Source organism: Actinomyces glycerinitolerans (genome assembly GCF_900098745.1).
Taxonomy (GTDB): domain Bacteria; phylum Actinomycetota; class Actinomycetes; order Actinomycetales; family Actinomycetaceae; genus Actinomyces; species Actinomyces glycerinitolerans.
Genome location: NZ_FQTT01000014.1, coordinates 115,344 through 172,265, shown reverse-complemented (window position 1 = coordinate 172,265; position 56,922 = coordinate 115,344). Strand labels below are relative to the sequence as shown.

The window sequence follows — 56,922 nt, the reverse complement described above, 5'->3', positions numbered from 1 at the left end:
CGTCTGGAAGTTGACGTTGCACTGTTCGGCCACCAGCAGGGTGTTGTCACACGCCTGGGGCATCTCCTTGAACAGGGCGCGCATCTCCCGCCCGGGACGCAGGTAGTAGGTGTCGCCGTCGAACTTGAAGCGGTCGGGGTCCGACAATACCGAGCCGGAGTTGATGCACAGCATCGCATCCTGCACGGTACGGTCCTCGGGGCGCACGTAGTGGGAGTCGTTGGTGGCCAGCAGGGGGGCGTCCAATATTTCCGAGATGCGCAGCAGGTCCTTAATGACGCGCTGCTCGATCTCCAGCCCGTGGTCCATGAGCTCGACGTAGAAGAAGTCCTTGCCGAAGATGTCCTGCAGCTCGCCGGCGGCGCGCAGGGCCTCATCCCACTGGCCCAGGCGCAGCCGGGTCTGCACCTCGCTGGACGGGCACCCGGTTGAGCCGATGAGGCCGCCCGCGTAGCGGGACAGCAGCTCACGGTCCATACGCGGCGCCTTGCCCCACTGCCCCTCCAGGGAGGCGTAGGAATCCAGGCGCATGAGGTTGTGCAGGCCCTCGTCGTTGCGGGACAGCAGAGTCATGTGCGTGTAGGAGCCGCGGGCGGAGACGTCGTCGGAGCGCTGGGACTCGTCTCCCCAGAACACACGGGTCTTGTCGAAGCGGGAGGTGCCCGGCGTCATGTACGCCTCCACCCCGATGATCGGCTTGATACCGGCCTGCTTGGCGGCCGCGTAGAACTCGTAGGCGCCGAACATGTAGCCGTGGTCGGTGATGGCCAGGGCACGCTGCCCCAGCCGTTTGGCCTCGGCGACGTAGTTCTTGATCTTCCCGGCGCCATCGAGCATGGAGTAGTCGGTGTGAACGTGCAGGTGGACGAAGTCGTCGTAGGGCTCCTGGCCGTCGGTCTGCTCGTCCACCGTCTGCGCAACGCTCGTGTCTGCCATGCGGCTCATCTTAGGAGCGTGTGAGCGTGCGGGCCATGTCCTGATGCCAGATGCCGGCATCCAGGTAGCGCTCCCCGGTGACCACCCGGTAGCCACAGCGCCGATAGAAGCCCATGGCCGTTTCCTGCGCCGCCAGCACCACGGTGACGGCGCCCTCCACGGACGCGTACCGCAGGGCGGCCTGCTCGACGGCGGCGACCAGGCGCGCCCCCAGCCCGGTGCGTCGGGCGGGGCGTCTGACGGCCAGGCGTCCCAGGTGGACCTGCCCGGGGCGGTCGGGTTCCAGCAGCAGGCGCGCCGCGCCCAGTGGGGCGCCGTCCGCGCCGCAGGCGAGCACGTGGATGGTGGTGGCCGCGAAGTCGCGGGCGTCGATCTCCAGGGCGAGGGGGACGTCCTGCTCGTCCACGAACACCTCCAGACGCACGTCCGCCACCGCGCGGCGCAGCTCGTCGAGGGCGGGGTCGGCGTCATCGCCGCGGGCGGTGGCGAAGCGGATGGGGGCGACGACGGCGCGCAGCGGCGTGATGCGCAGCGGCGGGTGGCCGGTCGGGTCAGGTGCGGTCATTGGCGGCAGGCGGTTCAGGGCAGGCGTAGGACTTCCAGGGCCCGGGTCAGGTCCTCGGGGTAATCGCTGTGGAAGGTCATCCGTCTGCCGGTGAGCGGGTGGGCGATGGTCAGTTCGGTGGCGTGCAGCCACTGGCGTCTCAGGCCGGTCTGGGCGCTCAGGGTGGGGTCCGCCCCGTAGGTGGCGTCTCCCACGCAGGGGTGGCCGACGGCGGCCATGTGCACGCGGATCTGGTGGGTGCGACCGGTCTCCAGGTGGACCTCCACCAGGCTGGCGCGGGGCATGAATTCGATCACGTCATAGTGGGTGATGGACTCGCGCCCGCCGTCGATGATGGCCATCTTCCACTCCCTGCCGGGGTGACGGCCGATGGGGGCGTCGATCGTGCCGGAGGAGGGGTCCAGGTGGCCTTGGACGACGGCGTGGTAGACCTTGTCGACGGTGTGCTCACGGAAGGCGCGCTTGAGCACCGAGTAGGCCCGTTCCCCCTTGGCGACGATCATGACGCCGGAGGTGCCCACATCCAGCCGCGAGACGATGCCCTGTCGCTCGGCGGCGCCGGAGGTGGCCACCGATATGTGCATGGCTCGCAGCGCGCCGAGCACATCGGGACCGTCCCAGCCGACCGACGGGTGCGCGGCCACGCCGGCGGGCTTGTCGACCACGACGATGTCGGCGTCCTCGTACAGGATTCTCATGCCCTCCACCGGGGTGGCAGCCGGCGCGGGCGGGCGCGGGTCGGGCAGGTCGGCCTCGATCGTGGTGTCGGCCTCCAGCCGCTGCGCCTTGTCCGCGGCCGCGCCGTCGATGCGGACCCGGCCGGCGGCGCAAAGGGCCTCAACCTTGGAGCGGGACAGCCCGGTCATGCGGGCCAGGGCCGCGTCCAGCCGCTGCCCCACGAGCCCGTCCGGAACGGGCAGCAGCCGCAGGCTCATGCGTCGGTCTCCGCATGCCGACCGCGCCCCTCGCCAGCACGGCTGCCGTCCAACTCGCGGCCGCGCACGGACAACACCATGATGATGACGGCGGCGCCGACGATGGCGATGTCGGCCACATTCCCCACGAACCAGCCGCCGTAGTCGATGAAGTCCACCACGTGTCCGCGCAGCACGCCGGGGGCGCGCACCAGGCGATCGATGAGATTGCCCACCGCGCCGCCCAGCACCAGGCCGAGCGCGACCGCCCACCACATGGAGCCCAGTCGTCGGGAGATGCGAATCACCACCACGGTTACGATGATGGCGATCAGGGCGAAGATCCAGGTCTGACCGGTGGCGAAGGAGAAGGCGGCGCCGGGGTTGCGCAGCAGCGTCAGCGTCAGCCAGTCGCCCAGCACGCGCACGCGGTGCCCATCCGACAGGGCTGCTACCGCCCACACCTTCGTCAGCTGGTCCACGGCCACCACCGCGACCGCCAGCGTCCACAACGCCGCCAGGGGGCGGTGCGGACGCCGGACGGACGCCGTCTTGGTCGCCTCCGGCATGCCGGCGGAGGTCGGCGTGTCCGGCGTGCCGGCGGAGGTCGGCCGGATCGGCGTGACGGGTTCGGGAGTCTCGCTCATGGTCCTTCGTGGAGTTCAACGGGTGGATGCGGCTTGCCACCGCCCGGCAGAGACGAACCCGGTCGGGGCGGCGGCCCGGCTGGGCCCGCCGCCCCGACCGGCGGATGTCATGACGCGGTTGCGGCGTCGGCGCTGCCGTTACAGGCTGGGCGCGGCCGACGCGTTGCCGTCCTCGACGGTGGTCAGCAGGTTCTGCAGGTAGCTCTTCAGGCGCGTGCGGTAGTCGGACTCGAAGCGGCGCAGTTCGTCGATCTTGTGCTCCAGGCCGGAGCGCTCCTTCTCCAGCTGCGCCAGGGTGCGGTTGCGCTGGTCCTCGGCCTCGCGCACGACCTGCTCACCGGTGGCGCGGGCCTCGGCGATGATGCGCTCGCCCTCGGCCTTGCCGTTGGCGACGTGCTCGTCGTGCAGGCGCTGGGCCAGCTCGAGCATGCCGGAGGCGGCCGCCGGTTCCTGGGACTCGTCGGCGACCGGCACGACGGGAGCCGGCTCGACGACGGGCTCCACCACCGTGGTCTCCCGCGCGGCGACCGGCGCGGCCGGGGCGCCCTCACCCAGCTCGGCGATGCGGGCGTTCGCGGCCTCAAGCTTGGCCTTCAGGTCGGCGTTCTCGGCCTCAAGCTGACGCATGGACTCGACGACCTCATCAAGGAACTCGTCGACCTCGTCCTGCTCGTATCCCTCGCGGAACTTGGTTGCCTGGAACTTCTTATTGAGGACGTCGTCTGCGGTTAGCAGCGTCATAGTCGTCACCTCGGTGTCGTTACGGAAGATGCCACGAGCACCGGATGACCGGCGACTCATGCGGACAGATTACCTGAACTCCAGGTTCAGGCCACATTCGGAGGCGCATGTCACGCGCCCGGTGTCGCCCCTGCCTGCCCCCTTAGCCTTGCATTGGCGCGCTCCAGGCGCGCAACTCGGGCCTTCGCGGATGCCAACTCGTTCTCAAGACTCCGCATGGCGGCGATCACCTCATCAAGAAACTCGTCAACTGCCTCCTGCCCGTATCCTTCGCGGAATCGGGTGGTCGGAAGCTTCTTGTTGAGGACGTCGTCCGCGGTCAGCGGCATGATGATGATCTCCTCAGCGTCGTGGGGTGGACTGATTGGGCACCGGAGAACCGGCCCTCATGCTGTCGGGATGCTCAGCTCCTGATGCGAGTTAAATCGGAAGGGACCGGCCACACCCCGTGTTGCGTTAGCGCCATGGGGCGGACCACATGTCACGTTACCATCACATGCGGCGATGTATGTCGCCTTCGGGCTGAATTCCTGCCGCATCCTCGATCCAGCGACCGCGTTGAACGTCACACCAGCAGCAGGAGCAGGCGCCGGACGATGACGATTCCGAACCACAGGACCAGGAAACTCAGGTCTATGCCGACGCCGCCCAGGCGCACCAGCGGCACGAAGCGGCGGATCTGCCGCAGCGGCGGGTCGGTAAGCCCGTAGACGGCATTGGCCAGAACCAGCACGACGCCGGTGGGGCGCCAGCTACGAGCGAACAGCTGGATCCAATCCAACACCACACGGATCAGCAGGATCAGAATATAGAGGTTGAGCAGGCTCGAAATGATCGAGACGACAATTGCGGTCATGGGCTGCGCAGGTCGGCCCGATCAACTCTGGTTGAAGAAGCGACCGTGGGCGTCATCGGCGCCCTCGCCGTCGTCGATCTCGACCGAAGTCGGGGTCAGCAGGAACACGCGCGGGGTGACCCGCTCGATGGCGCCGTGCAGCCCGAAGACCAGCCCGGCGGAGAAGTCGACCATGCGGCGGGCGTCGGACTCGCTCATGTTGGTGAGGTTGACGATGACCGGTACGCCATCCCGGAAGGACTCGCCGATCACCCGGGCCTCGTTGTAGGTGGAGGGGTGCACGGTGACGATGCGACGCAGATCCGGGGTCGCCGCCGAGGCGGGCGCCTCCTCGAAGGGGGCCTCGTAGACGTTGCCGGCGTCGTGGTCCGTGTAGTCATCGGCCAGGCCCTGGGTGAAGTCCACGTGGGTGTCCTCGGGGGCGTCGGCGTAGTCCTCTTCGATCGGCTCGGAGTAGCCGAGGAAATTGGTCATCTTACGCAGTGCGCTCATGAGAGTTGCTCCTTGTCCGTCCGGTTCCCTGCGGTCCGGACGAGGCTGACGGTATCGGGCGCCGACGGACTGGCGGCTGATTCACTGCGGCGTGTCATCGGATATCGGCGCGTCCGTATCCATTCGGCGCCGTTACGCCGGTGCCGGCAGCACAATCCCGGCCTGACGACCGGTCACGCCGTCGCGCCGGTAGGAGTACAGCTCGGTTTGCTCGTAGGTGCAGCAGTGGACGTTGAGAATGTGGCGTACGCCGGCGCGTTCGAGTTGGGCAGTGATGCCGGCGGCCAGGTCGATGCCGGGCGTGCCCCAGCGCGTGGTGCTGGCGCAGGCGGGCTCACGGTCCGCGGCCTCGGCGTGCAGCGCGGCGCCCACCTCGTAGCAGGCGCCACAGATCGACGGTCCAATGGCAGCGCGGATGCCGGCGGGCTCCGCGCCGACGGCGACCAGGGCCGCCACGGCCGCCGGGACGATTCCGGCCAGGAACCCGCGGCGGCCGGCGTGGACGGCGGCAACCGCGGCGCCGTCGGCGCTGGCCAGCAGCAGCGGTACGCAGTCGGCCACGAGCACGGCCGCGGCCGCCGCCGGGAGCGGACCGGAGCCGCCCGGGCCGGCGGGTGGGGTGCGGGTATCCAGGACCAGCGCATCGGCAGTGGGCACGGCGTCGGCCTGGGCGGAGGCGATGCGGGCCGAGTGCACCTGGTTCATCCAGGCGATGCCTGCACGGCCACCGGCACCGGGCGCGGCTTCCGCCGCGTCGGGAACAACGCCCAGCGCCCGAGCGAGGCGGCGGCGGTGAGCCTCAACCCGGACGGAGTCGTCACCGACGTGGAGGGCGAGGTTGAAGCCCGCATACGGGCCGCCCTCCCCCGCCGGTGCGGGCGCGCGGGTGGTGAAGTAGCCGCGGGCGCCGTCGCCCATGTCGACGGCGATCAGCGCATCCGCTACTGCCCCTTCCGCCACGGTTCAGCGCAGGAAGTCGGGCAGGTCGATGTCGTCCTTCTCGGCGTCCACGCCGATGACCCGAGGCACGGTCAGCTCCGGCTCCGCCTCGGGCTGGGAGTCGTCGACGTAGGTCGGCACCTCCGCCGTAGTGGGGGCGGGGACGGCCGGAACGGGGCGGGTGATCGGGTTCTCGGCCGCGTGGGCGCCGCGCGCCGGGGTGGCGGGGCTAGGGGCGGGGCGGGCCGTAGCGGCCGCGCGCGACAGAGGGGCCGCCGCGTCGGCAGCGGAGTCCGCGGGGCCCTCCTCGTCGAAGCCGGCGGCGATGACGGTGACGCGCACCTCGTCGCCAAGGGCGCCGTCGACCACGTTGCCGAAGATGATGTTGGCCTCGGGGTGGACCGCCTCGCGCACCAGGTTGGCCGCCTCGGAGATCTCGAACAGTCCCAGATCGCTGCCGCCCTGGAAGAAGAGCAGAACGCCGTGGGCGCCGTCGATGGAGGACTCGAGCAGCGGGGAGGCGATGGCCTGCTCGGTGGCGGTCAGGGCACGATCCTCGCCGGTGGCGGAGCCGATACCCATCAGGGCGCTGCCGGCGTCCTGCATGACGGACTTGACGTCGTTGAAGTCAACGTTGATCAGGCCGGGCGTGGTGATGAGTTCGGTAATGCCCTGGACACCCTGTAGCAGCACCTGGTCGGCCTGCTTGAAGGCGTCGACGACACTGATGTTGCGGTCGGCGATCTGCAGCAGCCGGTCGTTGGGGATGACGATGAGGGTGTCCACCTCGGCGCGCAGGTTGGTGACGCCGTCCTCGGCCTGCATGGCGCGCCGCCTCCCCTCGAAGGCGAAGGGCCGAGTGACCACGCCGATGGTCAGCGCGCCCAGGGAGCGGGCGATCTTGGCGACGATCGGGGCGGCACCGGTGCCGGTGCCGCCACCCTCGCCGGCGGTGACGAAGACCATGTCGGCGCCCTCGAGGGCCTCCTGGATGTCGTCCTCGTGGTCCTCGGCGGCCTTGCGGCCGATGGTCGGGTCGGCGCCGGCGCCGAGGCCGCGGGTGAGGTTGCGGCCGACGTCGAGCTTGGTGTCGGCGTCGGACATGAGCAGCGCCTGCGCGTCGGTATTGACGGCGATGAACTCGACGCCGCGCAAGCCGGCCTCGATCATGCGGTTGACGGCATTGACGCCGCCGCCGCCGACGCCCACCACCTTGATGACTGCTTGATAGTGCTGCGATTCCGCCACTGTCTGCCTCCGCGTTTGGTGCCGAGTCCAAGGACTCCCCTCAACCTTCAACCTGAAGTCGAGGTCTATACTTATGTCATTCTTCCGATGACGTGCCCAACGCTATGGGCCCCTGGCCCGCCGCAGGCGTATTTGAGTTCGGCGTGTCAGGAGGTGGTGGGACTGTGCGGACTGGACACGTCGTAGGTCTGCGCCTCCTGGTCGAGCAGCACCGCCAGCACCCGTGCCTTGAGCTCGTTGTCGGTGGACTGCCCCCACACCACGGTGGCGCCGCCGGTCAACGTCAAGGTCACCTGCCCGGTGTCCGAGACGGCGCCCTTGGCAACCTGTGCGCGTACGTCGGCGTCCAGGCTGCCGATCGCCTCGGTCACTGCCGAAACCTGTACCTCGGACAGCTCCTGCCCCGGCTGGGTCTGGATCACGGCCAGGTCGTCCGGCGCCTGCTCGACGGTCTCAAGGACCACGGCCTCACCATCGAGCACCTGGTATCCGGCATCCGTGGGCCGGGCGGCGACGGGCACCCGCAGGGTCAGCCGCACCGCCAGGCCGTGCGGCCAGGAGCGGGTCACCGCCGCCGACTTCACCCGCACCAGGGAGTCGGCAACCTCATCGCCCAAGGCGCCGACGTTCAGCCGCAGCAGGGACTGGCCGGCGTGGTCGGCGAGCGCCTGCTGCACCGCGGCGGCATCGACAGTGTCGTCGGCTCCCGTCACGGTGATGTCGGTGGTGCGCAGGGCCAGCAGCGGTGAGAACAGCGCCCCCCACCCCAGCAGGACCAAGGCCGCCACCAGGGCGACGGCACGCACCAGCCGACCGCGACGCAGCCGGCGGCGGGCGCGACGGCGCTCATCGAGCCGGTCGGTCAGCCCGGTGGACACGACCCGGTCGCGGTGCTCGCCCCGGACGGGAAGGGCGGGCCCGCCGTCATCGTGCACGCTCAATTCGGCCGCGGCCGAATCCGGCTCCGGTTCCGTTTCGGGGCCGCGCGGGCGCGGCGGGGTCGGCTTGCGCATCATGCCGAGGCGCTGCGCTCGGCGAGCGCCTCCAGGATGACGGGGCCCAGCCGAGTGACGTCACCCGCGCCGATGGTCAGGATCAGGTCGCCGGGTTGGGCGGCAGCCGCGGCCGCCCGGGCGGCGGCATACGGGTCGGCGATGTAGCGAGCGTCGCCCGGGGTGCGGTCGACGACGATCTGGCCGGTGACGTCGGGGAAGTCCGCCTGGGCCTCGCGGGCCGGGTAGATCGCGGTGACGATCACGCGGTCGGCGCCGGCCAGGGCCGCGCCGAAGCGGTCGGCGAAGTTGCGGGTGCGCGAGAACAGATGCGGCTGGAACAGGGCCACCACGCGCCCACCGCGGGCGTCGGCGACCTCACGTGCAGCCGCCAGCAGCGCCTCGATCTCGGTGGGATGGTGGGCGTAGTCATCGATGACGCGGACCCCGGCCGCCTCACCGCGATCCTCGAAGCGGCGCCCGGTGCCGCCGAATTCGCTCAGGGCACGAGCCATGGCCGTCGACTGCACGCCCAGCTCACAGCCGGCCTCCCACGCGGCGGCGGCGTCCAGGGCGACATGGTCGCCGGGAAGGGACAGTTCCAGCGACACCGGCTGCGAGCTCGGGCCGGAGCCCGCGGCGACGGCGTCGGCGTCCCAGCGGGTCAGGGATGCCTGCGTGCCGGTGGCGCTGCGGGCGATCACCTCCACGCGCACGTGGGCCGCACCCGGCACCGGGCCGCCGGGGATGTCCGCGGGGGTGGTGGTGCCGTAGGTGGTCACGCGGGTGCCGGCGGCGGCGGCCGTGCGGGCCAGGTCCAGGGCGCCGGGGTCGTCGGCGCAGGCGATCAGCAGTCCGCCGGGGACCAGGCGCGCGGCGAAGTCGACGAAGGCGGCGGCGAAGGCCTCCGGGGTGCCGTAGTTGTCGAGGTGGTCGGGCTCAATGTTGGTGACGATCTCGACGGTGGGGGCGTAGTTGAGGAAGGAGCGGTCGGACTCGTCGGCCTCGGCGACGAAGGCGGGCCCGGCCCCGTAGTGGGCGCCGGTGTGCAGGGAGCGGACCACTCCCCCGATCGCGAAGGAGGGGTCCTGCCCGGCGGTCGACAGCGCCTGGGCGAGCATGCCGGAGGTGGTGGTCTTGCCGTGGGCACCGGCGACGGCCACGAAATCGCGACCGCGGGCCGCCAGGGCGAGGGCCTGGGAGCGGTGGATGACCTCCTGGCCGCGTTCGCGGGCGGCGCGCAGCTCCGGGTTGGTCTCCTTGATGGCGGTGGACACCACCACGGTGGCGGCCTCCGGCACGTTGGCGGCGGCGTGGCCCAGGTGCACCTTCAGGCCCTGTTGACGCAGTTGCTCGTAGGCGTCGCCGCCGTGGGCGTCCGAGCCGGTCACGGCGGCGCCCCGCGCCGCCAGGATCTGAGCCACCACGCTCATGCCGGCGCCGCCCACGCCGATCAGGTGGAAGGCGTGACCGGCCAGATCCGTGGGCGCCTTGTCTGTGTGCGCCTGGTCCGCTCCGGCGGCGGGGTTGGACAGCTGTGGATTGGTCACTGGCCTGGCTCCTGGTTCTCGTCGGCCTGCGCCGTGCCGGGCACGCGGCCGGCGGCGGCGCGGATCAGCGCGGCCAGACGGGCGGCGCCGTCGCGCACCCCGGTGGAGGCGGCGGCAGCCGCGGCCTGGGCGCGGCGGGTCGGGTCGGTGAGCAGGCCGGTGAAGGCCAGCACGTCGTCACCGCTCAGGTCGGCGTCGTTAACCAGCGTCCCGCCGCCCGCGGCCACGCAGTCGGCGGCGTTCAGGCGCTGCTCCCCGTTGCCGATGGGCAGGGGAACGTAGAGGGCGGGCAGCCCCAGGGCGGTGAGCTCGGCGACGGTGCCGGCGCCGGAGCGGCAGATGACGCCGTCGGCGCACGCATAGGCCTGCTCCATGGTGGTGAGGTAGTCCAGCACGTGGTAGCGCTCCAACAGCCCGGGGGCGCCCGCCGCGGCCCGCTCCAGGGCGGCGCGCACCGGGGCGTCCTTCCCGCGGCCGGTCAGGTGCAGCACCTGCAGGTTCTCCGGCAGGCGGGCGGCGCAGTCGCACAGGACCTCGTTGAGGTGCTGTGCGCCCAGCGATCCGCCGGTGACCAGCAGGGTCGGGGCGGCCGGGTCCAGGCCGAGGGCGGCGGCACCCTCGCGGCGGACGGCGTCGGCATCGTCATTGAGGCGGGCGGCCAGGGCGCCGATGGCGGGGCGCAGCGGCAGGCCAGTGACCTCGGTGCGGCCGTGCGTGGCGGCCAGCGGGGTGGAGGCGAAGGTGAGGGCGACGGCGGCGGCCCAGCGGGCCCCGAGCCGGTTGGCCAGGCCGGGGCGGGCGTTCTGCTCGTGGATGACCACAGGCACGCCGGCGCTGCGGGCCGCCAGGTAGGCGGGGGTGGAGACGAATCCGCCGAAGCCGACCACGACGTCGGCACCAACCTGTGCGATGGCCTGGCCGGCGGCGTCGACGGCGCGGTGCAGGCGCCGTGGCAGCAGCAGCAGGTCGCCGGTGGGACGCCGCGGCATGGGCACGCGCGGCACATGGGCCAGGGGGTAGCCGGCCTCGGGGACGAGCCGTTCCTCCAGCCCCTCCTTGGTCCCCAGCACCAGGATGTCGGTGTCCGGGTCGCCGCCGCTGGTGTCGTCGCGCAGGGCGGCGGCCGTCGCCAGCAGGGGGTTGACGTGACCGGCGGTGCCGCCGCCGGCCAGCAGCACACGCAGTGGCCGGCCGGTGGGGCCGTCCGCGGCGGGTTCGGGGGTGGGAGTGTCAGACACGTTTCCTCCTGCGCGGGGCGATGACGGCCAGGGTACGGCGTACGGCGCCGCTGCGGGAGCGCAGCGCCTCGGGCGCGCCGGGCTCGTTGCGGGCGAAGGCGAGCAGCACCCCGACGGCGAACAGCACGGACACGAGCGCGGAGCCGCCCGCGCTGATCAGCGGCAGCGGCACGCCCAGCACGGGCAGCAGGCCGACCACCACGGACATGTTGATCAGGGCCTGGCCGACGATCCAGGTCATGATGCCACCGACGACCACGGCCGCGTACAGGGAGTCGGAGCGACGGATGATGCGCAGGCAGCACCAGCCGACCACGGCGAACAGGAGTATCACCAGCAGGGTTCCCACCAGTCCGAACTCCTCCCCGAGGACGGCGAAGATGTAGTCGGAGTCCGCCTGAGTCAGGTAGCCCCACTTCTGCCGGGAGGAGCCGGGACCCACCCCCCACCAGCCTCCGGTACCCAGGGCGTAGCGCCCGTGCAGGGGCTGGTAGCCGACGTCGAGGGGGTCGTAGCGCTCCGGATGCAGCCAGGCGAGGATGCGGGCGCGGCGGTTGGCGGACAGCATGGAGGCGCCCGCGAAGCCGACCATGCCCACCAGCCCCAGGGCGGCGAACCAGCGCCAGCCGAGTCCCCCCAGCCACAGGGCGCCGGCAACTAGGGCCGTCAGCACGATCACGGTGCCCAGGTCGCCACCGGCCATGACCAGGCCAATGCCGATGCCGGCGGGCAGCAGGATCCAGCCGCCAAAGCGCGCGAACTTGGGCCAGCTGTTCACGCCCCCCAGGAAGGCGTCCCGCCGGGCGGAGACCGTGGCGCCCAGGTACAGGCACAGCCCCAGCTTGATGAACTCCGAGGGCTGGGCGGTGCCCAGGCCGGCGGGCAGGGCGATCCAGTTCCGGTTCCCGTACACGTCGATGCCGATGCCGGGCACGAACACCAGCAGTTGCAGCGCGAAGGCTAGCAGCAGCGCGGGCCAGGCCAGGCGCTTGAGTGCCCGCAGCGGCAGCCGGGAGAGCACCACCATGCCCACCAGGCCGACGGCGGCGAACGCCAGGTATTTGGTGAAGGCGGTGAAGGCGTTGCCGCCCTCGGCGGCGGTGGTGACCGACTGCACCGAGAAGACCATGATGAGTCCGAACGCGAGCAGAGCCAGCGTGGCGATGAGCAGGGCGTAGTAGCTCAGGGTGCTGCCCTCGCCCTTGACCGGGCCGTCCTTGCCCCGCAGGCGGCGCCGGCGATCGGACCCACGGCGGCGGGGGGTGGGCTTGTCGGCGGCCATGTCAGTGCCGAACCTCGCCGTCGGCGGCCCGGGCGGCGGCCTGGGCGAACAGGTCACCGCGCTGGGCGTAGGAGTCGAACTGGTCCCAGGAGGCGCAGGCGGGCGCAAGCATGACGGTGTCGCCCGGGCGGGCCAGGGCGGCGGCCGCGGCCACCGCGGCGTCGGTGACGTCCTGGGGGTTCCCGTCCGGGATCGTGGTCACGGGCAGGCCCGGAGCCTGGCGGGCCAACGCCCCCGCCACGGCGCGCTGGTCCCGACCGATCACGACGGCGCCGCGCAGGTGCGGACGGACCGCGCGCACGAGCTCGTCGAAGCTGGCGCCCTTGGTGTCACCACCGACGATCCACACGCCGGTGCCGGGCGGCAGGGCGGTCAGGGCGGCCTGGGCGGAGTGGGGGTTGGTGGCCTTGGAGTCGTCGATCCAGGTAACGCCACCGGCCTCGGCGACGGTGACGATGCGGTGAGCGCCCGGCTGGTAGGCGCGCAGGCCGCGGGCGATTGCGGTCGGGTCGGCGGCGACGGCGTCGGTGGCCAGGGCCAGGGCGGCGGCGGCCAGGGCGTCGGCGACGACGTGGGCGGGCAGGCGGGTGGCGTCGCCGCCGGGGGCCAGGTGGGCCAGGTCGTCCAGGGTGGCGAGCTGGGCCCCGCTGCGGCGCCGGTCGGGGTGGTAGGCGCGGTCTATGAGCAGGTCCTCCACGCAGCCGATCTGCCCGAGGGCGGGGATGGCGGTGGTGAAGCCGATGGCGCGGCAGCCCTCGGCCACATCGGCGTCCTCCACCATGGTCAGGGTGGCGGCGTCGGCGGTGTTGTAGACGGCGGCCCGGCGGGTGCGGGCGTAGACGCGGGCCTTGTCTGCCCGGTAGGCGTCCAGGGAGCCGTGCCAGTCCAGGTGGTCGGGGGCGAGGTTGAGGCAGGCCGCGGCCAGCGGCCTGAGGGTGTGGGTGGAGTGCAGCTGGAAGCTCGACAGTTCCACGGCCAGGGCGTCCGCCCTCCCGGCGGCGACGGTGGTGATGACGGGGTCGCCGATATTGCCGACCGCGGACGCGTTCAAGCCGGCGGCCGTAAGGATCTGCGCGAGCATGCCGACGGTGGTGGTCTTGCCGTCGGTGCCGGTGACGGCCAGCCAGGGCACGTCGGGGCGGGCGGAGGCGCGCTGGAGGCGCCAGGCCAGCTCAATCTCGCTCCAGGTCTCGATGTGGGCGGCGCGGGCGGCGGCCAGGACGGGGCCGGTGGCGGGCACACCCGGTGAGACCACCAGCAGGCGCAGGTCGGAGTCCGCGACGGCGGCGGCGATGTGCGCGTCGTCGCCGGCGGTGGCGCCGGCCAGGCCGGCGGCCGTGTCGGCACCGAGCGCATCCGGCAGGGCGTCGATGGCGCCGGGGCGGGAGTCGAATACGGACACGCGGGCGCCCAGGCCGGTCAGTACGTCGACGACGGCGAGTCCGGTGCGGCCGAGCCCGACCACGCCCACGCGCGCCCCGGCGAGTGCCGCGACCCCGGTGCTGCTGGAGATGTCTGCTTGCATGACCTCTGCTTCACGTTTCGGCTACTTGGGCCGCGGGCTGGCCGCGGCGGCGGGCGCACGGCAGGTTTTCAGGACACCAGGTATTCGGCGTAGAACAGGCCCAGGCCGAGTACCACGAACACGCCGGTGACGATCCAGAAGCGGATCACCACGTTGACCTCGGTCCAGCCGCCCAGCTCGAAGTGGTGGTGCAGCGGGGCCATGCGGAACACGCGTTTGCCCGTGGACTTGAAGGAGACCACCTGGACGATGTCGCTGACGACCTCGGCCACGAACAGTCCGCCGATGAGCACCGCCAGGAACTCCGTGCGGGTGAGGATGGACAGCCCGGCCACGGCGCCGCCCAGCGCGAGGGAACCGGTGTCGCCCATGAAGATCTTCGCCGGCGAGGCGTTCCACCACAGGAAGCCGAAGCAGGCGCCCATGAGTCCGGCGGCGATCATGGCCATGTCACGCGGGTCCCGGGTCTGATAGCACAGGGTGGCGACCACGTCGCCGTGCCCGTAGGTGCAGGACTGGTTGGTCTGCCACACGCCAATGAGGGTGTAGGCGGCGAACACCATGGCGGAGGAGCCGGCGGCCAGGCCGTCCAGCCCGTCGGTGAGGTTGACGGCGTTGGACCAGGCGGTGATCAGGAAGTTCGACCAGATGGTGAACAGGATGATGCCGCCGACGGCGCCGGCGAAGGCGAGATCCAGATTCGAGTCGCGGGCGAAGGAAATGCGCGTGGAGGCGGGGGTGAGCCCGTTGCGGTTGGCGAAGTTCAGGGCGGCTACCGAGAAGGTGATGCCGATGAAGGCCTGGCCGAGAATCTTCTGCCAGGGGCTCAGGCCCAGGGAGCGCTGCTTGGAGATCTTGGCGAAGTCGTCCAGGAAGCCGATCAGTCCCAGCCCCACGATCAGGAACAGCAGCAGCACACCGCTCGCGCGCGGCGTGCGCAGTTCACTGAGGTTGGCCGCCGCGTAGCCGAGCACGGTGGCGATGATGATGACCAGTCCCCCCATGGTGGGGGTGCCGCGCTTGGTGAAGTGGCCCTGTGGGCCGTCCTGCCGGATGAACTGCCCGTACTCGCGCTTGTGCAGGAAGCGGATGAGCACGGGGGTGCCGAACAGGGTGATCAGCAGGCCGACCGCCGCGGACACGAGGATTGCTGTCATTGGGCGTGCATCTCCTTGAGACTGTCTCGGAGGTGGTCGGCCAGGCGCCACGCGCCCGACCCGTTGGATCCCTTTACCAGGACGGCGTCGCCGTCGCGCAGCGGGCCGTCGGGGGCATCCAGGGCCGCCTGGGCGGCATCGGCGTCGGGCATCTCCAGCACCGTTACGCCTGCGGCTCGGGCGGATACCGCGGCCGGCGCGGCGCCGGCGCCGACGGTGATCAGCAGGCCGACACCGGCCTGGGCGGCCAGCTGTCCGGTGCGGACGTGGTCGGCCACGGACGCGGCCCCCAGCTCCAGCATCTCGGAGATGATGGCGACTCGCCGGCGGCCGCCGGCCAACGTGGCCAGGGAGTCGAAGGCGGACGTCATGGAATCGATGTTGGCGTTGTACGCGTCGTCGATCAGCAGCACGTCCCGCCCCAGGTGGTTCACGTCCATGCGGTGGGGACTCTCCAGGCGGGCGGCGCCGAGGTCGGCGGCGACTGCGGCCGGGTCGGCGCCGGCGGCCACGGCCAGGCCGGCGGCGGCCAGGGCGTTGGCCACGTTGTGGGCGCCGGGGACGGCCAGGCGGACGCGGCGGGGGGCGATCCCCGGCAGGTGCAGCTCGAAGCCGGCGTGGGCATCCGCGTCCAATTCAACCGCGGTGGCGCGGATATCCGCCTCGGGGGCGCCGGCGGCGGAGAAGGTGAGCACCGCGGGGGCGAGCTCGGCCATGGCGGCGGCGCGGGCGTCGTCGTGGTTGAGCACGGCGGTGCCGGTGGGCAAAAGCCCGCGCACGATCTCCGCCTTGGCGCGGGCCACGCCGTCGATCGAGCCGAAGCCCTCCATGTGGGCGTGACCGACCATGAGCACGGCGGCGGCGTCCAGCGGCGCGATGTCGGTCAGGTAGGTGATGTGACCGGGTCCGGAGGCGCCCATCTCCAACACCAGGTAGCGGGTGTCGGCGTCGGCCTCCAGGACGGTGAGCGGCAGGCCGATCTCATTGTTGAAGGAGGCGATCGGGGCGACGGTGGGGCCCTGGGCGGCGAGCAGCTGCCGGGTCAGGTCCTTGGTGGTGGTCTTGCCGACCGAGCCGGTGACGGCCACGACGGTCAGCGCCTGGCCGCGCTGCACGGCCCGGTGGCGCAGGTCGGCCAGGTGCCCGCGGGCCAGTGCCCCGAGCGCGGTCACCGTGTCCGGAACCGCGATCAGCGGCAGGCGGGCACCGGCATCGGCCAGGGCGGCACGGGCGGCGTCCACGTCGCTGACGAGTGCGGCGGCGGCCCCGGCGACGGCTGCGGTGCCGACGTGGGCGTGCCCGTCGGTGCGCTCACCGGCGAGGGCGACGAACAGGGTGCCGGGCGCGGCCCGGCGGGAGTCCGTCACCACCGCGGACACGGTCGCCCCCGGTGCGGGAACGGCCTCGGCGTCCACCAGGGTGCCGCCGGTGAGGGCGACAACCTCGGTCAGGGGGCGGTCAATCATGCGGGCTCTCCCCACTTGTCCAGGACCGCCTCGCGCATGACGGGCGCGTCGTTGTAGCGGATGAACTCGTCGGCGATCTCCAGGAAGGGCTCATGCCCCTTGCCGGTGACGATGACGGTGTCCTGGGGGCCGCACAGCTCGACTCCGCGGCGCACGGCGTCACCCCGCCAGGTGGTGATCTCCTCCACGTCGTGCAGGTCGGGACGAACCTTGCGCACGCCGGCGAGGATCGCGTCGCGGATGGACTGCGGGTCCTCGCTGCGGGGGTTCTCGTCGGTGACCACCAGCACGTCGGCGAGCCGGGCGCAGACCTCCCCGAGCATGGGCCGCTTGCCGCGGTCGCGGTCGCCGTCGGAGCCGAAGACCACGATCAGGCGGCCGGGGGTGATCTGGCGGACGGCCCGGAGGGTCAGCTCCATGGCGTCGGGGGTATGGGCGAAGTCGACGATGCAGGTGCCGCGCACGCCGTCGCGCTGGCTGATGCGCTGCATACGGCCGGGGATGTTGTGGGCGGTGGCCAGCGCGGCCACGGCGGTCTCGGCCGGGACGCCGGCGCGGATGGCCATCACCAGGGCGAGCGCGGCGTTTTGGACGTTGACGAGGCCGGGCAGGGGGCAGGAGGCGGCGATGGCCTGCCCGTCCGGGCCGTGCAGAGTGAAGGTGGTGGCGGAGTCGGTCATGGAGACCGCCGCGTCGCTGACCCACCAGTCGGCGCCGGCGGCATCCCGCCCCCCGGGGGCGGCGTAAGCGCGCACCCGGTCGACCGGGACCTGCCCGGCGACGGCGATGCGCTCGGCCAGCTGGGCGCCCCACTCGTCGTCGACGCAGATCACGGCGCGGCGGGCGTGCTCGGGCGTGAACAGCCGTGCCTTGGCGTCCAGGTACTCCGGCATGGTCTTGTGGAAGTCCAGGTGGTCGCGCTGCAGGTTGGTGAAACCGGCGACATCCACCACCATCCCGTCCAGGCGGTGCAGCACGATGGCGTGGCTGGAGGCCTCCAGGCTGGCGGCACCCACGCCCTCCTCCACCGCCAGGGCGAGCATGCGCTGCAGCACCGGCGCCTCCACGGTGGTGCGCGGGGACTCGACCGCGATGTCACCCACCCGCAGTTGGACGGTCCCGGCGATCATGCAGGCGCCCCAGTGAGCCGTCAGCATGGCGTCGAGGAAGTAGGAGGTGGTGGTCTTGCCATTCGTACCGGTGACCGCGGTGGTCAGTAGCCGCTCCGCCGGGTGGTGGTAGACGGCGGCGGCGAGCGGGCCGACGACGGCGCGCGGATCGGGGTGGGTGAGCACGGGGGTGCCGGGGCAGTTGGCGTGCACCATGGCCGCGCCGTCCGGGTCGGTCAGGACGGCCACGGCTCCGGCGGCAACGGCCTCGGGGGCGTAGGCGGCCCCGTGGGTCTTGAATCCGGGCAGGGCGGTGAACAGTTCGCCGGCGACCACGTCACCGGAGTCGACGCTGACGCCGCTGACCTCCAGTCCCTCCACGGCGTCGACGACGCCGTCCTCACGCCGGGCGGGGGTCAGCGCGAAGTCCCGGGCGAGGTCGCTCAGGGGCGTGGGCGCGCACCGGTGTGGGCGCAGCCGTGCGGCCGACTCGTAGGCGTGGTTGCTCATAGGTCCCCAATCTATCGTGGCAGGACGGTCGCAGCCGCCAGGCGCGGGGCGGCGGCTGCCAGGACGAGGGTACTCATCCTTCCTCGTCTGCGCTTTCGGACTGTGCGGCCTCGACTGCCGCGTCCGTCTCGGCGGCGGCCTGGGCGGCGATGACGCTGGGGTCCGGGGCGATCCCCAGGGAGTGCATCGCAGCCAGGGCGACCTTGCGGAACACGGGGGCGGACACGGTGCCGCCGTAGGTGTCGCGGGGGCGGTAAACGATGACGGCGACCGCGATGGCCGGGTCGCGTGCGGGCGTGAAGCCGACGAAGGAGGCGACCGTGCCGTCCTCGGTGAGGATCTCGGTGGTACCGGTCTTGCCGGCCACCAGGTAGCCGTCGATGGAGGCGGCTTCGGCGGTGCCGCCGTCCTGGGTGACGCCGATGAGCATCTCGGTGAGCGCCTCGGCGGTGGCCTCGCTGATGACCCGCTCCCCCGCGGGGATCTCCTGGGGGGTCTCGTTGCCGTCGGCGTCGATCCAGGCGTCCACGACGCGCGGGGGTACCCGCATGCCCTTGTTGGCCACGGTGGCGAGCACCTGGGCGGCCTGCAGGGCGGTGCCGGCGATGCCCTGGCCGAACATGGTGGTGTAGCGGGTGCGGTCGTCCCAGTCGGCGGCCGCGGCGACCATGCCGGCGGACTCGGCGGGCATCTCGATGCCGGTCAGCGCACCGAAGCCGAAGCGCTTGAGGTAGTCGTGGCGCACGGCGTCGTCGAGCTGCTCGCCGATCTGGACGGTGCCGACGTTGGAGGATTCGGCCAGCACTCCGGCGGAGGTGAGGGTCTGCGTCTCGTGGTAGTGGGAGTCGTGGAAGGACTGCCCGTTGGCGGCGGTCCAGTTGTAGGGAACCGTCCAGGTGTCCTCCGGGGTCATGGTGCCCTCCTCGAGCGCTGCCGCGAAGGTGATTACCTTGCCGACGCTGCCGGGCTCGAAGATGGCCTGGACGGAGCGCGCGTTGCGGGACGACTCCGGCGTCTCCGACGGCTTGGCGGGGTTGACGGCGTCGGAGTCGGCGAGCACGAGCAGCTTGCCGGTGGCCGGTTCCATCACCACCACACAGCCCCAGTCGGCGCCCTGGGCGTCGACGACCTCGTCGATGGCCTCCTGGGCCACGGCCTGCAGGTCGGGGTTGATGGTCATGCGCACGCTGTCGCCCGCGACGGCCGGCACCTCTTTCTGCTCGCCGGTGGGGATGATGGCGCCCGACTTGCCGACCTCCACCCGTCCCTGGCCATCGACGCCGGTCAGGACGTCGTTCTGCGTCAGTTCCAGGCCGGCGGAGCCGATGAGCGTGCGCCCGGTCCCCTCGTAGGTGTAGCCCAGGACGTTCCCGGCCACCGAGCCGGCCGGGTAGGTGCGCCGGGTGCGCTGGTCCGGTTCCACGCCGGGGATCGCCAGGGCGTTGACACGCCGCCAGGTGTCCGGGGCGACGGCCTCGGCGACGACGACGTAGGTGGACTCCCCCACCATCTTGGCGCCGAGCTCCTGGGCGTCCACGCCCAGAATCTCGGCCATCTGCTCGGCGGCGGCGGCGGCCCCGTGACCGACGACGACGCTGCGGACCTCCCCGGTGGCGGGGTCGGTGCGTTCTTCACTGCGCTCGTACTGGGCGACCTTGACCTGGTTGACGCCGATGTCGTAGGAGACGGCGGAGGAGGCCAGCACCGTGCCATCGCGGCCGAGGATGTCGCCGCGTGGCGCCCGGTTGGTCCAGGCGACGGTGCGCTCGTCCTTCGCCTTGGTGGCGAGGTCGGCCCCCTCCACCACCTGCAGCCAGGCGGTTCTGCCCGCCAGGGCGCCGAATCCTGCCAACCCCATGAGTTGCAGCACGCGGCGTCGGCTCGGGTTGACCGGGTTCACTGGGCGTCGTCCGCCTCGGCGGCGCTGCCGCCCGCCAGGGTGGAGTCCGCCAGGTCGACGACACCGGGGGCGGCGGCCGGAACCATGCCCAGCTCCGCGGCTCGAGCGGCCAGCGTGTCGGCGGCGGAGGCCTCTTGCACGTCGGCCCGCACGGTCTCGATGTGGTCGTTGAGCACGTTCAACTCCACCTGCGCCGTCTTCATCTTGTAGGCCGTGTCCGCCATGCGCGCGTTCAGCAGCATGCTGGAGACCAGCGCACAGGCGAGTATGCCGATGACCAGGACCAGGAAGGGCAGGGTGCGCCGGGAGGGGACAACGCCGCGCACCACGCGCAGTTCCGGCCGCGCGGAGCTCTCGCCCACCGGGCGCGAGGCGGGGCGGCGCGCGGCCCGAGCGGTCGCGCCGTCGGTGAGCGCACGCCAGGACGGATTGGCCGCGGCGCTGCGTTGAGCGTTGACAGTGGTCATCGGCGGTTCCTTCCTCGAGTCTTTGCGGCGGTAGTGGAGTCGGCGGGGTAAGGGGCGGGGGCCTCGGCGACGGGCCGGATGCGGGTGGCGGCCCGCAGGCGCACCGAGGCGCTGCGCGAATTGGCGTCCCGCTCGGCGGCATCCGCTTGCTCGGCGCCGCGAGTGACCAGCTCCAGGTAGGGTTCCAGTCCCTCCGGGACGACGGGCAGGTCGGCGGGCGCACCAGGGGAGGCGCCGGCGGCCAGGGCCTGTTTGACGATGCGGTCCTCCAGGCTCTGGTAGGACTCGACGACGATGCGCCCGCCCACCCGCAGCGAGTTGAGGGCTCGCGGCAGGGCGCGCTGCAGCAGCTCAAGTTCACCGTTGACGGCGATGCGCAGCGCCTGAAAGGTGCGTTTGGCGGGGTTCCCGCCCCGGCGGCGCGCGGCGGCGGGAATGGCCTCACGTACCAGCTCGGTCAGCTCGGCCGTGGTGGTGACGGGCCGGCCGGCGCGGCGGCGGCGCACGATGGCGGCCGCGATGCGCGGGGCGAAGCGTTCCTCGCCGTAGGTGCGCAGGATGCGGGTCAACTCGCGCTCGTCGGCGCCGTCGAGCAGCTCCTGAGCGGTGCGTCCACCGGTCTGGTCCATGCGCATGTCCAGTGGGGCGGGCTGGGCGTAGGAGAAGCCGCGGTCGGCGTCGTCGAGCTGGAGGGAGGAGACCCCCAGGTCCATGAGGATGGCGTCGACGGTGCGGTCGGGACGGCGGGAGGCGTCGCGGGCAACGGCGTCGACGGCGTCGTAGGTGGCCTGCACCGCGCGGAAGCGGTCCCCGAAGCGGGCCAGGCGGGCGCCGGCCAGGGCGATGGCCTGGGGATCGCGGTCGATGCCGACCACGGTGAGGTCGGTGAAGCGCTCGAGGGCGGCCTCGGTGTGTCCGCCCATGCCGAGCGTGCAATCGATCATGACGGGTGCGGCGACTTCCAGGGCCGGGGCGAGCAGGTCCAGACAGCGCTCCAGGAGGACGGGCGTGTGGCGGCCGGCGGCGTCGGCGGGGGCCGGCTGCGCGACAGCCGGCGTTTGCGCGGCGGGGGCGTCGCTCACGGGTGTCCTCCTCTCCTGGTTCGGATTGCCACGACGTCGGCATTGCGACGTGCGGGGTACTCGGGTGCTGTTGGGCGTGGGGGCCGCCGGTGGCGCCGCTCTGCCAGGACTCCTCCCGCGGGTTCCGGCGCCGGGGAAGAGGCGTCGGACGCTGCGGCGGGCGGAGACCTCACGGAACGGAACCGTTGCCGGTGGACTTCCGGGGGTTTGGGGCGGCTGGGGCCCATGCCTGACGGCGTTATGCAGTTGTACGGCCGAAGTGTTCGGGGCGGGTCAGAAGAACCCGGGGATGATCTCCTCGGCGGTGTCGGCGAAGACCTGCTCCTGTGCGGCCAGGTAGGTCTCCCAGGCCTTCGCGTCCCAGATCTCCACACGTGCGCCGGCGCCGATGACCGCGAGATCGCGGCCCAGCCCGGCGTAGGCGCGCAGCGGCGCGGGGATGGTGATGCGCCCCTGCTTGTCGGGGATCTGCGAGTCGGCGCCGGAGAGCATGACGCGGACGTAATCGCGCGCCTGTTTCTGCGCCAGGGGGGCCTCGCGCAGTTGGGCGTACATGCGCTCGAACTCGGCGGAGGTGAAGGCGTAGATGCAGTGCTCCTGGCCGCGGGTGAGGATCACACCGCCGGCGAGCTCCTCACGGAACTTCGCCGGAAGGATGAGCCGGCCCTTCTCATCGAGGCGGGGAGCGTGGGTACCCAAGAACATGCGGACCTCACTCCTCTCCCCTCGACGATCCAACGTGCCCCACATTACTCCACTTCGCTCCCCTTTCTTCCACTCTGAGGTCGCAAACTGGGGTCATGATCGCGTCGAGGCGGCCAACGGGACGGAGTTTTCCCCGGAATCACGGGCTCATACTGAGGTGGTTGAAAGTGGAGGGAAAGGGGCGCGCGGGACGGCATGGGCGTGGCGAGGTCGACCGACGTCGGGCCGCGGACAGCAGCGCGAGCAGGGACGGCGGGGATGGCGACACCGGGGAGGCCACCCGTCGGCCGAGATCGGATAACGGGACCAGGCCGGGGAAAACGGAGGCGCCGGCGGTGGCGGTGCCGGTGTGTGGCGGACGCCCGGCACCCCCGCCCGGAACCACCCGTGGAGGAAAGTGGAGGGACGTCCGACGGACGCCCCGCACCCGCCCGGGCGGGTTGCGTTTCAGCCAATGGAGACCTTAGGTAGTGGCGCTGCTCACGACTTCGCGGTGAACTGACACAGTGTCAGCGTCGACATCCGAGGAGCCAGCCATGCTCACCGCCAACAGCCCCACTACCTCGACCACCAACCAAACCACCGCACCGGACACCGCCTACCCCCACCTCCTGTCGCCCCTGACGATCGCCGGTCATGTCCTGCGCAACCGCGTCCTCATGCCGCCCATGGGCACCGAGATGTGCACCGAGGACGGACTGTCCACCCCGCGCGAGGCCGCCTATTACGGGGCGCGCGCCGTGGGCGGCACCGCCGTCGTCATGACCGGCATCAACTTCGTCCAGTCCGAGCTTGAGCCCATCCACAAGGGCCTGGCCCGGGTCGATTCCGACGACTGCATCCCGGGCCTGCGCGGTATCGCCGAGGCCGTCCACGCCGGCGGGGGCCTCGCCGCACTGCAACTCACCCCTGGCCTGGGCCGCAACAACCAGTACTACGACGAGCTCGGGATGGAGCCGGTCTCGTCCTCGGACAACACCTATTTCTTCGACCCGTCCCGCCGCTGCCGCCCCCTGACGACCGAGGAGATCCGCCTCATCGTCCAGCGCGTGGGTGAGGCGGCACGCCGCGGCGCCGAAGCCGGCTTCGACGCCATCGACCTGCACGGGCACACCGGCTATCTCGTCGACCAGTTCATGAGCGCGCTGTGGAACCGCCGCACGGACGAGTACGGCGGCTCGCCAGAGAACCGCGCCCGCTTCGCCGTGGAGTGCCTGCGCGCCATCAAGGACAACGCCCCCGACTGCATCGTCTCCTTCCGCATCTCGGTCAACCACCGATTCGAGGGCGGGCGCACCTGGGAGGAGACCCAGGCGCTCGTCCAAGCCCTCGAGGCCGGCGGGCTCGACATGATCCTGTGCGACGACGGCTCCTACGAGGCCATGGACTACGTCTTTCCGCCGTACTACCTCGGCGACGCCCCGATGTGGGAGGCCGCCGCCAGGGTCAAGGAGGTCGTCTCCATTCCCGTGGCCGCCTGCGGCTCCCTCACCCCCGAGATCGGCGAGCGGCTCATCGCCGAGGGCAGCGCCGACCTCGTTGCCCTGGGGCGCCCGCTCATCGCCGACCCCGACCTCGTCGTCAAGCTCGAGCAGGGCCGCCGGGCCGACGTCCGCCCCTGCATCCGCTGCAACCAGATGTGCACCGGCAATGCCTTCTTCGGGCTGCCGGTGGCCTGCGCCGTGAACCCCGAGGCGGGTTTCGAGCTTGAGCGCGTGATCGAGCCCGGCAGCGTCACCGAGCCCAAGCGTGTCGTCGTCGTGGGCGCCGGCCCGGCGGGGCTCGAGTTCGCGCGCGTCGCCGGGCTGCGTGGGCACCGCGTCGAGATCTACGAGAAGGGCGACCGGATCGGCGGTGTCCTCCTGCCGGCGGCGACCCCCGACTTCAAGCGGGAGCTGTTCCGCATGATCGGCTGGTGGGAGCGCCAGCTCGAGCAGATCCCGACGGTGAGTATCCACCTGGGCCACGAAGTCACGGTCGAGGATGAGGTCCTCACCGGCGCCGACGTCCTCGTCCTCGCCAACGGCTCGCACCCCTTCGTACCCGAATCGGTCGCCGTCGCCCCCGGGGCGCGCCCCGTCGACGTCCTCGCCTTCCACCGCGGGGCGCCCCTGGGCCAGCGCGTCGTCGTGTGCGGTGGTGGCCTATCGGGCGCCGACGCGGCCCTCGAGATCGCCCAAAAGGGCCACGCGGTCGTCATCCTCGAGATGGTCGAGGAGATCGCCGGGGACATGCTGATGCTCAACCGGATCTCGCTGCTGCGCGAGCTCGAGGCGCACGGGGTCGAGATCCGCACCCGCACCCTCGTCAAGGAGATCACCCCCGAGGGCGTGCGCGTCACCGGCACCGAGGGCGCCGAGGAGCTCGTCGAGGCCGACACCGTCATCACGGCCTTCGGGCTCAAGCCCGCCACGGGCGTGGGCGATGCTCTCGCCGCGGCCGTCCCCGGCGCCGAGGTCATCCGGGTCGGCGACTGCGTCAAACCGCGCAAGGTCGGCGATGCCATCAACGACGCCTACGTCGCCGCGCTCGCCCTCTGAGACGCGAGCGACGGCGGGGCCGCACCCTCCTGCGGGAGGTGCGGCCCCGCCGTAATGCGCCCGGGGTGGTCAGTTCTGGCCGTCGCGGCGGCGATCCCACCGCTCTGACTGGCGCTCCATGAAGGAGGAGCGCTTCGCGTTGCCGACGCCGGCCGCGGTCGCCTTGGAGCTTGGGCGGAAGAGCATGAGCGTGACCCCCCACACGGCTAGGGCGAATCCGAGCACGCCCAGCAGGATGGACACGACGCTGCTGCTGCCGGCGGCCACGCCGCCGATCACGACGGCAAGGCCGAGCAGGAGCAGCGCGGCCCCAGCGCCGATGCGGCGTGGTGAGGGGCGCCGCAGTGCCGTTTCGGCATGCTGCATGGTCTCGGCCAGCGACGGGTCCTCGTCGTTGAGTTGTTCCTCAAGGTCGCGCAGCACCTGCTGCTCGCGTTCCGACAATGCCATGGCACGCCTCCCTTCCGGTTGTGGGCTCACATGGACGGCCGGAGGGTCGTCTCGGCCAACCCGCCTGAACAACATCCAGGATAGGCGGTTGTCGTCACAGGATGAAAACCAGCCCGTCCCATTGCCCAGAAAACAACGTACGACGCGGGGTTCTTCCCGAATCGCGGGCGCCCGACCCCCGCCCGGACGGCGGCGGATGGGCGCCGCGAAACACGTGCGCCGCGGCCGCCTCAGTGCGCAGGACGGTCGGGCTGATCGGGCTCCCGGGGGCGGGACAGCAGGCTGGCGGGGGCGAGGGCGGCGCTGCCCCAACGCTCGCGTACGGCGTCGGCGGCGCGCTCGGGGGCGCCGCGGCGCGGATCATCGTCCAGGAGCAACTGAACGCCGTCGTCGGCGCGGGCCAGGCCCTCCACCCGCACCCCGAGCAGCCGGAAGCCGCCGCCCGGGGTGGGCAGGGCGTTGAACAGCGACTCCACGACGGCGAAGATGTCGCGCGCCAGGTCGGTGGGCACCCCCAATGTGCGGGAGCGGGTGACGGTGACGAAGTCGGCGCCGCGTGCCTTCAGCACCACCACCCGGCCCCGCAGTCCGCCCGCGCGCAGCCGGGCGGCACACTGGTGAGCCTGGTCCAGCAGCACCCGGCGGGCGTGCTCACGATCGGTGATGGTGTCAAAGAAGGTGCTCTCGGTGCCGACGGACTTCTCCTCCCGCTGCGGGGTGACCGGACGCGGATCGACGCCGTGGGACAGATCGTGCAGGTGGCGGGCGGCCGCCGGGCCAAGGATGCGTTCCAGGCGGCGCACATCGGTGGCGGCCAACTGCCGCACGTCGGTGATGCCCCAGCGGGCCAGCGCCTGAGCGCTCTTCTCCCCCACTCCCCACAGGGCGCCCACCGGCAACACGTTGAGGAAGTCCTGGGTTGCCTGCGCAGGAATCAGCAGAAGCCCGTCGGGTTTGGCGTGAGCGGAGGCCAGTTTGGCCACGAACTTGGTGGAGGCGATACCGACGGAGGCGGGTACCCCCACGCGCTCGCGCACCTGGCGTCGAATCCAATGCCCAATGGTCACCGGAGAGCCCATGCGGCGACGGGCGCCGGAGACGTCCAGAAACGCCTCGTCCACGCTGACGCGTTCCAGCAACGGGGTGACCTCACCGAGGATGCCCATCACCTGCTGGGAGACGGAGGAGTACACGCCGTGGCGCACCGGCAGGACCACGGCCTGGGGGCAGCGGCGCATGGCCTCGTTCATGGGCATGGCCGAGCTGACTCCGTAGGCGCGGGCCTCATAGGAGGCGGCGGAGACCACGCCGCGCCCGTCGCGGCCGCCGACGATGACGGGACGCCCGACCAGCTCGGGGTGCTCGAGCAGTTCCACCGAGGCGAAGAAGGCGTCCATGTCCACGTGCAGAATGGGGGTGGCGGAGTCGTCCTCGCCCCACAAGCGGCGGGCGCTCTCGGCCCGCGGTGCCCGGCTCATATCCGCCCTCCCCCGCGTATCCCCGCCGTGCCCCGTACCCGGGGCTGACTGGGCGACGTCTTACGCGGCCACGATAACGTGCCCCTGTGACACGCAGTCAATCCTCCGCCCGCTCCTCCAAACAGCGCCGCCGCGGCACCGACGCCGCCGTCCGCGCCGCGGCTCTGCCCACGGGGCCGGTGGAGACCTCCTGCGCGACGGCGCGCCTGGAGTTGCGGGACACCGGGGTGCTGCTGCTACTAGACGGCACCGAGTCCTCCTGGGTCGATCTGCGTAACCCCACGCACCTGGACTTTGAGTACCTCCAGCAGATGGACGCGGTCGTTTCGGCGCTGTGTGGGCGGGGTGAACCCTTGCGGGCACTGCACCTGGGCGGCGCCGGCTGTGCCCTGGCCCGCGCCTGGGATGCCGCCCGGCCGGGCTCGACCCAGTTGGCGGTGGAGATTGACGCTGTGCTGGCCCGCAAGGTGCGCGAATGGTTCGACTTGCCGCGCGCGCCGCGGCTGCGCATCCGCGTGGGCGACGCCGCCCAGGTGGTGGGCACGCTACATGCCGAGGCGTGGGACGTGGTGGTGCGCGACGTGTTCGCGGGCGGCATGGTTCCCGGCGCCTGCCGGGGGCGCGAGTTCCTGGCCGAATGCCGCCGGCTGCTGGCGCCCGGCGGACTGTACCTGGCCAATACCGTTTGCCCGCCGCGCGACGTGGTGGCGGCCGAGCTGGCGCACCTGTGCGCCGTGTTCGGCGGGGTGCTGGTGGTGGGTGACCCGGCCGTGGTGCGGGGCCGGCGCCGCGGCAACCTGGTGCTGGTGGCCCGCGCACAGCCGTTCACGCCGCCGGAGCTGGACGCCGTGGAGCGGGCGGTGCGGCGCCTGCCGCTGCCGGTGCGCACCTGGCGGCCGAACGACCAGGCGCTGCCCCACCCCAGTTAAGGGGGGCCGAGAGCCCGCCCGCGGGGCAGCCCGGGACGGTACCGGCCGCGAGCGCGGCTCGGGCCGCGCTAGTGCTGGAGACCGTCGCCGGAGGTGTTTTCGTTCGCCTCCAGGAAGGCCTCCAGGCGGGCGCCGATCTCGTCCGCGCTGGGCAGGTCGAGCGTGGGGGTGCCTTCGAAGCCCAAGTCCTCGGCCTGCTGCAGCATGGCGTCGTACTGGGCCTCGAGCGCCGAGACGACGGCGCTGACCTCGGGCTGCTGGGCGGCCTCCGCGTCGATCTCGGCGCGGTTGACGTTGGCGGCCGCCTCCAGGTCGCCCAGGGGCAGGGCCAGGCCGGTGTTTTCAGCCACCGCGCGCAGCAGCGCGGCGGCACCCTGCGGGAAGTCGTCGCGGGCGATGTAGTGGGGAATGGAGGCGGACAGGCCGCGGGAGTCGATGCCGACCTCGCCCAGGCGCAACTCCAGGAAGGCGCCCATGGAACCGGGCAGTTCGACCCGGCCGAACACCTCCGTCTGCGAGTTGAGCTTGTCCGGCTGCGAACCGTGGGCGTGCACGTAGGTGGGGCGGGTGTGCGGGATCGCCATGGGGATGCCGCTGATGCCGACGGCCTGGCTCACCCCCATGGACACGGCCAGGTGGATTACGGCGTCGGCGAACTCCTGCCAGCGGTAATCGGGTTCCGAGCCGTGCAGCAGCAGCAGGTCTTCGCCGTCGTCGTCCTGCAGCAGGTCCAGGACCAGCTCGGGCATGGCGGCGTCGCTGTAAGTGTTGTGGTCGAAGGTCATCACCGGCCGACGGGCCCGGTAGTCGAGCAGGGAGTCGATGTCAAAGGTGGCCACGCGGGTGTGGGGCAGGGTCATCACCAGCTGGTCCACGGCCAGCGATCCGGCGTGGCCGGCGTCCATGGCTCCGTCGAAGTAGTGCAGGAGCACGCGCGGCGAGACTGGCTCACCCGCTGGGTGCTCCACGGTGTATAGCTGTCGCATCGCTCCTCCTCTCGCGCCTTCAGCGCTCGTATTCATGCAGGCGCATCTCGCACGTGGCCCGCTGCGGGCCGCGCGGACGGCCATGCGTCGGCTGGTGCAACACCGGGAGGGCGGCCTGTGTTCCCGTCCGGTGGGCTCCGGCGTAAGCCACGAAGCGGATTCCCCCGCCATCCCCGAAACCGGCGGTCCCCTACGCGTCCCCTCCGGGCGAACAAGATGACGCGTAGCTGGCGAGGCGGGTCGCCGGGGAGATAATGGACGATCCCCGTCGGCTCGGGTGCCGCCTCGTGCGGAGGCCTTGCGCCGACCACCACCGTACACGACTACTTCTTCTCCGCCGCCGCCGTCGGGCCCTGGCCCGCACCGGTGAGGGCCCAACGCCTAGCGAGGTCATGTGAGCCAGCATCATCCCTGCCCCGAACCGGCCGAGGCCACCGAGTCGGACGACCAGCGTCCGACCATGGCGTCCGCCCGTGACCGCGAGATCGCAGCGGAGCAGGAGGTGGTGGATCTGGCTTACAGCGAACTGGACCGGCAGCTGGGCGCGGCCCGCCGCTCACTGACGGCCACGCAGGCGCGGGGCGCCTCGGGGACGCACCAGTCGCGCGGTGAGCGGGACGCCTACGCGGTGCACTACTCCGACCTGATCGCCTCCCTGGAGGGGGTGGAGGACCGGCTGGTCTTCGGACGCATGGATATGGCGCAGCCGATTGCTGATAGTGCCGACGACCCCGCCCCCGCCGCCCCGGATGGGGATGGCGACGTGACCGCGGCGGGCCTGCGCCACTACGTGGGGCGTATCGGCCTGCAGGATGTCCGCCACCGCGAGGTGGTGCTGGACTGGCGCGCTCCCCTGTCGCGGGCCTTCTACCAGGCCACTGCCTCCGCCCCGATGGGATTGGTGCGGCGGCGGCACATCGACACGCGTGCGCGCCGCGTGATCGGTCTGGAGGATGAGCTGATCGACGTGACCGCGGCGGGCGGGCCTGCCGCACTGGCCGCGGCCGACCCCGAGGCCGCGCAGACGCATATGGCCATTGACGGGCTGCAGGGTGAGGGCGCGTTGATCGCGGCCATGTCCGCGGCCCGTGACGGGCGCATGGGCGACATCGTCGCCACGATCCAGGCCGAGCAGGACCGGGTGGTGACCGGTGACGGCAAGGGCGTGCTGGTGGTGCAGGGTGGTCCCGGCACCGGTAAAACGGCGGTGGCCCTGCACCGGGTCGCCTACCTCTTCTACGCCGAACGCGAGCGCCTGGAACGCTCCGGGGTGCTGCTGGTGGGCCCGTCGCGCACCTTCCTGCGCTATGTCGAGCAGGTGCTGCCTTCCCTGGGGGAAACGGGCGTGGTCTCAACCACGTTGGCGGACCTGGTGCCCGGCGTGCACGCCCGCGGCACCGAGCGGGGCGAGGTGGCCGAACTGAAGTCCCGGTCGGTGTGGACAGACATTCTGCGCCGGGCGGTGCGCGGGCTGCAGCGGGTGCCGGACGCGCCCCGCGACATCGTGGTGCAGGGCACCCACCTGCAGTTGTTGCCCGCTGACGTGCGGGAGGCGGCCGCCCGCGCCCGGCGCTCGGGCAAGCCCCACAACCTGGCGCGCGAGACCTTCGTGCTGTGGTTGCTGGAGCGCCTGACCGACCAGTTCGCCGCCGCCACCCGCCAGGACGCCACCGACGCCGACACGCGCGCCTGGATCCGGGAGGATATTCGCACCGCCCGTGACGCCCGTCGGGAGATCAACCTGTGCTGGATGCCGACGACGCCGGTCGGCCTGCTGGAGCGACTGTGGTCTCACCCGGACCTACTGGCCCGGGTGGCCCCGGAGTTGCGGCCGGCCGAGCGGCGGCTGCTGGAGCGACCGGCGGGCAGCGAATTGACGGAGGCGGACGTGCCCCTGATCGACGAACTGGCCGAGTTGCTGGGGCCCAGTGAGGACGCCGAGGCCCGCCGCGCCCGTCTGGAGGCGCGCCGCCACGAGTCGCTGGTCGCCTACGCGGCGCAGGCGATCGAGTCGCAGGAGCTCGGGGACGGCATGGTCAGCGCCGAGATGCTGGCCGACCGGGTCGAGGAGTCCGGGCCGTCCCTCACGCTGGCGGAGCGGGCACGGGCCGACCGCAGCTGGACCTACGGACATGTCGTCGTCGACGAGGCGCAGGAGCTGGGTGCCATGGCGTGGCGGGCACTGGCCCGCCGCTGCCCGGTGCGCTCCTTCACCATCGTGGGCGACCTGGCACAGTACTCCGGTCCGAGCCGCCCGGGCTCGTGGCGGCACGTGCTATCGGCTCTGGGCACGCGCCCGGCCAAGCGCCGCGGTGGGCGCGGCTCCCGGGCGCTGGCGGCGGCGACGCCGCTGCGTGAGGAGGCGCTGACAGTCTGTTACCGCACACCGGCGACGATCATGCGGGCGGCCGAGCAGGTGGCCGCGGGGCTCGGCGCGCCGGTGAACTACCCGGTGAGCTCGGTGCGCGACCTGCCCGACTGCCTCGCGGTGGACGATCTCTCCGACTCCCCCGCCGCCGGGCGGGACGAGGCGGCCAATGCCGCCTGGGGCCAGGCCCTGCGTGAGGCGGTGGCGGCGGAGTCGGTCACATTGGATGCGGCCGTGGGCAAGAGTGCCGGCCGCATCGCGGTGATCGCCCCGCAGCCGCGACAGGTCGCCGCCCTGCTGGCGCAGGATCCGGCGCTGGCGGCCGCGATGGAGGCGCCGGGCGGCGACATTCTGCGCAGTCGACTGGCGGTGATGGGGCCGCGGCTGTCGAAGGGGCTGGAGTTCGACGTGGTGGTGCTGGTGGACCCGGCGGCCATCGGGGAATCAAGCCCCGGCGACCTGTACGTGGCGATGACGCGGCCGACGCGGCGTCTGCGCGTGGTCTCCCGTCTGCCGCTTCCCGCCGGCCTGTAGCCGGCTCACGGCCAGCGCACAGGCCGGCGCGCTAGCCTGCCGACGGTCGGGCCGACAGTGAGCGTCAAACCACAGGTCGCATGCTCATCACGCACCCACACACCTACGCGACCGTAGGTTACGGTTGCGTAGGCTACGACTCCCCGCCCGGTCGCCCGCCAGGCCAGGGCGGGAGACTCGGGAAAGGGAACGATGAGCAGCTTTGACCAGGCCGCCGACGCCGGCCGCCAGGCACGCACCCGGGGCGACTCCTCCGAATACCAGCGCCCCCATTACGCCCCCGGCATCCCCAGCGTGATCGCGCCCGTCACCGAGCCGCTCTCCCGCATGCTCGACGATGCGGCCCGCCGCTTCCCGGACCGGATCGCCCTGGACTTCATGGGGCAGGCGACCACCTACCGGCAACTGAGTGACCAGGTGACGCGGGCCGCGGAGGCGCTGCGCCGCCTGGGCGTGGGCCGCGGCGACGTCGTCGGGGTGATTCTGCCCAACTGTCCCCAGCACGTCGTGATCGCCTACGCCGCCTGGCGGCTCGGGGCGATCGTCGCCGAGCACAACCCGCTGGCCCCCGCCGCCCAGATCCGCGAGCAGATTCAGATGCACCACGGCCGGGTGATCATCGCCTGGGAGAAGTCGCTGGCGCGGATCGTGCAGGCCGTCGGCTCCCTCGATCGCGCCGGCATGGCCGAGGCGCGGGTGCTGTCCGTGGACCTTTCCCGCGGGCTGCCGTGGAGCAGCCGACTGGCTCTGAAGCTCCCGGTGGCGGCCGCCCGCTCCCAACGCCACGAGCTGCGCGGCAGAGTGCCGGCCGGGGTGTCCTCCTGGGACGACCTGGTCGCCACCACCCCGCCGCTGCCCTCGGGCCACCCTCTGCCGGACGTGAACGACGTCGCCGTGCTGCTGTACACCGGCGGCACCACCGGTACCCCCAAGGCGGTCCAGCTGACTCACGCCAACGCCCGCGCCAACGCGGAGATGAGCCTGGCGTGGGCCTCCCAGACCTGCGAGGTCGGTCAGGAGACCTTCTACGCGGTGCTGCCCTTCTTCCACGCCTTCGGCTTGAGCCTGTCGCTGCTGTGTGCCGTCGGGCTGGCCGCCACCCAGGTGGTGCTGCCCAAGTTCGGGGCCGACATGGTGCTGGCCGCCTGGAAGCGGCACCCGGCCACCTTCTTCCCGGGGGTGCCGGTCATGTTCGATCGGATTGTTACCCGCGCCCGGGAGACCGGCGCCGACCTGTCCAGCTGCAAGATCGCCGTCTGCGGGGCGGCGCCGACTCCCAAGGCGGTGGCCGACGCCTGGGAGGAGGCCACCGGCGGGGTCATCATCGAGGGCTACGGCATGACGGAGACGGCACCCATCATCCTGGGCAACCCGATCTCCCCCGAGCGGCGGCCCGGCGCACTGGGCGTGCCCTACCCGTCCACCGACGTGCGCGTGGTCGACCCCGACCACCCCGAGGTGGAGGTGGAACCGGGCCAGGTAGGCGAGCTGGTGGTTCACGGCCCGCAGGTGTTCGTCGGCTATTGGGAGAACCCCGAGGAGACGGACGCCGTCATGCTGGACGGGGGCTGGCTGCGCACCGGGGATCTGGTGCGCCAGGAGGACGACGGCTTCTACGTGATGGCCGACCGCCGCAAGGAACTGATCATCTCCGGCGGCTTCAACATCTACCCCAGCGAGGTGGAGGCGGCCGTGCGCTCCATGCCGCAGGTGGAGGAGGTCGCCGTCGTCGGGCTGCCGGCAGAGGCCGGCAACGAGTCCGTGGTGGCCGCCATCCTGCCCAAGGACGGGCAGACGGTCACGCTCGACCAGGTGCGCGCCTGGGCGGAGAAGACCCTGTCCCACTACGCGCTGCCCCGCCAGGTGGCGATCCTGACGGAGATGCCGCGCTCCCAGATCGGCAAGGTGCTGCGCCGGGTGGTGCGCGAGGAACTGCTGGCCGCCCGGGAGGCGGCCGCGGGTGCGGCGGCGACGGCGGCCGCCGCCTCCCAGTCCGCCGCCACCGCCCTGGTGGAGCGCCTGGGTGAGGTCGGCCGCGGTGAGCCCGAGCAGGGCACCGGTGCCGGGGAGCAGACCCGGTGAGCGACGTGGAGGACGCCGAGCGGTACCGGCGCCCGCACTACCAGCCGAATATCCCCGCCGTCATCGACGTCCCGGAGGGCCCGCTGGGAGACCTCCTGGACACCGCCGCCGAGTTCTACGGGGACCGGGTCGCACTGGACTTCATGGGGGCGACTCTGACCTACCGTGAGCTGCTCGAGGCCTCCGAGCGCGCCGCGGGCCTGCTGCGCCGGGCGGGCGTCAAGGCCGGCGACCGGGTCGCCCTGCTCATGCCGAACTGTCCGCAGCACGTGGTGGCGATCTACGGGGCGCTGCGACTGGGGGCGATCGTCGCCGAGCACAACCCGCTCGCCCCCGCGCAGGAGATCCGCGCCCAGCTGGCCCACCACGGCGCGCGGGTGGTGATCGCCTGGGAGAAGGGCGTCGAACTGGTGCTGGATCCGGCGTCGACGGCGGCCGGCGGCACGGATCCGGGAGCCGACCCGCTGGCCGGGCGCACGGTGTTCAGCGTGGACCTGGCCGCCGCCATGCCCGCCCGGCTGCGCGCCGCTCTGCACCTGCCCGTGGCCAGGGCGCGCCAGACTCGCGCCTCCATGCGGGCCGAATCGCTGCCGGCGGGCGTGCGCTCCTGGGACCGGGAGGTGGCCCATGCGGCGCGGCTGGAGGCCTCCTGGCCGCAGCCGGGCGGGGATGACGTGGCCGTGCTGCTGCACACGGGCGGCACCACCGGCATGCCCAAGGCCGCGATGCTCACGCACAAGAACCTGCGCGCCAACGCCAACCAGGCGATCGCCTGGGTGCCGATGCTGCACGAGGGCGGGGAGACCTTCCTGGCGCTGCTGCCCTTCTTCCACGCCTTCGGGTTGACCTTCAACGTGTTCTGCGCGGTGCAGAAGGCGGCCACGCAGGTGATGCTGCCGAAGTTCTCGGTCAGCCAGGTGCTGGAGGCCCACCAGCGCCGCCCCTTCACGTTCTTCGTGGGGGTGCCGGTGATGTTCGAGCGGATCCTGCGGGGCGCCCAGAAGAAGGGCGTGTCCCTGAAGACCCTGCGCTACGGCGTGTGCGGGGCGGCCCCGATGCCGCCGGCCGTGGGGGCGGAGTGGGAGGCCGCCACCGGCGGCTACTTCGTGGAGGGCTACGGGATGACGGAGACCAGCCCGATCGTCTCGGGTACGCCCATGGGACCCAGCCGCCGTCTGGGGGCGCTGGGGCTGCCCTTCGCGTCGACCGACGTGAGGGTGGTGGACCCCGACGCCCCGGACCCCGGGCGGGAGGTGCCCGACGGGGAGCCGGGCGAACTGCTGGTGCGAGGACCGCAGGTCTTCGCCGGCTACTGGGACGACCCGGAGGCGACGGCGGCCGCCATGCTGCCCGGCGGCTGGCTGCGCACCGGGGACATGGTGCGCCGGGAGGACTCCTTCCTGTGGATGGCCGACCGGCGGCGCGAGCTGATCCTCACCGGCGGCTTCAACGTCTACCCCTCCCAGGTGGAGGCGGCGATCCTGAGCCTGGAGGGCGTCGCGGATGTCGCCGTCGTCGGGCTGCCGGGTGGGGCGAATGGGGAACTGGTTTGCGCGGCGGTCGTGCTGGAGCCGGGCACGCCGGCCGGGGCGGTCACCCTGGAGACGGTGCGTGCCCACGCCGAGCGGGTGCTCCCCCACTACGCGCTGCCGCGTCACCTGGAGATCATCGAGGAGATGCCGCGCTCCCAGATCGGCAAGATCCTGCGCCGCGTGGTGCGCGAGCAGATCCTCGGCCGCGTCGACGGCGCCTGAGCGCGGCGGCGTACGGAGCCGGCTGGATCGGAGCCAGCGGGACCGGAGGCGCCCGGGCTCAGAGCAGCCCGGCGGCCTCGAGGCTATCGCGCAGAGCAGCGACCTCGGCGGCGGTGGCACGTACCAGGGGCAGGCGCACGGTGGCACTGGGCAGGCGCCCCTGCAACGCGAGTGCCTCCTTGGCCATCACCGCACCCTGGCCACCGCCCATGATGGCGCGCACCAACGGGCGCATGCGCTGGGCGACGGCGCGGGCGCCGGGAAGGTCACCGGCGTCGACCTCGCGGATCATCTCCCGCCAGGAGTGGGCGTCGGCGTGGGCGACCACGGAGACGACGCCGCTGGCGCCATGGGTGAGCCAGGCGAAGTTCAGCCCGTCATCGCCGGAGTAGTACTCCAGGCCGGTGGCCTCCATGCGCTCGAAGCCCTGCTCGACGTCGCCGGTGGCGTCCTTGACCGCGAGCACCCGCTCATGCTCGGCCAGGCGGGCGAGGGTATCGTCGGTGATCTTCACGCCGGTGCGGCCGGGAATGTCGTAGACCATGACCGGCAGGTCGGTGGCCTCAACCACCGCCATGATGTGCTGGTAGACGCCCTCCTGGCTGGGGCGATTGTAGTAGGGGGCGTTGATGAGCAGCCCCTGCGCGCCGGCCTCCTGGGAGCCCACTCCGATGCGCACCGCATGGGCGGTGTCATTGGATCCGGCGCCGGCAATGAGCATGGCCCGGCCGGCGAGCGCGTCCTTCACCTCACGCAGCAGCGTCTGCTTCTCCGGCAAGTGGGTGGTGGGGGCCTCGCCCGTCGTGCCGGCCAGCAGGATCATGTCGGCGCCGTCGTCAACCAGCGAGACGGCCAACTTCTGGGCGGCCTCGACGTCGATGTCCCCCTCCGGGGTGAAGGGGGTGACCATGGCTACGCCGACGGAGCCGAAGGAGCGGCTGGGAAGAATGCTCATAGTGAGCAGCGTAACGGTATTGCCGCTCCGGCGACGGGTCCGGTCGCACAGTGAGCGGCCGGAGGCGGGGGACATTGCGGATACGACGGGCGAGCATGCGGGGTGAAGGCGACTTCGGCCGGTACGGGCGCATAGGCTCGGCGACATGACTGATACGCGCCTCCCCGACGGATCGCCCCGCCCGCCGGCTTCTTCCCCATCCGCCGCCGGCTTCGTGCGTGAGGCCACCGCCGCGGACCTGGACGCGATCGGACGGGTGCATGCCGCGGCCATGCTGGCCTCGCTCCGGGCCGCGTATACGGACGCCCACGACGCGCCGCTGCCGGCGGGAGTCGAGGCGATGATGGCAGCACCGGTGATCGCCGCCGGCTGGGAGCAGGCGGTGGTGGCTCCGCCGTCGCCGGCGCACCGCGTACTCGTGGCCGTGGATGAGGGCGGCGAGGTGGCGGGCCTGATCGGCGTCGCGCCCTCCCCTGACGGCGCGGATGCGACGAGGGCCGCGGGCAAGACGAGCCGAGTCGACGACGACGCGGCGGCAAACCCGGCCCCCACGAGCGAACGGGGCCTGGAGATCACTGCGCTCGGCGTCGCCCCGGGCCAGCAGCGCCGCGGGCACGGCTCCCGGCTGCTGGCCGCGGCCACGGATCAGGCGCGCGCCCAAGGGGCCGGCGTGCTACTGGCGTGGGCGGTGCGCGGGGACGAGTCCTTGGCCGGGTTCCTGCACGGCGCCGGGCTGACCCGCACGGGCTCGTTCCGGGAGCTGCCCGTCGGGCAGGGCGTCACCGAGGACTGCTGGGCCGCCGTCCTGTAAGCGCCTGCGGCCGTCCGAGCCTCCACGCGCCCGGCGCCGGCTGCCGCGCGCCACGCAACCGGCGGCTCCGGAGCCGGGCACCGCGCGGGGTCACAGGTCGAGCAACCGGTCCAGGCCGATGGTCAGGCCCTCGCGCCCGCCGACCTCGCGCACGGCCAGCACCACGCCCGGCATGAAGCTGGCGCGGTCGAAGGAGTCGGTGCGGATGGTCAGCTGCTCGCCGGGATTGCCGAGCACGACCTCCTCGTGGGCGGTCAGTCCGCGCAGGCGCACGGCGTGCACATGCACGCCGTCGACCACGGCGCCGCGGGCGCCGTCGGGGTCGGTCTCGGTGGCGTCGGGCACCGGGCCCAGCCCGGCCTCGGCGCGGGCGGCGGCAATGCCGCGGGCGGTGGCGATGGCGGTGCCGGAGGGGGCGTCCACCTTGTTGGGGTGGTGCAGCTCGATGACCTCGGCGGACTCGAAGTAGCGGGCGGCCTTCGCGGCGAAGGACATGGTCAGCACCGCGGACAGGGCGAAGTTCGGGGCAATGATGACGCTGCGGCCGGCCGCCTCGGGCCGGGCGAGGTGCTCGCGCACGCGCTCGTAGGCGGCGTCCGTCCAGCCGGTGGTGCCCACCACCACGTCAACACCGGCGTCGATCAGGGCGTGAACGTTGTCCTCGGTGACCGAGGGGTGGGTGAAGTCGACGGCCACCTGGGCGCCGGCCAGGTTCGCGGCGGTGAGCTCATCGCCGACGTCGAGGCGGGCGACGAGCGCGAGCCCGTCGGCGTCCTGAACGGCCTGGCAGACGGTGGACCCCATGCGCCCCGCGGCGCCGACTACGGCAACAGCAATACTCATGTGGGCATCCTAGCCAGGGCTGTCCAAATTCGGGACAAACGAGCCCTCAGACCCTTTCCGGCGGTTTCTGGATCGTTGGAATCATGCGGTTTTACGACCTGCGCTCAGCAGCTCCGGCGGCGTTTGTGCCGATTCTGGACACTTTTCGGCTCAAGCACCCGGGCGGCGCGGTCGTAGACGGGATTCGCAGGTACCAGTCAGCTCTGCCTGCTGGAGCACGTGCCCAGCGATGGCCCGCTTGAGCCCGGGAAGCCGGCTCCGATCAGAAAGGCGCAGGACGGTGTCAAGGGCATACACGGTGAAGCGGTAGGTGTGGGTGGTACCGCGGGGAGGCTTCGGCCCGCGGTACCGGTGCAGGCCGTAGGCGATCCCCTGGACTATCCCGGTGCCGGGACTGATTCGGCCCGGCGGGATGGCCTCGGGAATCAGCTCGCCCGCGGGAATGTTCCACGCCACCCAGTGGGCCATGGTTCCGAACAACGGATGAGTCAGGTCCTCGAGCGTAACCGCCAGAGTCTTCGCGCGGGCATCCAGCCCTTGCAACCGCAGCTCCGGTGAGACGTCCTCACCGCGTCCGGTGTATCGCGTTCTGAAGCGACCGTCGTCGTCGATGCAGTCGGAGCTGAGCGTCAACTGCGTGGCCTGAGGCGAATTCATGGTCGGTCTCCGGTGGCCCCCATGCGCCCGGTGACGCCTGTCACTGCAATGCGTATGGTCATGGCCACACCCTAGTGGCAGTCCCTAGCAACACGCGCGTCGACCAGCAGCAACGACATCATCGTCGCGGCACCCCGAAAACCGTGCCTCCGAGCATCCGTCATGAGTCTCGTCTGAGCGTTGACGCCCGCAACGCCATTGCAATAGCATCAGTGCGTTATCTCACACCCAAGGAAGCCTCCATGCCGCAGCTCGGCCATGACTCGTCATCCAGCGCATGCCAGGACCGGTCGCGCGAGGTTCGGCAGATCGCACGTCGGCTGAGCGTCGTACCATCGCTGTCTTTTACCGCCATCGCCGCCCTGAGTGGGGTTCTCGTCCACCTGAACTGGGATACCCCGCAGCGAGCGATGACGATCGCCATCGCGGCGTCCGCCATCGGTACGGCACTCGCGGCCACCACGGACATTAAGTGGCTGAAGGTAGTCGCTGCCGTGGGTCTGGGAGTCATGGTCGTGGCTGCCATCACTCACCCCTCGGGCACGCTCGGGGCATGGATCATCGCAGCAGTCCTCTTCTTCGTTTTTGCTGTATGCCAGCCGCAGTGGCTTCGGGGACGGCAGCCACAAGGCTGAGCCCGGTCACTCACCGCATCCTCACCGCCGCCGCGATCGCTGTTTACGACCGCACCGTCCGCTACTACCTATCAGGCCTCCGGCCCGACCACCACGCGGCAGCGCTCCTGGGCGGCGAGCTGGGCCGCCAGGGCGCGCACGTCGTCGGCGGTGACCGCGTCCAGGCGGCGCAGGTTCTCCTCCATGGAGCGCAGCCGGCCGGTGACGACCTCGGCGCGTCCCAGCCGCCCCATGCGCGCCAGGGAGTCCTCTCCCCCGAGCACCATGGAGCCGCGGATCTGCCCGCGGGCGCGCTCCAGTTCGCGCTCGGTGACGCCGTCGGCGGCCAGCGACTCGAACTCGCCGGCCATGACGGTCAGCACCTCATCGACGTCGCCGGGGGCGCAGCCGGCATACAGCCCGAAGGCGCCCGCCCCGGCGTAGGGGGTGTCGAAGGCGTAGGTGGTGTAGGCCAAACCGCGCTTCTCGCGGATCTCCTGGAACAGGCGCGAGGACATGCCGCCGCCGAGGATGGTGGTGAGCACGCTCATGGTCCAGCGGCGCTCATCCAGCGCCGGAATGCCCTGGCAGGCGAGGTAGACGTGGGACTGCTCGGCCTCCCGGTTCACCGTGATGTCATGAACCGTCAGCTCCGCCGCGGGTTCGGTCTCGAAGCGGCGCGGACGCGGGGCGACGGCGCCGCTGGTGTCCCAGCCGGCGGCGGCCAGGTCGGCGGCCACGCGCGCGCAGATCTCGTCGTGGTCGACGGCGCCGGCGGCCGCGACCACGAGCGTGTCGGAGGCATAAGTGCGCTGGTAGTGCTCCCACACGGCGTCGCGGGGCACCGCCGAGACCGTCTCGTAGGTGCCGCCGATGGGGCGCCCCAGCGGGGTGTCGTCACCGAAGGCGGCGCGAGCGAAAGCCTCCTGGGCGATTTCGGCGGGGTCGTCGGCGGCGTCGGCCAGCTCGGAGACGATCACGCCGCGTTCGGTCTCCACCTCGCCCGGGTCCAGGCGGGAGGAGGTGACCATGTCGGCGAGCACGTCCAGGGCGGTCAGGTCGTCCGGGCCGAGCACGCGGGCGTAGTAGGAGGTGTGCTCCTTGGAGGTGGCGGCGTTGGACTCCCCACCGATCATGTCGAAGGCCTCGGCGATGTCGTGGGCACTGCGCGTGGCGGTGCCCTTGAACAGCAGGTGCTCCAGGAAGTGGGTGGAGCCCTCCTGGCCGGCGCGCTCGTCGCGGCTGCCGACGCCGAACCACATGCCCAGTGAGGCCGAGCGCAGTGCGGGCACGTGCTCGGTGATCACCCGCACCCCGCCGGGCAGGATCGAGCGGCGGATCGTGGCGCCGTCGTCGACGAGGCGCAGTTCGGTGCCGGGGGCGCCTGCGGGCGCGCGGTCGAGGGCGGCTTCGGCGAAGCTGGTTTCGGGGCCGGTCGGGGCGGGAGTGGTCACCGCACGAGCCTAGACGACCGACCTCGGCACGTCATTCCTGCCGGTCTCGGACGAATCCCACCCGCCGTCGGCCGACCCGTCGCCAAAACAACCGACCTCGGCACGTAACGTCAACCGACCTCGGTGAAGAGAGTAGGGGAGGAAGCAAAAAAAGGGGGACCGGGCTCCGGTTGATCGTCGTGATCGCGCGGAGCCCGGCCCCAGGTTGTCACCGGGTCAACCGGATTGGTCACTCCTCCTCGGAGGCCTCCACGGTGCGCATGCGGCGGCGGCGCGGGCGGCGCTCGCGGCGCTCGCCGTCCTCGTCGGTGCGCTCGCGCCGGCGGCGCGGCCGACGCTCACCGTCGCCCTCACTGCGCTCGGCGCGGCGCGCCTTGGCCTCATCCTCGGCCGCCTGCTGCTCCTCGTTGAGGACGGCGTGCAGGCTGAGCTTGCCGCGCTGGTCGATCTCGGCCAGCTCGACCTCGACCTTGTCGCCCACGCCCAGCACATCCTCGACGTTCTCCACGCGCTTGCCGCCGACCAGACGGCGGATCTGGGAGACGTGCAGCAGGCCGTCCTTGCCGGGGGTCAGCGACACGAAGGCGCCGAAGGTGGTGGTCTTGACCACGGTGCCGACGAAGCGCTCGCCGATCTCCGGCATCTGCGGGTTGGCGATGGCGTTTACGGCGTCGCGGGCGGCCTCGGCGGACGGACCGTCGGAGGCGCCGATGTAGACGGTGCCGTCGTCCTCGACCGTCAGCTCGGCGCCGGTGTCCTCCTGGATCTGGTTGATCATCTTGCCCTTGGGGCCGATGACCTCACCGATCTTGTCCACGGGGATGTGCACGCTCAGCACGCGCGGCGCGGTGGGGGCCATCTCGTCGGGAGAGTCGATCGCCTGGGCGAGGACGTCCAGGATGAACAGGCGGGCGTCGCGGGCCTGGGCGAGCGCACCGGCCAGCACATCGGAGGGCAGACCATCCAGCTTGGTGTCCAGCTGCAGGGCGGTGATGAAGTCGCGGGTACCGGCCACCTTGAAGTCCATGTCACCGAAGGCGTCCTCGCTGCCGAGGATGTCGGTGAGCGTGGCCCACTTGGTCTCGCCGTCGATCTCCTCGTGCATCAGGCCCATGGCGATGCCGGCCACCGGGGCGCGCAGCGGAACGCCGGCGTTGAGCAGCGACAGGGTGGAGGCACACACCGAGCCCATGGAGGTCGAGCCGTTGGAGCCGAGCGCCTCGGAGACCTGACGGATGGCGTAGGGGAACTCGTCGCGACTGGGCAGCACCGGCACCAGGGCGCGCTCGGCCAGGGCGCCGTGGCCGATCTCGCGGCGCTTGGGGGCGCCGACGCGGCCGGTCTCGCCGGTGGAGAAGGGCGGAAAGACGTACTGGTGCATGTAGCGCTTGTGCTTGAGCGGCGACAGGTCGTCGATCTGCTGCTCCATGCGCAGCATGTTCAGGGTGGTCACGCCCATGATCTGGGTCTCGCCGCGCTCGAAGATGGCCGAGCCGTGCACGCGGGGCAGCACCTCGACCTCGGCGGCCAGGGTGCGGATGTCCTTCAGGCCGCGGCCATCCATACGCACGCCCTCGGTGAGGGTGCGGTGGCGCACGAGCTTCTTGGTGACGGAGCGGAAGGCGGCCTTGAGGGCCTTGACGTCCTCCTCGGCCGGGTAGGCCTCGGCCAAGTCGGCGAGCACCGCGTCGCGCACGGAGTCGGTGGCCTCGTCGCGGGCCTGCTTGCCCTCGGTGGCGATGGCGGCGGCCAGGTCGTGGGCCTCGGCGGCCTTCTCGACGGCGTCGTACTGCTCGTCGGTGTAGTCCAGGTACAGGGGGAAGTCGGCGGTGGGCTTGGAGGCGTGCTTGGCGACCTCCATCTGGGCCTCGCACAGCACCTTGATGTGCGGCTTGGCGGCCTCCAGGGCCTCGGCGACGACGGCCTCGGTGGGGGCGGTGGCGCCGGCGGCGATCAGGTCCCAGGCGTTCTCGGTAGCGCCGGCCTCAACCATCATGATGGCGACGTCGCCGTCCTCCAGCACGCGCCCGGCCACCACCATGTTGAAGGTGGCGCGCTCAAGCTCGGAGTAGCGGGGGAAGGCCACCCAGCGCCCGTCGATGAGGGCCAGGCGGGTGCCGGCGACGGGGCCGGAGAAGGGCAGGCCCGCGATCTGGGTGGACATGGAGGCCGCGTTGATGGCCAGGACGTCGTAGGCGTCGTCGGGGTGGATGGACAGCACGGTCTCAACCACCTGCACCTCGTTGCGCAGGCCCTTGACGAAGGAGGGGCGCAGCGGGCGGTCGATCAGACGGCAGGCGAGGATGGCGGAGGTGCCGGCGCGGCCCTCACGGCGGAAGAAGGAGCCGGGGATGCGGCCGGCGGCGTACTGGCGCTCCTCCACGTCCACGGTGAGCGGGAAGAAGTCGAACTGGTCCTTGGGGTGCTTGCCCACGGTGGTGGCCGACAGCACGGTGGTCTCACCGTCCAGGTAGGCCATGGCGCTGCCGGCGGCCTGCTTGGCCAGGCGCCCGGTCTCGAAGCGGACCACGCGCTTGCCGAAGGGGCCGTTGTCAATCACGGCCTCGGCGGCCGTGACCTCGGGGTCATCAAGGAACATATGTTGCGTGTCTCTTTCTGTGTCGATCGTTAGGCCGACCGTGGCCTTCGATCGAGGCCCACGGAGCTGCGCACGCGCTGGTCCGGAGGCCACCACCGAAAACCGACGGGCCGTGCCGTCCGGTTACCGGGTCTGTCCCGGCTACCGGGTCCACTCCTCAGGGCTACCGGCCGGACCGACGACGCCGCTGCGGCGTCGCCCGCTTCCGGCACGCGGGCTCCTCCCGGAAGCAAATCCGGGGGAGCGTATTTGGCGGAGAAGTTCGCGGCGCCCAGAAAACACCCCGAAAATACCCGGCCTCGGCCCTTAGCTTCGGAGACGGACGGCTAGATCCTACCGTTCCGGCCGCTTGGGCGGGGGCGGCGTCGCCGCCTTCCAACGTGAAATAGAACGCGCCCAGCGTTCCCGGGACCTTCGGGCCTTCCACTTGAGGACAACCTCATGAAACCGTTTCAACCGCGGGATGGGGTTATGGCGGACCCACCCGTGCGCACGACGCCAGCCACAACCCAAGGGAGCGTATCCATGACCTACCGCATGATCTTCAACCAGACCGGCTACTTCGGACGCGGCGCCATCGCCAACATCCCCACCGAGATCACCGCCCGTGGACTGAGCAAGGCCTTCATCGTCACCGACCCGGTCCTGGCTGAGAACGGCACCGCCGCGCGCATCACCGACCTGCTCGACGCCGCAGGCATTGCCTGGGAGATCTTCTCCGACGTCGTGCCCAACCCGCCGGTGGAGAAGGTGCAGGCAGGTCTGGCCGCCTTCCGCAACTCGGGCGCCGACATCCTCATCGGCCTGGGCGGCGGCAGCCCGCAGGACACCTGCAAGGCGATCTCGGTGATCGCCACCAACCCCGAGTTCGAGGACGTGCTCAGCCTGGAGGGGGCCTCCCCCACGAAGCACCCGGGCACGCCCATCATCGGGGTGCCCACCACCGCGGGCACCGCCTCGGAGACCACCATCAACTACGTCATCACCGACACCGCGAACCAGCGCAAGTTCGTGTGCGTCGACCCGCACGACATCCCCGTGATCGCCGTGGTGGATCCCGACCTGATGGACGGCATGCCGCGTGGGCTGAAGGTCGCCACCGGCCTGGACGCCCTCACCCACGCCATCGAGGGCTACATCACCCCCGGTGCCTGGGAGCTGTCCGACGCCCTGTGCCTGCGCTCCATCCAAATGATCGCGAAGAACCTGCGTAAGGCGGCCGAGGGCGACGCCGACGCCGTGGAGCAGATGGGGCTGGCCGCCTACATCAACGGCATGGCCTACTCCAACGTGGGCCTGGGCCTGGTGCACGGCATGGCGCACCCACTGGGCGGCCGCTACAACGCTCCGCACGGAGTGGCCAACGGCATCCTGCTCGCCCCGATCATGGCCTACAACGCCGAGTACACCGGCGAGAAGTACCGCGACATCGCCGAGGCCTTCGGCGTGGCCGACGCGCAGACCATGCCGCTGGACCAGGCGCGCCAGGCCGCCGTCGACGCCGTCGCCCAGCTGACCCGCGACCTGGGCAACCCCACGCGCATCAGCGAGGTGGGCGTGGACGAGTCCGGTATCGCCGCGCTGACCGAGGACGCCTTCGCCGACGTGTGTACCCCCGGCAACCCGCGCCCAGCCACCCGTGAGGACATTGAGGCGCTGTACCGCTCACTGCTGTGAGTCGCGCCGGACGCGTCGATACCGCCTGGTGGACGTCGGCGCGCCCCGCCCTCAGGCTCTTCGTGTTCGAGAGGGTGTGGTGGTGCGGGTGGCCCCGTGGGCGACGGTTCGGCACTTCACGTGACGGTTCGGCACTCGGCTCGGACGCTTCGGCACTCGTGGCGACGGTTCGTACCCCGGGGTGCCGAACCGTCGAGAGAAGTACGAACCGTCGTCCTGAAGGTACGGACCGTCAGGTCCCGCCCCGCCGGAGTGGGCACCGTGGGGCTTGGTGCGAGATCAATTCGCCCAGGGTCCGGCAGCGCATGGCCGGACAACCACCACGCGCCGGGCCCCGGTCTCCACTGTGGAGACCGGGGCCCGTTGTGTAGTCCTGGCGCGCTGTCGCTCAGCGGCGGATGCCGAGGCGGGCGATGAGCTTGCGGTAGCGCTCGATGTCCTCGCGCTCGAGGTAGTCCAGCAGGCGGCGACGCTTACCGATCAGCAGGTACAGGCCGCGGCGCGAGTGGTGGTCGTGAGCGTGGGTCTTGAAGTGCTCGGTGAGGTTGGAGATCCGCTCGGACAGGATGGCGACCTGGACCTCCGGGGAGCCGGTGTCGCCCTCGTGGGTGGCGTACTCGGCAATGAGCTCCTGCTTGCGTTCGGGGGAAATCGACACGATGACTCCTGATCTTCTCGTTGCGCGGAGCGCCGGGGCTGGTTCTCCCGGGCATGACACTCCCGCGGCCGATCGACGGCTGGGCAACCATATCAGCCGCGGGCCGCGCCCCTCGCCCACCGGCCGGTGGCATCGGGCACATGCAGCCGGCCCCGCCGCCTATACTGGCGTTACCTGCAGCACCGCAAACATCGTTGTTTCCCTGAGGAGTCCCCTTGCTATCCCCTGCGCAGCAGTCATTGAAACCCTCCGCACGTATTCGGCCTGTGCTCGTATCGCTCATCGCCGCGCTGGTTGTGCTCGCCCCGGTCGCGGTCACCGGATGCGGTGCCGAGCCCACCTCGTCAAGCACCGCCGGCGCCGACAGTTCCGGCACCGGCACCATGGTGTCGCCTTGCAGCCGCACGCTGTCGGGCACGCAGACCGTCGACGTCGTCTTCGAGGACGAGACCTACCCGGTCCGCGTGCACGTGCCCGAGTACGCCGACCCCGATTCCCCTCTCCCCCTGGTCCTTGACCTGCACGGCTCCAACTCCAACGGCGTCTCCCAGGCACAGATCAGCGAACTCGATGCCGTGGCCGACGCCGACGCCGACGGATTCATTGTCGCCGAGCCCACCGCCGCCATCGCCCTGGACACCGACGACCCGCTGCCCGACGGCAACTGGGCCTGGAACGTGCCCGGCGTGCCCACCACCGCCGGCGAGTACCCGGCGGACGACGCCCGCGACGACGTCGCCTTCCTGACCACGGTTGTCGAGTCCCTGTCGGAGCAGGCCTGCGTGGACCCCAACCGCGTCTACGCGACCGGCTACTCCGGGGGCGGCCGCATGGCCAGCGCCCTGGCCTGCGAGCGCCCCGATTTGATCGCCGCCATCGCGCCCGTCGCGGGTCTGCGCGCCGGCAAGGCCACCGCGGACGACTTGACCACGATCGACCCCTCAAGCTGCACCCCGGACCAGCCGGTCTCCGTGCTGACCTTCCACGGCACCGACGACGTGGTCAACCCCTATGACGGCAACGACGATCCTCGCTGGGGCTACGGCGTCGAGACGGCCGTAAGCACCTGGGCGGAGCTGGACGGCTGCACCGCCGAGCCCACCACCGACCAGGTGAGCGACCACGTGTCCCTGACCCGCTACGGCTCCTGCGAGAGCGGCACCGAGGTGGGGCTGTACACGGTGGACGCCGGCGGTCACACCTGGCCCGGCACGAGCGCGGACCTGTCCGCCCTGGGCACGATCACCCAGGAGATCAACGCCTCGCAGTTGATGTGGGAGTTCTTCTCCGCCCACCCGCGGCAGTGATGCCCCGAGCGGAGCGGCATCGCCCAGTGTCGGCGCCCCCCTGCCGTCACAGGGCGGTGACGTCCTCGGGGCGGATGGGCTCGGGCACGGGCACGTCCAGCACCGCGGCGGTGTCGATCACGTCCTGCCGCATCTGCGCCAGCAGCGGCTCCAGGCCGTCGAAGGCGAGCATGGGGCGCAGCCGCTCCACCAGTTCGATCACCACGACCTCCCCGTACAGGTTCAAGTCCGCGCGCCCCAGCACATGCGCCTCCACGGTGCGGTCGGGCACGTCGTCGAAGGTCGGGTTGGTGCCGATGGAGATGGCGGCGGGCAGGCGCTCCTCCCCCGCGGCGCCGGCCACCCCCGCCTGGGGGGAGCGCACCAGCCAGCCCGCGTAAACGCCGTCGGGCGGGACCACGCCGGCGGTGGCGGCGTCCAGGTTCGCGGTGGGGAAGCCGAGTTCGCGGCCGCGGCGGTGCCCGTGGATGACCGTGCCGCGCAGCCGGTGGACGTGGCCGAGGACCTCGGCGGCGCCGCGCATGTCGCCGGCCTCCAGCAGTTCACGCACCCAGGTGGAGGACCAGCGCCGGCCGGTGGGGGCGACGACGTCAGAGACGATCTCCACCTCCACGCCGTCGGCGCGACCGATCCGGCGCAGGGTGGCGGCGTCGCCGCTGTTGTCGCGACCGAAACGCACATCGTCACCGACCACGATCGCCCGCGCTCCGAGCAGGCCCTCGAGCCAGTCGCGCACGAACTCCTCCGGCCCCTGGTCGGCGAAGTCGAGGGTGTAGTGGACCACGAGCACCGCATCCAAGCCGGTGGCCGCCAGGGACTCCAGGCGGTCGGCGAGCGAGGTGATCAGTGGAAGCCGTGTGGCGGGGCGGTGTACCGCCACCGGATGCGGGTCGAAGGTCAACGCGATGGTGCACGGCCGACGCCCGTCGGGGGTGGCCGCATGGTGGGCGCGCTCCACGACGCGGGCGAGGATCGCCTGGTGGCCGCGATGCACGCCGTCGAACACGCCTACGGTGACGATGCTGCCGGGGCCGGAGGGATCCCTCAGGGCTGCCGGCACCTGCTCGGCTCCATACCAGATCTCCACGGTGCGCCGCCTCAGTCCACGTCGCCGAGGTGCCGCGGGATGTGGGCGATCGTGGTCTGGTTCAAAGGTGTCTCCTGGGTTGAGGGTGTCCGGGTGCGGCGCGGAGGCGGCCGCATCAGTTCGGCAGCACGAGCACGGGACGGGCGTGTTCGCCCTTGTGTGCCAACAGTGCCACGAGCCCGCCCGCCGGGTCGAACCCGGCGGCCACGCCCGGCGCGGCGGCCTTGGAAACAACCCGATGCCCCGGGGGCTGTGCCCGGTCGAGCACCGCGGCGGGCAGGGGCTGACCATGGCGCAGGGCGCGCGCCTCGGCCTCGTCCAGGGCGACGGCGGGGAAGCAGCGGCGGGCCACGGCGGCCAGGGGCAGCACGGGCAGGGTCTGCCCGGCGGCGACGACGGCGGACAGGGAGGCGATGGTCGCCGCCTCGGCGACTGTGAAGGGCCCCACCTCGGTGCGGCGCAGCGCGGTCAGGTGCGCCCCACAGCCCAAGGCGGTGCCGAGGTCACGCGCCAGGGCGCGCACATAGGTCCCCGAGGAGCAGTGCACCTCCAGGTCGACGTCGACCACGGCGGTGCCGTCAGCGGCGGTCGTCGACCGTGGGGCTCCGCTGCGGGTGAGGGCGTGGATGGTGACCGGACGGGCCGGCAGGTCGACGTCCTCCCCGCCGCGCACGCGCGCATAGGAGCGCACCCCGTCGATCTTGATGGCCGATACCGCGGAGGGCACCTGCATGATTTCGCCGGTCAGGGAGGCCAGGGCGGTGTCGATCCGGGCGGTCAGGTCGGGGCCCGGCGGGCAGCCGGCGGCGGAGGTGAGCTCGCCGTCGGCGTCCTCGGTGAGGGTGGTCTGCCCCAGGCGGGCCGTGGCCCGGTAGGTCTTGTCGGCGCCGACCAGGTAGGTCAGGAACCGGGTGGCCCGACCGATGCCGAGCAGCAGCACCCCGGTGGCGGCAGGATCCAGGGTGCCGGCGTGGCCGACCTTGCGGGTGGCGGCCAGGCGGCGGGTCATGGCGACCACGTCGTGGCTGGTGATGCCGGCGGGCTTGTCCACCACCAGCAGCCCATCCGGGGAGGTGACGGAGCCGCGGGGGACGTCGATGCGCCGTCCGGTGGGTCGGCCTGCGGGGTTGCTCACGCCCCGGTCCCCTCCTCATCGGCGTCGGCTTCGGCCGGTTCGTAGTCATCGTGGTCGATGGCCTCGTAGTCGTCCTGGTCCGCGTCACCTGCCGCCTGCGCCGGGTCGTCATTGTCTGCGGCGTAGTCGTCCCCCTCGTCTTCGTCGTCGTGGCGGTAGGGGTCGGCGTCGCCGGCGTAGGTGGCGCCCGCGTAGGTGCGGGCAATCTGTTCGTCGCGGGCGCGTGCCTGGGCGAGGGCGTCCTCGAAGGCCTGCGCCTGCGTGGGCAGCGTGTCAAGCTGGAAGGCAATCGACGGGGTCAGCCGAATGCCGAGCGCCCGACCGACCTCGGAACGGATCAGGCCGGTGGCCGAGCGCAGGGCGGCGGCCGTCTCCTCTCGCTCCTCGTCGGTGCCGTAGACGGTGTAGAAGATGGTCGCCTGCTGCAGGTCACCGGTGACGCGCACGTCGGTGATGGTGACGAAGCCGATCCTGGGGTCCTTGATCCTGCCCTGCAGGAGGCGGGCGACGGTCTGTTGAATACGGTCAGCGACCTTGCGGACGCGGGCGGCGTCGGCCATGAGGGCTCCTTAAGGATCGACTACTGGTGGTTCGGGTCACGGCTGCAAGTACTGTGCTGACGGCGCCCGCACCGTGTACCGGAAACCGGCGGACGGATCATTTTGCACCACCGCCAGCGCGATCGCCAGAGCTCCGGGCCGCGTCTCATACACGAGTTCGTCTCACATACACGAGTCTTGGAGGTTTGCAGGCGCCGGGCACGTGCAAACCTCCAAAACTCGTGGTCATGACGCAAACACGTGTTCATGGCGCCGGGCGCGCTAACGTTCCTGCCGACATCCCGACTCCTGCGGGCGCCATGCCGCGCGAATCAGGCTCGTGCGCACTGCCTCCCGCCGAATAGGAAAGCCACACGTGACCGACTCCGCCTCCCCCGCCCCCGAGTCTCATACCGCCGTCGCAACGCCGGCACCGGCGCGAACCGCCGCCGGCACCGGGGACACCTCCGGCGTGGCGATGGTGCTCGGCTGCTACCTGCTGTGGGGCCTGTTCCCCCTGTACTTCCGCCTGCTGCAGGACGCCGGCAGCGTTGAGATCATCGGGCATCGCCTGGTGTGGACGCTGGCCACCTGCCTGGGACTGACCGCGCTGCGCCGCTCCTGGCCTGCCCTGCGCACGGCGGTCGCGACGCCGCGAATCCTGGGCACGCTCGCGGCCAGCGGACTGCTGGTGTCGGTGAACTGGCTGGTGTACGTCTACGCGGTCAACTCCGGCCGCACCGCGGATGCGGCCCTGGGGTACTTCATCAACCCGCTGGTAACGGTGGTGCTCGCGGCGATCTTCCTGGGTGAGCGGCTGCGCCGGGCCCAAGGTGTCGCCGTCGGCATTGCGGTGGTGGCGATCACCGTGCTGGTGGTGGCGCAGGGATCACTGCCGTGGATCTCGCTGTCGCTGGCGCTGTCCTTCGGCCTGTATGGGCTGGTGAAGAAGCGCGTCGGCGGGAGGGTGGACGCGCTCACCGGACTCACGGTGGAGAGCGGCTGCATGACACCGGTGGCGCTGGCCTACTTCGCCTGGCTTTACGCCGGCGGGCACGGCGCACTACAGGGGACGACGGCGTCTGCGGGCCTGGCCGCGGGACTGGTGCTGGCGGGCCCGGTGACGGCGGCGCCGCTGCTGCTGTTCGCCGCGGGCACGCGCCGGGTGCCGCTGTCCATCGTGGGGCTCAGCCAGTACATCACCCCGGTCATGCAGTTCCTGCTCGCCTGGGCTGTGTTCCACGAGGAGATCTCGCCGGCACGCTGGGTCTCGACGGCGCTGGTGTGGGTCGCGGTGGTCGTGTTCGTCACCGACCTGCTGTGGCAGCTGGCGCACCGGCCGCGCCCTGGCAAGCATTAACGCTTCACGGAGGCCCGATTGCCCCCGGCTCTCAGCCGAGCAGGTTGAAGACTCCACCACCATCCTTGCCGTGCTTGTCATCGGTGGCCGGATGACGCGGCCGGGCCGAACCGCCCGGCGGCAGTAGCCCGACACTTGACCGCCGCCCCGCGACACGCTGCTCTGAAGCACCACACCCACACGAATTACCCAGACACGCCGGCCCGGAACACCACGCTCACGCCAATGCCCCAGTCATAAGCCCGGGTGTCCGGGAGCCAAATGACGCCGGTGCCACCACTCCCGAAGGAGTCGGCGGCACCGGCGTCATTTCTACCGGTCGCGGCGCGTTACAAGTGCCGGTCTCGGTGTGTTAGCCGACGGCGGTCCCGACGGTCAGTCGCGGGGCTTCTCGCGCATCTCCCAGGTCTCGATGACGTCGCCCTCGGCGATGTCACGGAAGCTGAGGTTGATACCGCATTCGTAGCCCTCGCGGACCTCGGTGACGTCGTCCTTCTCGCGGCGCAGCGTCTCCACCGTGAGGTCCCCGTTCACCACGACGCCGTCGCGCACCAGGCGGGCCTTGGCGCCGCGCTTGATGACACCGGAGCGGACGATCGAACCGGCGATCGAACCGAACTTCGAGGAGTGGAAGACCTGGCGGATCTCCGCCGTGCCCAACTCGACCTCCTCGTAGACCGGCTTGAGCATGCCCTTCAGGGCCGCTTCGACGTCCTCGATGGCGTTGTAGATGACCGTGTAGAACTTCATGTCGACGCCCTCGCGGTCGGCCAGCTCGGCCACACGCACGGCGGGGCGCACGTTGAAGCCGATGATGACGGCGGAGTCCACCGTGGCCAGGTTGACGTCGTTCTGAGTGACGGCGCCGACGCCGCGGTGGATGACCCGCAGGGCCACCTCGTCGCCGACGTCGATCTTGAGCAGCGAGTCCTCCAGCGCCTCGACCGCACCCGAGCTGTCGCCCTTGAGGATGAGGTTGAGGGTATCGACCTTGCCCTCCTTGAGGACGTCGGTGAGGTTCTCCAGGGAGACGCGCTTGCGGCGCTTGGCCAACTCCGCGGCGCGCCCGGCGGCCTCACGTCGGTCGGCGATCTGCCGGGCCGTGCGGTCGTCGGGAGCGACGATGAAGGAGTCGCCCGCGCTGGGCACGTTGGTAAGCCCCAGCACCTGGGCGGGCCGGGCCGGGCCGGCCTCCTCCAACGGGTTGCCGTACTCGTCGAACATGGCGCGCACGCGCCCATAGGCGCTGCCGGCGACGATCGGGTCGCCGACGTGCAGGGTGCCGCGCTGGACCAGCACGGTGGCGACGGCACCGCGGCCCCGGTCCAGCTTCGCCTCCACGGTGACGCCGCGGGCGTCCGTGTTCGGGTTGGCGCGCAGGTCAAGAGCGGCGTCGGCGGTCAGCAGGACCGCCTCCAGCAGGCCGTCGATGTTGGTGCGCTGCTTGGCGGAGATGTCGACGAACATGGTGTCGCCGCCGTACTCCTCGGGCACCAGACCGTACTCGGTGAGCTGGCCGCGGATCTTCTCCGGGTTGGCGCCCTCCTTGTCGATCTTGTTGACGGCCACGACGATCGGCACACCGGCCGCCTGGGCGTGGTTGAGGGCCTCCACCGTCTGCGGCATGACGCCGTCGTCGGCGGCGACCACCAGGATGGCGATGTCCGTCACCTCGGCACCGCGGGCACGCATGGCCGTGAAGGCCTCGTGACCGGGGGTGTCGATGAAGGTGATAGGCCGGGTCTCATCACCCAGGTGCACCCGCACCTGGTAGGCGCCGATGGACTGGGTGATGCCGCCGGCCTCGCCGGCGACCACGTCGGTGGAGCGGATGGCGTCCAGCAGCTTGGTCTTACCGTGGTCGACGTGGCCCATGACCGTGACCACCGGCGGGCGCGGCAGCAGTTCGGCGTCGTCCTCGCCGGCCTCCTCGGCCTCCAGGTCAATGTCGAAGGACTCCAGCAGCTCGCGGTCCTCGTCCTCGGGCGAGACGATCTGGACGTCGTAGCCCAGTTCGGCCCCCAGCAGGGCGAAGGTGTCCTCGTCCAGCGACTGGGTGGCCGTGGCCATCTCCCCGAGGTGGAACAGGACGGTCACCAGCGCCGCCGGGTTGGCGTTGATCTTCTCCGCCAGGTCGGTCAGCGTGGCGCCCTGGCGCACACGCACCGGGGTGGAGCCGTCGCCGCGGGGGACGACGACGCCGCCGATCGTCGGCGCACTCTGCTGCTCGAATTCCTGGCGCTTGGCCCGACGCGACTTACGGCCCCGCGGGGCACCACCACCGCGCCCGAAGGCGCCCTGGGTGGAGCCACGACCGCCACGGCCGCCACGGGGGCCGCCGAAGCCGCCACGGGGACCGCCGCCGCCGGAACCTCCGCGACCGCCGGAGCCGGGACGACCACCACGGCCGCCCTGACCGCCGCGGGACGGCGCACCGGGACGCCCCACCGAGGAGCGGCCCGGCATCATGCCCGGGTTGGGGCGCGGACCACCGGAACGCGGGCCCGGACGCGGGCCACCCTGACCCGAGCGCGCGCCCTGCGGACGCGGACCACCCGAACCGCCGGGGCGCGGGCCGCCACTACCGCCGGGACGCGGTCCCGGACGTGGACCGCCCTGACCGGGGCGTCCACCCTGCGGACGCGGACCACCCGAGCCGCCGGGGCGGGGCATGCCCTGGGAGGTTGCGTACGGGTTGTTGCCGGGACGCGGGCCGCCGGAACGGCCGCCCTTGCCGCGGCCACGGGAGCCGCCGGGACGGGGCATGCCCTGGGAGGTGGCGTACGGGTTGTTGCCCGGACGCGGGCCGCCCGGGCGGGGGCCGGGCGTGGGTGCGCTCGGGCGGGGGCCCGGAGTCGGCGCGGCCAGGTGGGCAGTCCCCTCGGCGCCCGGGGTCGACGTCGGGTGCGCCGGCCGGGGCCCAGGAGCCGGATGCGCGGGCTTGGGCGCCGCGGGCTTGGGCGCGGAGGAGGTCTGCTTCGGTGTCGGTGCGGCCGAGGTCGCAGCCGGTTTGGGCGCGTCGGGGGCCGGCTTCGGGGCGGCCCCCGACGGCTTCGGGCCGGTCGGCTTGGGCGCCGCCGGCTTGGGCGCCGACCCAGCCCCCTTGGGGGCGGTCGGCTTGGGGGTCTTGGACTCGCCGCTCTGCGCGGCGAAATGCTCGCGGACCCGGCGCGCAACGGGGGGCTCAACGGTGGAGGACGCCGCCTTGACGAACTCTCCCTGATCCTTGAGCCAGGCCAGAATCACCTTGGAGGTGATCTTCTTGCCAGTGGGGTCGAGCTCCTTCGCGAGCTCATGAACGCGTGGTTTTGCCACTTTTCTCCTGTCCGGTTCCCCACCCCGAACAGGGTGGGTGCTAGTAGAGGCAGCTCATCGCCGGGTACTCATCGGGTGCCCATCAGCTTCCTACCCGCCTTTGCTATCGGTCGTGCCGACCCCGGTCGGGGACGGCGTGTACGCGCGGCCGTGATCCGCCCCGTGAAGGCCGATCCAGTCGCGCACGGGGGCCACATCGGGTGACCCGCTCATGCGCAGGGCACGCGCAAAGGCGCGCCTGCGCTCAGCGAGATTGACGCATTCCGGGTCCGGGTGGATCCAGGCGCCGCGTCCGGGCTGGATTGCCCGGGCGTCGACGGCCAGCTCGCCACTGTCCGTCAGGGTCAGGCGCAGCAACTGCGCCCTGGGGGCCTTGCCGCGGCAGCCGATACAGGTGCGTTCGGGCACGTGGGGGGTTTTGACCACCGGCTGGCCGCGTCCTTCCGCTCGCTGTCGACTGCCCGCCGCGGAGCGCCGAGCCGGGGCCCGACGCTTGCCCGTAGGCAGGCCGAAAGCAAGTGTAACCGGGTTGGGCGTCAGTCCTCAGCGCCGGGCGCTGAGGGACCAGTCACGTCGTCGGCACGGGAGTCGTGGCCGGGAGTCACCTCACCGGACTCGGTGTCGGCGTGAATGTCGATCTTCCATCCCGTCAGCCGGGCCGCCAGGCGAGCGTTCTGCCCCTCCTTGCCGATCGCCAGCGACAGCTGGAAGTCGGGGACGATGGCGCGGGCGGAGCGCTCCTCGGCGTCGAGCACGGTGACGGAGGAGACGCGCGCGGGCGACAGGGCGTTGGCGACGAAGCGGGCCGGGTCCTCGGAGTAGTCGACGATGTCGATCTTCTCCCCGCCCAGCTCGGCCATGACCGCGCGCACTCGCTGCCCCATCGGGCCGATACAGGCGCCCTTGGCGTTCACGCCGCGCACCCGCGCGCTGACCGCGACCTTGGTGCGGTGCCCGGCCTCGCGGGCGACCGAGACGATCTGCACGTCACCGGAGGCGATCTCCGGGACCTCGCGCTCGAACAGTCCCCGCACCATGCCCGGGTGGGTGCGCGAGAGGATGATCTGGGCTCCCTTGGGCCCACGGGACACCTCGGTGACGTAGGCGCGGATGCGGTCGCCGTGCCGGTAGCGCTCACCGGGCACCTGCTCGTGCGGCGGCATGATGCCCTCGTGCTCGTCGTCCAGGCGCACGTAGACCAGGCGCGGGTCGCGGCCCTGCTCGACGGTTCCGGAGATGAGCTCGCCGGCCTTGTCCTTGAAGGCGCCCAGGACCTCGAAGTCGCGCCGGTCCTGGATGCGCTGCACGATCACCGAGCGGGCGGTGGCCTGGGCGATGCGGCCGAAGTCGTCGGGGGTGTCGTCGAAGTACTCGCCGGTGGGCTCGTCGTTCTCGTCGACCTCCGGGGCGAGTACGGTCATGTGCCCGGTCTTGCGGTCGATCTCCACGTGGGCGCCGCGGATGGCGCCGGGGACCTTGCTGTATGCGCCCAGGATGGCGTCCTCAATGGCGGGCAGCAGATTGTCCAGGTCGATGCCCAGCTCGTCGGCTGCGCCGCGCAGCTCCGGCATGTTGATGTCCATGATTCCTAATTCCTTTGTCTCGTCTGGGTGCGGTCGGCGTCGCCGGCTGGGTCCGGGCGGGGCGCCGGGGCGGGGCTGGGGCCGCTTACATGCTCACGACCATACGGGCGGTGGCGATGTCCGCGAGCGCGATGGTGCGGGGCGAGTCGTCGACGGTGAGGGTGACGGTGTCGGCGTCGGCGGCGGTGACCTCGCCCTCCAGGGCCTGTTCCTCGGCGGTGGTGACTACCGCGCGGTGGCCGACGGCGCGGCGGAAGTGGCGGGGTGTGTGCAGTTCCCGCTCGGCGCCGGGGGTCGACACCTCCAACGTGTACTGGCCTGCGACCGGGTCGGCGGCGTCGACGGCGTCGGAGATCGCGCGGGTGGCCTCGCCGAGGGTGTCCAGGTCGAGGTCGCCGGGTCCGTCGGGAAGGTCGACGACCACGCGCAGCGTGGTGTACTTGCCGGCCCGCGCCAGGCGCACGTCCTCCAGGAAGAGCCCGGTCTGCTCGACGACGGGGGCGAGTAGCTGATGCAGGCTTTGCTCCTGGCTCCGGGCGGACGCGTCGGTCATATGGAGGTTCCTCCCGTAATGGGCCCGGTGGGGGCGGATTGTGTCTGAGTTCTTCAAGTCGGATCGGTTGATCGCCACCATGCTACCCGCCCATGCGAGGATGACCACGTGACACCGACGCCCGCCACCGATTCCGCCGCGCCCTCCCCAGAGCCTGCCGCATGCCGTGCCGCCTACGCCGGCGGTTCACACCGGCCCGGATCGGCTCCGGTGGGTGCGCTCCCCCGCCGGGTGCTGCTGCGCCGGGCGGGAGCGCTGGCGGCGGCGGTGGCCGCGACCGCCGCCTGTGGGGTGCGCCTGGGTGAGGGTTCGCCCGCCTCGCTGCCGACGGTG

The 56,922-nt window shown here is 71.7% G+C and carries 49 protein-coding genes (2 of these 49 running past the window's edge); 11 read left to right on the top strand and 38 right to left on the bottom strand.

Annotated elements, in window-relative coordinates; all coding sequences use genetic code 11:
• From dnaE to mraZ, 22 genes are all read right to left on the bottom strand, one after another.
• Positions 1-936, bottom strand: the beginning of a protein-coding gene (dnaE, locus tag ACGLYG10_RS13540; RefSeq protein WP_073333086.1) for a DNA polymerase III subunit alpha. It extends 2,682 nt beyond the left edge of the window; the window shows 936 of its 3,618 coding nt (coding positions 1-936); the start codon lies at positions 934-936; the stop codon falls past the left edge of the window.
• Between the two features lie 10 nt (positions 937-946).
• Positions 947-1,501, bottom strand: coding sequence for a GNAT family N-acetyltransferase (locus tag ACGLYG10_RS13535; protein ID WP_073333083.1), 555 nt, complete (start codon positions 1,499-1,501; stop codon positions 947-949).
• A 14-nt stretch (positions 1,502-1,515) separates the two neighbouring features.
• Positions 1,516-2,436 (bottom strand): RluA family pseudouridine synthase, encoded by a 921-nt coding sequence (locus ACGLYG10_RS13530; RefSeq protein WP_073333080.1) that lies wholly within the window; start codon positions 2,434-2,436, stop codon positions 1,516-1,518.
• Positions 2,433-3,062 carry a signal peptidase II gene (gene lspA, locus ACGLYG10_RS13525; RefSeq protein WP_083565921.1) on the bottom strand — a complete coding sequence of 210 codons (630 nt, stop codon included), beginning with the start codon at positions 3,060-3,062 and terminating at the stop codon, positions 2,433-2,435. The genes ACGLYG10_RS13530 and lspA overlap by 4 nt, the downstream gene beginning before the upstream one ends.
• Positions 3,063-3,200: 138 nt before the next feature.
• A complete protein-coding gene (locus tag ACGLYG10_RS13520) occupies positions 3,201-3,803 on the bottom strand; it encodes a DivIVA domain-containing protein (RefSeq protein ID WP_073333078.1) in 603 nt (200 codons plus the stop codon).
• A 110-nt stretch (positions 3,804-3,913) separates the two neighbouring features.
• Entirely contained in the window at positions 3,914-4,132 is a 219-nt protein-coding gene (locus ACGLYG10_RS13515) for a DivIVA domain-containing protein (RefSeq protein WP_073333075.1), read from the bottom strand.
• A 236-nt stretch (positions 4,133-4,368) separates the two neighbouring features.
• Positions 4,369-4,659, bottom strand: coding sequence for a YggT family protein (locus tag ACGLYG10_RS13510; RefSeq protein WP_073333074.1), 291 nt, complete (start codon positions 4,657-4,659; stop codon positions 4,369-4,371).
• Between the two features lie 21 nt (positions 4,660-4,680).
• The gene (locus ACGLYG10_RS13505) at positions 4,681-5,151 is read right to left on the bottom strand and encodes a cell division protein SepF (RefSeq protein ID WP_073333072.1); all 471 of its coding nucleotides are present in this window, start codon (positions 5,149-5,151) and stop codon (positions 4,681-4,683) included.
• 132 nt (positions 5,152-5,283) lie between these two features.
• Positions 5,284-6,069 (bottom strand): purine nucleoside phosphorylase YfiH/LACC1 family protein, encoded by a 786-nt coding sequence (locus ACGLYG10_RS13500; protein ID WP_073333274.1) that lies wholly within the window; start codon positions 6,067-6,069, stop codon positions 5,284-5,286.
• Positions 6,070-6,114: 45 nt separating this feature from the next.
• On the bottom strand, positions 6,115-7,338 hold the full coding sequence (gene ftsZ, locus ACGLYG10_RS13495; protein ID WP_073333070.1) for a cell division protein FtsZ: 1,224 nt from the start codon (positions 7,336-7,338) through the stop codon (positions 6,115-6,117).
• 146 nt (positions 7,339-7,484) lie between these two features.
• Complete coding sequence (locus tag ACGLYG10_RS13490) at positions 7,485-8,354, bottom strand: cell division protein FtsQ/DivIB (RefSeq protein WP_139240997.1); 870 nt, start codon at positions 8,352-8,354, stop codon at positions 7,485-7,487.
• Positions 8,351-9,880, bottom strand: a complete 1,530-nt coding sequence (murC, locus tag ACGLYG10_RS13485; RefSeq protein ID WP_432416231.1) for a UDP-N-acetylmuramate--L-alanine ligase — start codon at positions 9,878-9,880, stop codon at positions 8,351-8,353. The genes ACGLYG10_RS13490 and murC overlap by 4 nt, the downstream gene beginning before the upstream one ends.
• Positions 9,877-11,118: a UDP-N-acetylglucosamine--N-acetylmuramyl-(pentapeptide) pyrophosphoryl-undecaprenol N-acetylglucosamine transferase gene (locus ACGLYG10_RS13480; RefSeq protein WP_073333068.1), complete on the bottom strand. Its 1,242-nt coding sequence runs from the start codon at positions 11,116-11,118 to the stop codon at positions 9,877-9,879. Before ACGLYG10_RS13480 ends, murC begins: the two co-directional genes overlap by 4 nt.
• A complete protein-coding gene (locus tag ACGLYG10_RS13475) occupies positions 11,111-12,400 on the bottom strand; it encodes a peptidoglycan glycosyltransferase FtsW (protein WP_073333066.1) in 1,290 nt (429 codons plus the stop codon). The genes ACGLYG10_RS13480 and ACGLYG10_RS13475 overlap by 8 nt, the downstream gene beginning before the upstream one ends.
• Before the next feature lies 1 nt (position 12,401).
• Positions 12,402-13,925: a UDP-N-acetylmuramoyl-L-alanine--D-glutamate ligase gene (gene murD, locus ACGLYG10_RS13470; protein WP_073333065.1), complete on the bottom strand. Its 1,524-nt coding sequence runs from the start codon at positions 13,923-13,925 to the stop codon at positions 12,402-12,404.
• Positions 13,926-13,993: 68 nt separating this feature from the next.
• Positions 13,994-15,082: a phospho-N-acetylmuramoyl-pentapeptide-transferase gene (gene mraY, locus ACGLYG10_RS13465; protein ID WP_073333064.1), complete on the bottom strand. Its 1,089-nt coding sequence runs from the start codon at positions 15,080-15,082 to the stop codon at positions 13,994-13,996.
• Positions 15,079-16,548: a UDP-N-acetylmuramoyl-tripeptide--D-alanyl-D-alanine ligase gene (locus ACGLYG10_RS13460; RefSeq protein WP_073333063.1), complete on the bottom strand. Its 1,470-nt coding sequence runs from the start codon at positions 16,546-16,548 to the stop codon at positions 15,079-15,081. The genes mraY and ACGLYG10_RS13460 overlap by 4 nt, the downstream gene beginning before the upstream one ends.
• Complete coding sequence (locus ACGLYG10_RS13455) at positions 16,545-18,167, bottom strand: UDP-N-acetylmuramoyl-L-alanyl-D-glutamate--2,6-diaminopimelate ligase (RefSeq protein WP_073333062.1); 1,623 nt, start codon at positions 18,165-18,167, stop codon at positions 16,545-16,547. The genes ACGLYG10_RS13460 and ACGLYG10_RS13455 overlap by 4 nt, the downstream gene beginning before the upstream one ends.
• A 73-nt stretch (positions 18,168-18,240) precedes the next feature.
• Positions 18,241-20,025, bottom strand: a complete 1,785-nt coding sequence (locus ACGLYG10_RS13450; RefSeq protein ID WP_073333267.1) for a peptidoglycan D,D-transpeptidase FtsI family protein — start codon at positions 20,023-20,025, stop codon at positions 18,241-18,243.
• A 38-nt stretch (positions 20,026-20,063) separates the two neighbouring features.
• Complete coding sequence (locus ACGLYG10_RS13445) at positions 20,064-20,534, bottom strand: cell division protein FtsL (protein ID WP_073333056.1); 471 nt, start codon at positions 20,532-20,534, stop codon at positions 20,064-20,066.
• Positions 20,531-21,616: a 16S rRNA (cytosine(1402)-N(4))-methyltransferase RsmH gene (gene rsmH, locus ACGLYG10_RS13440; protein WP_073333055.1), complete on the bottom strand. Its 1,086-nt coding sequence runs from the start codon at positions 21,614-21,616 to the stop codon at positions 20,531-20,533. Before rsmH ends, ACGLYG10_RS13445 begins: the two co-directional genes overlap by 4 nt.
• A gap of 273 nt (positions 21,617-21,889) precedes the next feature.
• Positions 21,890-22,321, bottom strand: a complete 432-nt coding sequence (gene mraZ, locus ACGLYG10_RS13435; protein WP_073333053.1) for a division/cell wall cluster transcriptional repressor MraZ — start codon at positions 22,319-22,321, stop codon at positions 21,890-21,892.
• Between the two features lie 536 nt (positions 22,322-22,857).
• Here mraZ and ACGLYG10_RS13430 point away from each other — a divergent pair.
• A complete protein-coding gene (locus tag ACGLYG10_RS13430) occupies positions 22,858-24,861 on the top strand; it encodes an oxidoreductase (RefSeq protein ID WP_083565920.1) in 2,004 nt (667 codons plus the stop codon).
• Between the two features lie 69 nt (positions 24,862-24,930).
• Here the strand turns inward: ACGLYG10_RS13430 and ACGLYG10_RS13425 are convergent, their stop codons facing one another.
• Entirely contained in the window at positions 24,931-25,311 is a 381-nt protein-coding gene (locus ACGLYG10_RS13425; protein WP_073333051.1) for a DUF3040 domain-containing protein, read from the bottom strand.
• A 230-nt stretch (positions 25,312-25,541) separates the two neighbouring features.
• Positions 25,542-26,789, bottom strand: a complete 1,248-nt coding sequence (gene dinB / locus ACGLYG10_RS13420; RefSeq protein ID WP_073333049.1) for a DNA polymerase IV — start codon at positions 26,787-26,789, stop codon at positions 25,542-25,544.
• Positions 26,790-26,968: 179 nt separating this feature from the next.
• Between dinB and ACGLYG10_RS13415 the strand changes: the two genes are divergently transcribed.
• A complete protein-coding gene (locus ACGLYG10_RS13415) occupies positions 26,969-27,718 on the top strand; it encodes a spermidine synthase (protein ID WP_073333263.1) in 750 nt (249 codons plus the stop codon).
• Positions 27,719-27,786: 68 nt separating this feature from the next.
• Here the strand turns inward: ACGLYG10_RS13415 and ACGLYG10_RS13410 are convergent, their stop codons facing one another.
• Positions 27,787-28,704 carry a PAC2 family protein gene (locus ACGLYG10_RS13410; RefSeq protein ID WP_073333047.1) on the bottom strand — a complete coding sequence of 306 codons (918 nt, stop codon included), beginning with the start codon at positions 28,702-28,704 and terminating at the stop codon, positions 27,787-27,789.
• 460 nt (positions 28,705-29,164) lie between these two features.
• On the opposite strand from ACGLYG10_RS13410, the gene ACGLYG10_RS13405 reads away from it, so the two are divergent.
• The 3 genes from ACGLYG10_RS13405 (at position 29,165) to ACGLYG10_RS13395 (ending at position 35,442) form a co-directional block, all read left to right on the top strand.
• Positions 29,165-31,606: a HelD family protein gene (locus ACGLYG10_RS13405; protein WP_073333261.1), complete on the top strand. Its 2,442-nt coding sequence runs from the start codon at positions 29,165-29,167 to the stop codon at positions 31,604-31,606.
• A 192-nt stretch (positions 31,607-31,798) separates the two neighbouring features.
• Positions 31,799-33,688: an AMP-binding protein gene (locus ACGLYG10_RS13400; protein ID WP_073333041.1), complete on the top strand. Its 1,890-nt coding sequence runs from the start codon at positions 31,799-31,801 to the stop codon at positions 33,686-33,688.
• A complete protein-coding gene (locus ACGLYG10_RS13395) occupies positions 33,685-35,442 on the top strand; it encodes an AMP-binding protein (protein ID WP_073333039.1) in 1,758 nt (585 codons plus the stop codon). Before ACGLYG10_RS13400 ends, ACGLYG10_RS13395 begins: the two co-directional genes overlap by 4 nt.
• Positions 35,443-35,500: 58 nt before the next feature.
• On the opposite strand, the gene dapA is transcribed toward ACGLYG10_RS13395, so the two are convergent.
• On the bottom strand, positions 35,501-36,397 hold the full coding sequence (dapA, locus tag ACGLYG10_RS13390; RefSeq protein ID WP_073333037.1) for a 4-hydroxy-tetrahydrodipicolinate synthase: 897 nt from the start codon (positions 36,395-36,397) through the stop codon (positions 35,501-35,503).
• A 145-nt stretch (positions 36,398-36,542) separates the two neighbouring features.
• On the opposite strand from dapA, the gene ACGLYG10_RS13385 reads away from it, so the two are divergent.
• A complete protein-coding gene (locus tag ACGLYG10_RS13385; protein WP_083565919.1) occupies positions 36,543-37,208 on the top strand; it encodes a GNAT family N-acetyltransferase in 666 nt (221 codons plus the stop codon).
• A 90-nt stretch (positions 37,209-37,298) separates the two neighbouring features.
• On the opposite strand, the gene dapB is transcribed toward ACGLYG10_RS13385, so the two are convergent.
• On the bottom strand, positions 37,299-38,051 hold the full coding sequence (dapB, locus tag ACGLYG10_RS13380; protein ID WP_073333035.1) for a 4-hydroxy-tetrahydrodipicolinate reductase: 753 nt from the start codon (positions 38,049-38,051) through the stop codon (positions 37,299-37,301).
• A gap of 150 nt (positions 38,052-38,201) precedes the next feature.
• Positions 38,202-38,708, bottom strand: a complete 507-nt coding sequence (locus ACGLYG10_RS13375) for a YbhB/YbcL family Raf kinase inhibitor-like protein (RefSeq protein WP_073333033.1) — start codon at positions 38,706-38,708, stop codon at positions 38,202-38,204.
• Positions 38,709-38,950: 242 nt separating this feature from the next.
• Between ACGLYG10_RS13375 and ACGLYG10_RS13370 the strand changes: the two genes are divergently transcribed.
• Complete coding sequence (locus ACGLYG10_RS13370) at positions 38,951-39,343, top strand: hypothetical protein (RefSeq protein ID WP_073333031.1); 393 nt, start codon at positions 38,951-38,953, stop codon at positions 39,341-39,343.
• Between the two features lie 71 nt (positions 39,344-39,414).
• Here the strand turns inward: ACGLYG10_RS13370 and ACGLYG10_RS13365 are convergent, their stop codons facing one another.
• Both ACGLYG10_RS13365 and ACGLYG10_RS13360 read right to left on the bottom strand, forming a co-directional pair.
• A complete protein-coding gene (locus tag ACGLYG10_RS13365) occupies positions 39,415-40,776 on the bottom strand; it encodes a M16 family metallopeptidase (protein WP_073333030.1) in 1,362 nt (453 codons plus the stop codon).
• A 229-nt stretch (positions 40,777-41,005) separates the two neighbouring features.
• On the bottom strand, positions 41,006-43,375 hold the full coding sequence (locus ACGLYG10_RS13360; RefSeq protein WP_073333027.1) for a polyribonucleotide nucleotidyltransferase: 2,370 nt from the start codon (positions 43,373-43,375) through the stop codon (positions 41,006-41,008).
• 525 nt (positions 43,376-43,900) lie between these two features.
• On the opposite strand from ACGLYG10_RS13360, the gene fucO reads away from it, so the two are divergent.
• Positions 43,901-45,052, top strand: a complete 1,152-nt coding sequence (gene fucO / locus ACGLYG10_RS13355) for a lactaldehyde reductase (protein ID WP_073333014.1) — start codon at positions 43,901-43,903, stop codon at positions 45,050-45,052.
• 388 nt (positions 45,053-45,440) lie between these two features.
• On the opposite strand, the gene rpsO is transcribed toward fucO, so the two are convergent.
• Positions 45,441-45,710, bottom strand: a complete 270-nt coding sequence (gene rpsO, locus ACGLYG10_RS13350; RefSeq protein ID WP_073333012.1) for a 30S ribosomal protein S15 — start codon at positions 45,708-45,710, stop codon at positions 45,441-45,443.
• Positions 45,711-45,976: 266 nt separating this feature from the next.
• Here rpsO and ACGLYG10_RS13345 point away from each other — a divergent pair, with 266 nt between their 5' ends.
• Positions 45,977-47,017: an extracellular catalytic domain type 1 short-chain-length polyhydroxyalkanoate depolymerase gene (locus ACGLYG10_RS13345; protein WP_244542687.1), complete on the top strand. Its 1,041-nt coding sequence runs from the start codon at positions 45,977-45,979 to the stop codon at positions 47,015-47,017.
• A gap of 46 nt (positions 47,018-47,063) precedes the next feature.
• On the opposite strand, the gene ACGLYG10_RS13340 is transcribed toward ACGLYG10_RS13345, so the two are convergent.
• The 3 genes from ACGLYG10_RS13340 to rbfA all read right to left on the bottom strand — a co-directional run bounded on the left by ACGLYG10_RS13340 (position 47,064) and on the right by rbfA (position 49,799).
• Entirely contained in the window at positions 47,064-48,104 is a 1,041-nt protein-coding gene (locus tag ACGLYG10_RS13340) for a bifunctional riboflavin kinase/FAD synthetase (RefSeq protein ID WP_073333010.1), read from the bottom strand.
• 115 nt (positions 48,105-48,219) lie between these two features.
• Positions 48,220-49,239, bottom strand: a complete 1,020-nt coding sequence (truB, locus tag ACGLYG10_RS13335) for a tRNA pseudouridine(55) synthase TruB (RefSeq protein WP_073333008.1) — start codon at positions 49,237-49,239, stop codon at positions 48,220-48,222.
• On the bottom strand, positions 49,236-49,799 hold the full coding sequence (rbfA, locus tag ACGLYG10_RS13330; RefSeq protein WP_083565918.1) for a 30S ribosome-binding factor RbfA: 564 nt from the start codon (positions 49,797-49,799) through the stop codon (positions 49,236-49,238). The genes truB and rbfA overlap by 4 nt, the downstream gene beginning before the upstream one ends.
• 355 nt (positions 49,800-50,154) lie before the next feature.
• Here rbfA and rarD point away from each other — a divergent pair, with 355 nt between their 5' ends.
• Positions 50,155-51,138 carry an EamA family transporter RarD gene (rarD, locus tag ACGLYG10_RS13325; protein ID WP_073333005.1) on the top strand — a complete coding sequence of 328 codons (984 nt, stop codon included), beginning with the start codon at positions 50,155-50,157 and terminating at the stop codon, positions 51,136-51,138.
• Between the two features lie 375 nt (positions 51,139-51,513).
• Here rarD and infB read toward each other — a convergent pair whose 3' ends face one another.
• The 4 genes from infB to rimP all read right to left on the bottom strand — a co-directional run bounded on the left by infB (position 51,514) and on the right by rimP (position 56,589).
• A complete protein-coding gene (gene infB / locus ACGLYG10_RS13320) occupies positions 51,514-54,453 on the bottom strand; it encodes a translation initiation factor IF-2 (protein WP_073333003.1) in 2,940 nt (979 codons plus the stop codon).
• Positions 54,454-54,543: 90 nt separating this feature from the next.
• Positions 54,544-54,861, bottom strand: a complete 318-nt coding sequence (locus ACGLYG10_RS13315; protein ID WP_244542686.1) for a YlxR family protein — start codon at positions 54,859-54,861, stop codon at positions 54,544-54,546.
• A gap of 128 nt (positions 54,862-54,989) precedes the next feature.
• Positions 54,990-56,036 (bottom strand): transcription termination factor NusA, encoded by a 1,047-nt coding sequence (gene nusA / locus ACGLYG10_RS13310; RefSeq protein WP_073332999.1) that lies wholly within the window; start codon positions 56,034-56,036, stop codon positions 54,990-54,992.
• Between the two features lie 85 nt (positions 56,037-56,121).
• Positions 56,122-56,589, bottom strand: a complete 468-nt coding sequence (gene rimP / locus ACGLYG10_RS13305) for a ribosome maturation factor RimP (RefSeq protein ID WP_073332997.1) — start codon at positions 56,587-56,589, stop codon at positions 56,122-56,124.
• A 108-nt stretch (positions 56,590-56,697) separates the two neighbouring features.
• Between rimP and ACGLYG10_RS13300 the strand changes: the two genes are divergently transcribed.
• Positions 56,698-56,922 carry the 5' end (the start) of a hypothetical protein gene (locus tag ACGLYG10_RS13300; RefSeq protein ID WP_073332995.1) on the top strand. The gene runs 813 nt beyond the window's last position, so 225 of the gene's 1,038 nt are visible here — the first part of the coding sequence; its start codon is at positions 56,698-56,700; its stop codon lies beyond the right edge, outside the window.

Bases quoted from the DNA above. Each gene is read 5' to 3' on its own strand.
- ACGLYG10_RS13535 (WP_073333083.1), bottom strand. From the start codon at position 1,501: ATGACCGCACCTGACCCGACCGGCCACCCGCCGCTGCGCATCACGCCG.
- ACGLYG10_RS13530 (WP_073333080.1), bottom strand. From the start codon at position 2,436: ATGAGCCTGCGGCTGCTGCCCGTTCCGGACGGGCTCGTGGGGCAGCGG.
- lspA (WP_083565921.1), bottom strand. From the start codon at position 3,062: ATGAGCGAGACTCCCGAACCCGTCACGCCGATCCGGCCGACCTCCGCC.
- ACGLYG10_RS13520 (WP_073333078.1), bottom strand. From the start codon at position 3,803: ATGACGCTGCTAACCGCAGACGACGTCCTCAATAAGAAGTTCCAGGCA.
- ACGLYG10_RS13515 (WP_073333075.1), bottom strand. From the start codon at position 4,132: ATGCCGCTGACCGCGGACGACGTCCTCAACAAGAAGCTTCCGACCACC.
- ACGLYG10_RS13510 (WP_073333074.1), bottom strand. From the start codon at position 4,659: ATGACCGCAATTGTCGTCTCGATCATTTCGAGCCTGCTCAACCTCTAT.
- ACGLYG10_RS13505 (WP_073333072.1), bottom strand. From the start codon at position 5,151: ATGAGCGCACTGCGTAAGATGACCAATTTCCTCGGCTACTCCGAGCCG.
- ACGLYG10_RS13500 (WP_073333274.1), bottom strand. From the start codon at position 6,069: ATGGGCGACGGCGCCCGCGGCTACTTCACCACCCGCGCGCCCGCACCG.
- ACGLYG10_RS13490 (WP_139240997.1), bottom strand. From the start codon at position 8,354: ATGATGCGCAAGCCGACCCCGCCGCGCCCGCGCGGCCCCGAAACGGAA.
- ACGLYG10_RS13475 (WP_073333066.1), bottom strand. From the start codon at position 12,400: ATGGCCGCCGACAAGCCCACCCCCCGCCGCCGTGGGTCCGATCGCCGG.
- murD (WP_073333065.1), bottom strand. From the start codon at position 13,925: ATGCAAGCAGACATCTCCAGCAGCACCGGGGTCGCGGCACTCGCCGGG.
- mraY (WP_073333064.1), bottom strand. From the start codon at position 15,082: ATGACAGCAATCCTCGTGTCCGCGGCGGTCGGCCTGCTGATCACCCTG.
- ACGLYG10_RS13460 (WP_073333063.1), bottom strand. From the start codon at position 16,548: ATGATTGACCGCCCCCTGACCGAGGTTGTCGCCCTCACCGGCGGCACC.
- ACGLYG10_RS13455 (WP_073333062.1), bottom strand. From the start codon at position 18,167: ATGAGCAACCACGCCTACGAGTCGGCCGCACGGCTGCGCCCACACCGG.
- ACGLYG10_RS13450 (WP_073333267.1), bottom strand. From the start codon at position 20,025: ATGGGGTTGGCAGGATTCGGCGCCCTGGCGGGCAGAACCGCCTGGCTG.
- ACGLYG10_RS13445 (WP_073333056.1), bottom strand. From the start codon at position 20,534: ATGACCACTGTCAACGCTCAACGCAGCGCCGCGGCCAATCCGTCCTGG.
- mraZ (WP_073333053.1), bottom strand. From the start codon at position 22,321: ATGTTCTTGGGTACCCACGCTCCCCGCCTCGATGAGAAGGGCCGGCTC.
- ACGLYG10_RS13430 (WP_083565920.1), top strand. From the start codon at position 22,858: ATGCTCACCGCCAACAGCCCCACTACCTCGACCACCAACCAAACCACC.
- ACGLYG10_RS13425 (WP_073333051.1), bottom strand. From the start codon at position 25,311: ATGGCATTGTCGGAACGCGAGCAGCAGGTGCTGCGCGACCTTGAGGAA.
- dinB (WP_073333049.1), bottom strand. From the start codon at position 26,789: ATGAGCCGGGCACCGCGGGCCGAGAGCGCCCGCCGCTTGTGGGGCGAG.
- ACGLYG10_RS13410 (WP_073333047.1), bottom strand. From the start codon at position 28,704: ATGCGACAGCTATACACCGTGGAGCACCCAGCGGGTGAGCCAGTCTCG.
- ACGLYG10_RS13405 (WP_073333261.1), top strand. From the start codon at position 29,165: ATGGCGTCCGCCCGTGACCGCGAGATCGCAGCGGAGCAGGAGGTGGTG.
- ACGLYG10_RS13400 (WP_073333041.1), top strand. From the start codon at position 31,799: ATGAGCAGCTTTGACCAGGCCGCCGACGCCGGCCGCCAGGCACGCACC.
- dapA (WP_073333037.1), bottom strand. From the start codon at position 36,397: ATGAGCATTCTTCCCAGCCGCTCCTTCGGCTCCGTCGGCGTAGCCATG.
- ACGLYG10_RS13385 (WP_083565919.1), top strand. From the start codon at position 36,543: ATGACTGATACGCGCCTCCCCGACGGATCGCCCCGCCCGCCGGCTTCT.
- dapB (WP_073333035.1), bottom strand. From the start codon at position 38,051: ATGAGTATTGCTGTTGCCGTAGTCGGCGCCGCGGGGCGCATGGGGTCC.
- ACGLYG10_RS13375 (WP_073333033.1), bottom strand. From the start codon at position 38,708: ATGAATTCGCCTCAGGCCACGCAGTTGACGCTCAGCTCCGACTGCATC.
- ACGLYG10_RS13370 (WP_073333031.1), top strand. From the start codon at position 38,951: ATGCCGCAGCTCGGCCATGACTCGTCATCCAGCGCATGCCAGGACCGG.
- ACGLYG10_RS13360 (WP_073333027.1), bottom strand. From the start codon at position 43,375: ATGTTCCTTGATGACCCCGAGGTCACGGCCGCCGAGGCCGTGATTGAC.
- fucO (WP_073333014.1), top strand. From the start codon at position 43,901: ATGACCTACCGCATGATCTTCAACCAGACCGGCTACTTCGGACGCGGC.
- rbfA (WP_083565918.1), bottom strand. From the start codon at position 49,799: ATGGCCGACGCCGCCCGCGTCCGCAAGGTCGCTGACCGTATTCAACAG.
- nusA (WP_073332999.1), bottom strand. From the start codon at position 56,036: ATGGACATCAACATGCCGGAGCTGCGCGGCGCAGCCGACGAGCTGGGC.
- rimP (WP_073332997.1), bottom strand. From the start codon at position 56,589: ATGACCGACGCGTCCGCCCGGAGCCAGGAGCAAAGCCTGCATCAGCTA.